We start from the raw sequence: 55,957 nt of genomic DNA on the forward strand, positions 1-55,957 counted from the left end.
CGACGGACTCGTTCATGGGCCGACGCACCGGCGGACTTCGTCGGGCAAGGACTCAGTAGTAACCCCTGCGTATTTCGCGCCCACGAGCGGCCGACGGGCGCACCCTGCGTGCCTTCGGTACTCCATGGCCTAGTAACCACACCAGCGACCAGCAGCGACGGCAGAGCCACTCGAACCCGTTCGAGAGCGAGGCAGGCCCACGAGTGGGTCGGGAGAGGCGACAGACGAGCCGCTGAACGCGCAAGCGTCGAGCGAATCGAGTGCGGACGGTTACGAGGACACACTGGGGGGAGACGAGCAACAGCCCCTTGGATATACTCGGTGTCCCGAGTGTAACGCCCGGCAGTTCGTGGCGAGACAGCTCGTCTACGAGACACGCACGTTCGACGAGCACGGAACAATCGAGTCGATTGAGTCCGACCTGCGCGGCGAACTTGAATTCGTTTGTGCGGACTGTGGGACCTGCCTGCGGGAGATGCCCGCCGCTCGGCGGACGTTCTACGAGGAGGTTGGCGTCCTCCAGCAGGACCTCGCACACGCCGTTCGTCGGCACCTTCGGCTGTGGGGACGGCGGCTTCGGGGCTGGCTCCCGCTGGTGTGAGTCCGACTCGCAGCGGTCCACGCTGGGTTCGGTGAGGAGCCAGGAGGAAGGTCGTCGCCCTCAACCCCCCGCCGAACGGCAACGGAGACAGATTGATACGGCTCCTCCGTCGACTAGCGCTCATGGCTACTGACCGTCGCAGTCCCGTCGACGACACCGAAGCGTTCGCGACGACGGTCGGCCTCTACGTCCTCGGCGAGATCTCACTCGGGAAGGCCGCCGAACGCGTTGGCGTCACCCGCTGGGAGATGGAGGAGTTGTTACAGGAAGCCGGAGTGGAAATCCGGCTTGGCCCGCAGTCGCGGGAGGACCTCGACGACGAAGTCGACGCAGCGCTCGATATCGAATGAGCGAACGGGTCGCACGGCCGGTCGTCCTCGACGCGACCGTTCTCAGCAATTATGCGAGCACTGACTCGGTATCGTGGCTCACGACTACACTCGACGAGCTGTGGACCGTTCCTGCGGTTCAGGGAGAACTGGAACGCGGAGTGGCGCGTGACTACCGCTATCTGAGTCACGCACTCGACGCCCTCGCGTCGGGGGCTATCACCGTCGACGAGACCGCTGAAAAACGACTCGAGCAGGACCATCCATCGGTTCGAGCGAAACTCGACCGTGGCGAGGCTGAAGCCTTCGTCGCCGCACAGGCGGCTGGCGGAACCCTCGCCACTGACGATGCCGCCGCCCGGAGACTCGCTGGCGAGTTCGAGGTTCCAGTGACCGGGTCGATCGGGCTGCTCATCCGCGGAATCGCCCACGGTGAACTCTCGGTTGAGACGGCCGACGCGTGGTTGCAGACGTGGATTACCGAGCGAAACTACTACTCGCCAGTCGACAGCATCGGTGCTGCACTTCCTGACGACCTCGAAGAGTAAGCGAACGGATCTGTGAGGTGATCCCTTCGATGGCAACCGGTCGGTGTCCAACGCGGGTGACGAGTTTCGCCACCAGCATCGGGGTGCGTCGGCATCCGCTATCGCTCACTAGGGCGTCAGCGTGCCGGTCGGCTGCTCGACTGCATGGAATCTGCCAGGGAGCTACTGTCCAGTGGCACGGGTCGCGGCGTTCGCTGGCCGTCGACTATCCGTCGCGTGCAGTCGTGCGCTCCTGAGGACCCCCAGAGGCCTGTTGGCAGCGACACTCGTTGTGGCTGTGTTTCTGTTACCCCACGCGTTGAAACGATTGGTCCGTGTGGGGTAACGTCTCGGTGACTCGTCAGCTGCATTCGCGCGTGGTGTTGGTCGGCCCCTGATAGGGTGCAGGGCGCACGACAGAACAATCGAGTAGGTGTGCCCGTGATTCCAATGACGACTCGACAACACTCGACAGCCGACAGCACCGCCCGTGTTTCGTTCACCGACACTGAGGACCGCGCCGACCAGATGAGTGGCGCTATCGACGACTGGCTCGACCAGTTGCGCGAGGGCGTTGCGGACGCAGAGACGAACGAACAGTTCCAGCAGTGGCTGGACGTGGTGAGCCGGTTTCACGAGTACTCTACACAGAACCAGCTGCTCATCGCGCTCCAGCAGCCCGATGCGACCCGCGTGGCCGGATTCAACACGTGGCGTGAGGAGTTCGGTCGTACGGTCCAAAAGGGCGAGCAGGCCATCTGGATCTGGGCTCCGATCATGGCCAAACAGTGTCCCGCGTGTGGGAACAGCCCCTCGTACTGCGAACGCTCGGTGTGCGAGGGAACCGAGATTCCGACTGACGAGTGGGAGCGCGGTGTGGTCGCGTTCAAACCCGTCCCTGTGTTCGACGTCTCTCAAACGGAGGGCGAGCCCCTTCCCGAGGTCGACATGGCCGCGTCTGGGGACGCGTCGGCGCTCTATCCCGCGTTAGAAGCTGTCGCGCAGGAGAGAGGGTACGACTACTCGCTCGTTCCCGAGGCCGAGTGGTCCCACGGGTCGGCCAGGGGTGTCTGTGCCCCGCGCGCTGACCCACCAGTCATCGAGGTTCTAAAACGCGAGAACACCGCCGACCTGGCTCGGACGGCCATCCACGAGTTCGCGCATGCCGAACTGCACGCTGAGCGCTCGGACGACGAGCCCTCGACGACGGAAGTCGAAGCCGAGGCGGTCGCATACGTCGTCGCCCAGCACTTCGGCCTCGACGCCAGCACGTCGGCGTTGTACGTCACCGCGTGGAGTGGTGAGGCCGTCGAGACCATCGACGAGCGACTCGGGCGGATTCAGCGGACCGCTCGTGAGCTCATCGACGCGGTCCGATCGCACGTGAATATCGACGAGGGGAAGGAGGAATCGGCCAGTCGTCGGTAGTCGGTGGTGCTGGTGTGTCGTTCTGGCCCACCCCGCTCGGCGCGTGCCGCCCTCCGCTGCGGTCCCTCGCTATGCTCGGGCCCGCGATTCGCTCGCGACCGACCAGTCCGGGCGTGCGGGCGCTCTCCGCACTGCGAGCGCCCGGTCCGGGCGTGTGCCCTCGACGCCAGCGGGTATCCGCCGGAGGTTCACTGTGTTCACCCCGCGACGCATACTCCGCTGGCCGCTCGCTCCGGGCGGATCGCCGGGTCGCTCACTCCGTTCGCGCCCCGTGCCTCACCTCGCTGCGCTCGGTGAGACGCCGCGCGGGGCTCTGTGGTGCGGGTCACCTCGGAGCGCGCTCGCTCGCGCCCGGGGGCGCTCGCGAAGGCGCGAGCGAGCGCGCAGTCGTGACTGGTCGGGTCGTTGTGTGGAAAGCTGCGGTGTTGGAGCACCGCAGTGTCGGACGCTCAGTGAGCGCCTTCGGACTCTGCAATGGCAACTAGGAACGTATTCGGTAATGAGGTTTCGGTCGATGAACAGCGCGTCGAACAGGCGGACGAGCAGGTCGGTGATGGCGTTGAGGCTGTCGATGAAACGCCAGAGCTGCGGCCCTCCGTCGAACAGGAGATCCAGGCGAAGGTGGACGCGAACCACCCGGACGGGATGGTCGACACGGGCGAGGAGCGGATCTACGGCGTGACCCTCGAACAGGAAGAGTGCATTCGCGCACGAGAAGAAGAGTTAGCGCACATCAGTGCGCAGGCGACGTTCGGCAGCCAGGAAGGACGGGCGGAGCGGACACGGGCGGTGGCCGAGGAGACGTGCGGCCGAGTGAAAGAGGACCGTGTGCATCCCCAGGAAGCCCTGACGAGCGCGGAGCTCGGCAAGGTGAACCGGCAGGCGAGTCGGGTGCACCAGCGGGTGCGCGGCGGTGAGAGTCGAGCGGTCGTGGCACGGCGGATCGCAGAGCGAGTCGTGAGCGGCGAGGATGTGGAGAGTGCGGTGCTGAAGACGGTCGAGGATGAGAAGCGCATCTCGGGGGTCGTTGTGCCCATCGCGGAGGTGCCCGAGGTCCCAGTGGGCGAGGTGACGGTGGAAGGCGAAATCGTCGAACTATGGGAGCCCTCGACGCCGAACATCCAGCAGGTCGGGCTGATCGCCGATGAGAGTGCGGTGACGAAGTTCACGGTGTGGGAGCGCTCGAATCAGCCCGTCGTGGCGGAGGGCGAGGTGGTGCGATTCTGTAACGTCAAAAAGAGCTGGCACCGTGGTCGGTGTTCGCTCGTCGCGACGGGGTGGAGTCGAGTTGTTTTCCCCGAGCGCGGGCGCTGGTGGACGTAGGCCGGTCGCGGGCTTTTTTCGCGAGCCACCGCCCCACCCACCTCCACGGTCCGGGCGGCCACGGCCGCCGGGCTTTCGCACTGGCCAGTACCGGCGTGCATAGCTTGCCGGTTTTGTTAGACAGAGAGCGTGCGTGTATCAGCCGACACCCACCGTTTGACGGTTTACAGGATAGTGGTTTGAAGCAGATAATTGAGTTGTAACACACCCAGCAGCGTTCCGAACAGGAAGAACCAGATGCCACGTCGTCTCCAGTGCTTCTTCTGGGAACTCAGGTCGTCGTATTTCTGCGTATCCAGAATGAATAGTTTCGGGCGTTTGCGCATAGCCCACGCGCTTAGGTAGAACAGAACGACTGCTGGCCACAGTCCGATTCGGGGCGACGGCTCAGACTGTATCAAGAGGCTGTTTGCCGTTACCAGCCACGTACTACCTATCATTCCTCGTAATCGGAGTTCGGGTAGTAGATGTTCGTCAGTATCAAGAAGGCAAAAATAAGCGCCCCCACTCCGACGACCCATGAGAATGCTATCGGCAAATCATACCGTCCTGCTTCTTCCCAGAGAGTAATCCGCCCGTCGGGGTTTGACAACTCGATAGCAACAAGTGTACCGGTAAATGCGACACCGATTCCGGTCATGATGAGTCCGTCCTTGTGCCGTTGATTCATTGTATCTCATGACTACAACTCATCGGATAGTCTTTACTCCGGGAAAGATGTGACCTCCTGATACACACGCGGCACAAGTCTAACAGTTGAATCAGTCGAGTTACGGTGAAAGAAAGGTGGCACTCAGGTGATGCAGCGTCCACCCCCGTCCAGTCGACGCACTAGCCCCGCCCGTAATTGGCGCCCCGACCGCCACCGCGAGTCCCCGCGTACCACCGGCTCCCAACACGGTTTCTGGCGTGACCAGCTCGTCGATGACGGGTCGGTCGCGAACTCCAAGGAGGACGCACTCTCAGATCGGCAGTTCCAGTTACTCCTGGAGGGAGCCCGCCGACTCGACGCGCCGTACGCGAATCAGGCGCGGTTCATCATCTTCGCGACCGGCCGGCTGGGCATGCGGGCCGGTGAGGTCGCCCACATGAGCGAGCAGTGGATCGACTGGCGCGAACGAACGATCCACATTCCACCGTTCGACCCGTGTACGAAGGGCCGGGGTGATGGCCAGCCGTGTGGCTACTGCACGAAACGCGCCGAGTCCATCGCCGACCACAACCAGAACGTCACCGTCGAGCAGGCACTGTCGACGCGCTGGGCACCGAAGACAGCCGCTGGTGCACGCGCCATCCCATTCGATTTCGAGACGCGCGTCGAGATGGCCGTCGAGCGGTTCTTTCAGACCCACGCTGAGTATCCCCACTCGCGGGTGAGCATCAATCGGCGCGTCAACCGCGCGGCCGAGGCCGCCGAGGGGCTCGACAGCACGCGTGTCTATCCACACGGTCTCCGCGCGACCGCGAGCACCTTCCACGCCGCTCGCGGGTTGACTGGCCTGCCCCTCCAGGCGTTCATAGGCTGGGAGAAGCTCGCGACTGCCGAGACCTACCTCAATGGGACGACCGAGGCGACCCGTCGAGCACTGCGGTCGGTCCACTCCTCGCGATAGCACGCCGACTTTCTTTCACGCCGATTCGGTGTGACGCAGCTGTTAGACACGTGCCGCGAGTGTTTCATTTCCCACAGAAGACATTTATTATTCGTTGACTGATACTCGGTATGCACCGTCGTGCCCTCCTCGCCCTTTCAGGGACCGCTCTCACCGCTCTCGCAGGCTGCTCCCGCACCCGAGAGTATAAGGCGGGAGGAACTACCCCTGAAGCAGCCAGCGACCAGCCCTCCCCACAGGGTGCTTCCGACCAGACAGACGAGGCAACTTCAAAACCGGTAGTCACGGGCCCTGATGGTGGTGCCTGTCCATCCAATCAACGTACGCCAAGCCAATATCCAGATGTTCCCCCGACTCTCTCGGAGGAACGGGTCGTTGAGTTCGTGAAACAATTCGAGCGGGTGAAGGTTATCGACCAATACGCGCGAGACCGTTCGAACCTCACCATTCGAGTCACGGTGGAATCAGTGACCCAGACAGACGATGGCTGGCTGATTCAGCTCGGTGGTGGGTTTTCCCAGCGAGGATGTAGTGACGGTAACACCTACGTCAGTGACGGGGTAATCTCCGCTGCCTACTTTGTAAACGAAACTGGTGTCTACCGGGAGGATGCGTTCCTAAAAACCGCTGTCGCACCGCGGGAGAACGGAACGAGAGTGGCATAGTACCCATACGTTGTGGGTTCTGAGCTCCATGAACTGATACACGCACGCTCTGTGTCTAACAAAACCGGCAAACAGTGCAACGGGTTCACCCTTGTCGATTCAGAGCGACTTACCCATAGGAAGCGTGCCATGGCAGTCTCCCGAACTGTTATTGAGGTGAATATAGTATCTCACGTCATGTCCTCGCAGTTCCTTCCCCGAATTCATCGCCCACAGTCCGCCTCCAAGGGATTCCAGCTCACCGTCATCGGGGGTGTCCTCCATGCCCTCCTCGCGGTTGGCGTTCGTATCGTAGCTGGTGCCCCGACTGCACTCTGGGACCCCTATATGCTGTGGGCGCTCCTCGGGGGGTTCGTCGTCGGAGCGTGTTTCACCGGGTTGTACGTGCGAGCGGGGCTACTACTTCCCGGCGTGGTGACGCTCAGTCTACTGGCGATAGGCGGCGTCCTCACGTCCAACGCATACGCATCACTCAACGGGGCGTCCCCATCGTTCGCATGGACCCCGATGACAGTCTACGTGACGTTCTGGCCATTCATCCTTGCCGTCGCCCTGCTCGTTGGGGGCGGCGAGTGGCTTGGCCGACGGTTGTTGCATCGAGCAGTCTGACCGGTACTGGACGGTTAGAGGCACACTCTGTGTTCCCTCGATGCGTGTGGAACATCCCCTGCGGTGGCCAACGATGGTAGCGTGGAACCGGGTGGCTGACCCGCTACTCGGTCGGTGCTGCAAGCCCGCGGCTGTTTCCGGTCGAACCGTTCGCACACTGCCGAAACATATCTCCCTCCTGCCACGGAGTACCACTGTATGTTCACCGTCGACGCCATCCTCACCACCGACGCGTCGGGCGTGGAACTCACCGCTGAGGAGTTCCAAGCGGCGTCCGCAGAGCACCCACCGCTGTTCGACCTCTGGGTTCGGAACGTGGGCGAGGACACCATCTACTTCTATGGAGGGTACACTTCACCACTGAGCCAGTTCGTCGCGGAGGACCCTGAACAGTCCCGTCAGCTCATCGTCTTCCCGACCGGGCTGAACAGCCAACTCCCCGTGATTCCCCCAACCCCGACGGATGAGGTGTGGGTCGCAGACCATCGGCTGTTCTACTACGAGACGAGACTCCAGACTAGACTCCGTCCCGGTGAGTCGTTCAGTCGCGAGTATGCGATACTCGTCGAGGAACCCACGGATGGTGGGTACCCACCGGGCCGATACACCGTCACAGATGACGGTATCGAGGTCGACGATGCCCCGGCAACTGTTACGGTCACGATTACCGTCTCCTGACCACTCGCCCCCGATTCAGGCAATTATCGAACTCATCCACGAGTGTATCAACGAGCGAGTTGACCAATGAGAACGATATTGGTGGGACGCCTTCAATAACGGAATATGAATCGCCGCCAGTTTCTCGGGGTCACTGTAGGACTCCTCGTACCAGTCACGGGGTGTCTCATTGGCGAGTCGAGTCCGCCGTCAAATGGGACGACCCCGGGCCGCACGAGCGGCGATACACACATGACCGACTCTGAGCTAGCACCTGCCATCGCTGCCCACCAATTCCGGGTCTTGGACTCTGCCGACGGGTACTCCGGGCCGACGTTCTCGTCGGTCGATACGGCCAACCATGCGGCGAAGGTACGCTTTCAACCGGCGTCGAATCGAATCGTGGTCGAAGGGTGGATGCACAGCGGGTCACGGTCGTGTCGAACGACAATACTGGACACCGTGGAGTACGATGCCGAGTCACGCTCTCTTCAATTGACCATCCTTGACACGTTCGAGGAAGGCTCTGGTGGCTGTACGACCGAGATTGACCCCGTTATCTACGAAGCAATCATCACCTTCGAATCTGACTATCCGAAGACCGTCCATATCACGCATCGCGACGAGTTGCAAGACGACGAGACCTACAACGGAACGTTCCATAACGAAGCGGCCACCGCGACAGCCAATACGGACTGAAAGCCCCACGCTCGCGTTATTCAACCCGTCACCTCACTCGCCCTCAGCAGCCTCGACGAGCAGCGAGAACGTCCAGTCTGGAGCACCCGATAGGAGTCGGTCACCCGTGAACACGTACTCGCCATCGGGGAGGCATGGGTCGTTGTCGGGAGCCGCAAGCACCGTGTAGTGTTCGCTCACCGTCTCACCGGGCGCGAGTTCTCGGATGTGTTCGGGGAGGTGCCACCCCGGGTCATGTGACGCTCGCCAGCAGCCGTCGGTAGGCTCGGCTGGCACGAGCGGCGGGGCCTTCCCCGATTCCATGATATTGTGGCGGTCGTCCGGTATCGCGTACAGCCACGCGTCGCTCGCGGTATGAAGACCTAGTGGCTTGCTGAACGGTGGCGACCCGCCGAAGTGGAACTGCCGCGTGGACTCAGCCCGGTTCGTACAGCGAATGTGGAGGCGGGCGGGACTCGTCTGTGTGAACTGCTGGTCGACGTCGACCGTGAACGCAACGGCTGGTGGAAGCGCCGACGTGTCGACGACCGCACGAACCGCGGGGAATCCATCGCTCATCTCCTGTCTCGCGCTACGCGGCCAGCACGTAAGTCCATCATCCCCGTGACCAGACCGGCCTGCCCCAACTGGTATCGCCCGTCAACCCATACCCCGACCATCATGTTCGACGTCGCCGCGACACTCGCCCCCGAGCCCTCCACGGTCGAACTCGTGGTGAGGGACCAGACGCCTGCGACCGCGGCTCACCCACCGCTGGTCACGCTCTGCGTGCGCAATACGAGCGACGCGTCGATGACGCTCAGCGGCGGTCAGATGCTCCCGCTCTCGCAGTACTCCGCACACGATGCCTCCCAGCCACGGCGCATCATCGTCTTCCCCACGGTGCTGAACGCCAAGCAGCAGGTCATCCCTGATGAGCCAACTGACGCGACATGGGCGATGGCGAACGCGTTCCACGAATCGGAGGCCGGACTGGACGTCCGACTTGACCCCGACGAGGAGCACTGTCGAGAGTACGCGATTCTCACCTATCGCCCGTATGTCGATGGGTATCCCCCGGGGCAGTACGTGGCGACGGACGAGCTGACCATCGACGGTGCGGCGTCGACCGTCGAGGTAACGGTCACGGTTCCCGAACGGCAGGACCGTGCGGTGGAGGCGTAGCGGTCGGTCGCCTCACTCCTGCGCGAGCTTCCGATACGCCGCAAGCAGGGCCAGTAGACCGAGCGAGATGAATCCAGAGAAGCCGAGCAGCGGCCCGACAAAGAACTCGACGAACGAACTATCGGTGCTTCGGTAGATGACCTGATAGTACGCACCGTCGTGTTCGACGAAGTCCAGTTCCGTGTACGTCGACGACGGAGCGGGACTCTCCCACGACTGGGGCTCACCCATCGCATCCAGCAACCGGTCGTGCGTGTCCGCAGACAGGGAGGCAAGCGGCGTGATGGCCGTGTTGGCGGGGGCTGCCGAGAGGTTCGGCTGGGCGGTTCCGGCGAGGCGGAGGTCGTTGGTTGTCTGACTGGTGTGGTAGACCTGTCCCGCGAGGGGCAGACTGAGAACGAAGGCGAGTATCGCGACGACCAGCAGAGGAGTGCGCACGGAGCTGAGTGTCGGGCGGTTCATGTGCTGTGCTTGGCATACTGAGTTACGTATTTAGTCTCTCGGGGGAGCCAAACACCCGAATTCACCGTTTCGAGTAGTGGAGGCAGACTCGAATTGGCGGAGCGTTTAATCTACTGAGTATCCTCGATGCAGCTACCGAATGGTTCCCCGCTCCACCGCTCACGTCCCCGGGACGGTCGTTCTCCGCGTTGGTGACCCGAGCAGCGCACACACGAGCCCAACTCCGACGACTCGCTCGCAAGGTCGCCGAGTAACATGAGTCGCTACGAACGCCACACCGTCACTCTCGACGTGTATCCTGTGGAGCGCCTGCGCGACCACGGAGTCGGACCACCGTTGCTCGATACCGACCACCCGTTCGAGGGGGCCGTGTATGCGACGACCGGACTCGCGTACAGCACGCTCGGCCCCCATCACGCTGGCCAACCAGTCCCCCTGACCGGTGGAGAGTGGGCTGCACTGCTCGATAGTGACGTCGAGCCGACGACTGCAGAGACGGTCGAGGTCGTCACGGGGGCAGGCGGCGTATTCCTCCCGCGGGAGTCGCGGGTGGTCGACACGATGGCGTGGTACTGGGACGTCGAACAGGACCTGCTGTACGAACCGGCGCGCGTCTTACTGCGACCGCCATCGGACGACCGGGACAGTGCGTACGCGTTCTCGGTCCATGGGCAGCCCGAGCGCCCGGCCACCGTGCTATCGAAGAGCGAAGCGACCGAGCGACTCGCGGATGGTCGGCTGGTCGAATTGTGTCGAGTTGGTTGACCAGCCGTGGTCGCCGACCAGACCGTCAGTTGAGAAACGACTGGAAGTAGTCGCCGCCCGGCCCAGTGATATCGACCGAGAGAGGACGGCCAACGGGTTGGTTGATGGTGGTTAGTCGATGCGTCGACGGGCAGCGAGACGCAACTTGATGGGCAAAGAACGTCTCTGGAGAGGCGAACGTTGTGGCGCACGAGCAGGTGAAGGACATCCCCGACACGACACGACCTTCGTACCCGTGTTCGTCGCCGACGTGCTGGTGGGTAGTCCACCGTGTTCGCCATACCGGATACGGGACGATATCGCCACACGAACACTGGACGGGCCGAGCCTCATGCATCGCGTGATTCTCACGTCGTTGACGCTGGATTTCTAGCATCTCTTCGGGGTGGTCCGCAGCATACTCCAACGCAGCCCGGACGTGTTCGACGGTCCAATCAGATTTGCTTTGTAACAGATTTAGCGGATTGCTGCCAAGGTGGGCGGCTCGGTGATGGACAAAGTAAACTGCAATGCCCGTCTCTCCAACGCTCGGACCGTTCAGCCCGCCCGCCCAGATATTGATTCCGCGGTACGTACCCCGACAGTCAGACATAGGCGCATAGCACGGTGTATCGAATAAGAACGTTCTCCGAATCGGTCTGAACGCACGTCGGGGTGAGGCGACACAGGCTAAAGAGCTGTGTCGACGTGTCAGTTTTCTCGACGTGAGAGTGCGCGGAGATAGTCTTTCCTGTGTCAGCGTTCGTGTTGCTGTCCATTCAGTGACTTCTGACGCCGTCTTCACAGTAGCAATCCAAGCAATTATTCGCTACATCGCCATCTTCAGTCATACGAAGTCAGCCCTGACTTCGGAGGGTAGATTTCTGCAAATGGATGGTTGCGGACTATTCGATTCAGTTTGTGGGGATAAGCGGCTTCCATATCCCCGTAGACGGCATGCTACCCTACTCACAGCAAACACTATGTGGAGTATCTATCACGTTCCGATCGGTCAATCTATCTGCAGTCTCTCGAGTTTGACCGACACCGGCTGCCGGTCTGCTCGGGGGGTTGTGTTAACTTAAGCGCTAATCGTATCGCAGCCCGTCGGTTTTCGATTCCAACTAATCGCAGACCGAAGGTACGACTGATCAGCTGAATCGCCGGCTCTGGCTGGATTCCGTGGATGTGTTTCAATAGCAATAGACAATGGGTGAATACGGTGCTTCGCCCTTGGCGCTCAATCCTGCCGCTATCCACCGATTTCTACTTAACTTAACACCACCAGACAAGCAATGCATAAGTCTTTGAGTAGTGGTGTTGATTACTTGAAAGACCCATTTGACACTTCCCATAGAATATTACTATACGGATGTTAGGCCTGAGTATGAAACGTAGGGGACTGTTGTGTTGGATTGGAATTACAGCTGCGACAAGTATGTCAGGGTGCGTCAGCCTGTCAGGAAACGCTGAGCAGAATCGCTCACAGGAAGAAACGAGCAACAACTCAACAGAGATTGTGTCGTGTGGTGACTATGCTTATCAGCCGAAAGACACGAGTGATGATGACAGGTTACCTTGGCATGTCGCGATTAAAAATGTCGACCTCGAAAGCATTCCCGTTTCGATATCAATCATTGAGATTTCAGATGAGACCGAAAAAGAAGTTATTTCTTGTTTGGCTAAATCTAAAAGCCATTCTAAACTCATCTTCGACTTGTCACCAAATGTGGGGTATCGAGTGGACGTCACTCTTGAACGCCCTACCAGCTCAGAGAAAGCATCTACTACTGTAACTGGTTGGAATCGAGTAACTGGTGGAAATGAAGCTCTGGAAGCCACTGTCGAGGACGGTCAATTCGAAATAATGCATGTGCATTACGACGCTGGATTGACTGCTGATAACAAGTCGTAATTGACTGAAACGTCGTCACTCTCTCGTAGCCAATAGCGACGGTCCGATCATTAGGATAGCTGGGATTGGCAAAAAATCCGATAATCAGTAGTTCGACTCCAGTAGACTGCGCCGTCGGTTGCAGGTATTGTCTCTCTCATTCTGAAGTCTAATCGAATAATTGTTTCGGGGAAACATTTAATGCATAGAATTCATTTATGCTAATTGGTTGGGGCAGGAATCAACCATACACCATGTCACATCTAAGAGTAGGCGTATGGATATCGCAGGAGCTGTACAATGACTCAGGTTACACGGTTCGCGACAAAGCCGTAAGTTTCATTCAAAATAGTGACCGCAACGTAAGCTATGATTACAATGCGATTGCAAAACCAGAGACTATATCAGCCCCCACTGAAGTTCCAAATCCAGACGATCCATTTGACGCAAGGTATCCTTGTGACCAGACGTTCACCATCAGCTACGAGAATCTGTATGAATGGTGGAAGGACTACACCAGCTGTGAACTAAATAACCTAGAGCCTGATTGTAACCTTCTTATCACCAGAAACTCAGGCATCTGTGGAGGAGGTAGAGGAGGTGGAACACACGCTGTCGCTAATGGATACGCCATAGAGAACCTGACGGAAGGTCAAACCTATAATGAAGGTTGTGGTGCATTCAGCCTTGGGATTGTTCTTCAGGAGGTGGGCCACTGCACAATCAACGTGAGTGACTCTGATGGAGATGGTCACGGGGATCATGATACGTGCGACAACGTTTCGCACAATTCGAAGCAGTACATTACCCCGATGGGCGTTAGTTATGACGACGAGTTGAATTCGCAAAATGAATGCGGTGAGTACTTCCTGAAGCCAGAAACCTCGAAACATGTCCACTTCGAGTTTGACGGCTGCGCGGAGTGATTTGATATGAAGGACAAACGAACACGACGGAAGATCCTGAGTACGGTAGCAGTTGGTGGCGCAAGTACAGTGTTCCTTTCCGCAAGAGGACTAGCGTCGGCATCAGAGCCATCTGATGAGCGCGGTAAGTCTAGCAGAAGACTCTTTAGAGTTCTCAACAACAGCACCGAAGACGGTGAAACTACTGTCCGAATCAGGCGGAAAGACAGTGGCAAACACGTCCAAGAATTTAGTTTGAAGACCGCTGGTGGAAACCATCCAGATCTTAGGTCGAAGCCCAGCAAAGCCAAAATCCCTGAAATTGCCGCCGAAATGAGTTCTTTCGGTGGTTTGGCTCGTGGAAAATGGGTGATGGAAATCCTGCACGGGAGCAATTCTGAAGAGGTTGAGTTTGAGATGGGCCCATTCGGTTTGGTGGACGGGAATGTTGTTCAGGCCCGCATCCTACCGGGTGGGGAACTCCGTGTATCTCAAAACCACGAAGACTCCGGAATAGAGGCATAGTTGGCCAGTTTAAAACGCGTTGTATATTATAAATTTTGCATTTCTAGTTGAGGATAGGGATTGCAGACAGATGTTGACGCATAACATCCGTTTGAATAGTAAGGAACTTGTTAATTGGTTGTTCAGGCAAGCTGGCCCTGAGGGTCTATTGCTCAATTTGACCCGATCTGTTCCCACATTATCACCCTCTGCAAGTGATTGTGTATATTGCCGAACTGATACTATTACCCTTTCAACCCCTTCGATGGCAATAGTTGGCGAATCACGAGTGTCCACATACTGGTAATGCGACGACCGATGCCAACGACCCCTGAGTGTGGAACGTCGCTGCCGTCGTAGAGCGTCGCGTCGTTCGGCCCCTGCTCGGGAACGCTGATGACATCGTCATGGTCGACGAGACGGTCGAAGACATCGAGAGTGGGGGCGCTTCGAGATGCCGGTGTCGTCGTCAACCACCCGGGCAGCCACCTGGCCCGGTGTGCTGCGGACGGCCTCAACGGTGCGGCGTTCCTTCTCGGTCCAGACCCCCTCGACACCGGCACCTGGACGTCCGCGAAGCCGACGGGTATCTCGTTGATTCGGACGAAGACGGTCGCCGTCGATAAGGGACCGTCAGGGTTGCGAACCCATCGACCCGTTGCTTGAGCCGAATGATTCTCTTGGACGAGGATGAGGATGGCAGCGGCGATGTCGGCATCGTCACCGATGAGCCTCCGGACATGGGCGCGTTTGCGACCCCTACCGTCGCAGCGGGGACAGCTATCGCCCTCGCAGTGGTCGCACTCCGTTTTAGAGCGCTCGGGAGTAGCTTCGAGGTCGAATTCGGGGAGCAGGTCAACGACGAAGTCGCCGCCGGGGTCCGTGCAGCCGTTGACGAACCTGACCACCTCGTCACCGAAGTCGTTCCTCGATTTCTCATCACCGTAGTGCATCGTACGGGGCTCGTTGACGCCGACCTCCACCATGATGTCCATCTAGGTCGGACTCGACGCTGGAGGCCGTGGTGGCCGTCGAGAGCGCCTCGCCGTACTCGTGGTGGAGTTATCCGACGAGCGCGGGGGTCGCGTCTCACGAGCAGTACCCGCAATTGGCAATTGGTTGCTAGTCTCCAATCTCTCCCTGTAGTAAGCGGTTGCCACCCTCGCTGGATATCCCACCTACGTACAATATTTCGTATGTCTCTTGAGCAAAAGTCAAAGGAATCATATCTCCATCAAGAGTAGCCTGCATTAATCGACCGTCCTACATCCTAAGGTGTAGAAACCACTGCCGGTCTGCCGAGTTTCGGCCATCATTCTACCAATGTAGGGATTCAAATCCTGGTTCGGCCGATTTATGCCATTTCGGACGCTGTACCGTTCTGATTCACCAGGATGGGTGTGGTCGAAGACGCCAGTTCAACTTCTAGGGGTGTTGGTGACTGGTGAGAACTACTTGGCTTCGCGATGCATCACTCGCCGACCACTGTCGACTGCTCGAAACAGCTTCGGACCACATCGAACTGGTCCGTCGACTGCCGCTGGCTGAGCTGGTTGGTTACGACGACCGCCACCGGTTTGCCGCTCGCACGTACTGTCCGCTTCCAATGGTTCGGGCACATCTCTGTCGTGACCTGCTTGGACTGTCGGGGAAGGGGTTCTACGAGTATCTCTCGTTAGACAACCGAGCAGAGCGCCTCGGCTTCGACGCGACGAGATTTGGGAAGTACAACACCGCGCCAACGCGCCAGACGCTCACGACCGTCTGGGACGAAGTACTCACCGACACCACCAAGCGAACTATCCTCTCGCTCAGTCAGCGGCTCGTGGAGCACGCACACGAGAACGACCACGCACTCGACTGTCGACCACCACGGCGCGTCGACGACGACCACAGCAAGTCAGACCTGCGGGAGCGAGAGACCGGCGAGTTCTCCACCGACCAGATTCGTCAGACCGTTCGACTCGCTCGGGACACCGTCTTCGGTGCGTTCGACTCTGGACGAGCTGACAACGCCGTCTACCCGGATAGCCGATTCGCCGAACTGCAGGCGTTCATGTCGCTCAAAAACTGCGGCACGCCGCAAGGATCGCGACGGATGGCGCAGTTCCGCGGCGACGATGTCACCCCGCACGGCGATACCCACCTCCGAACGGTCGCGAAGTTCGACAAAGAGCGCATCCTCGACGGATTCACTCAGTCGGTGGTGAACCTCTTGGAGCGGGTCAACCACATCCAGATTCTGCAGTCGCCGGTCACCGTCGCCATCGACATCACGACGTGGCAGTTCCACGCTGATAGTGACTTCCCACCGGAGGTGAGCGGGACCGAGCACAGCAGTTCGTCAATGTCGACCTCGTGCTGGCGGACCGAGGATTCGAGTCTCACAAGGTCTACCAGACGCTCGACAACCTCGGTGTCTACTACCTCCTGCCAAAGATTTCGCGGTCGCCGGAGTTCGAGGTCACCGAAGAGATGGCCGACGCGGGCGTCGATACGCGAGTGAACTGCGGCCAACTGGAGACGACACTGGGGTGCCACGAGTGCCGTGTGCTGTACGTCCCAGAGCGAGACGGCAGCACACACGCATTCATTACCAATCGGTCGATCGGCCCGGAGCACGCCGCGGCGTGGGTCGAACGCTACGCGAACCGCTGGTGTATCGAGAACGAGTATCGCGCCATCAAACAGGAGTTCCTCGCGACGACCTCCTCGACGAGTCACGCCCTCCGGACGTTCTACTTCGTGTTCGGCATTCTCATGTACAACGTCTGGCGGCTCACCGACGTCCTATTGAAGGCCTCGGTGACTCGCGAGCTGACGACGTACACGCCCGTGTTGACGGCGGGTGAGTTGGCTGACTGGGTTGCGCTCCATCTGCACGCCGAACCGGACTGAAGGAGAGTAACGCGCCGAACATCCCGAGTGGAATAGCGACTGCTCTCTCCTTCTTGCGGCAGATCGGTACTCAGGGAGTGTTCTCTTGGTACTAGCCGGAGGAATCACATTTCGGGCGGCACTGATTGACCGATTCGACGCCAGCTGGTCGAGCATCAGGGGCAGAAGTCCGGTCGTTAGCGTTTACACTCCGAAGTCAGGGTCACCTGAGCTCGGAGGGTGGATTTCTGTAAACAGGTCGTTTCGGGTCAATAATTTCTCTGTGTGCAGCTGAGAGCCCACTGAATACCCGTAGATGGTATGCTATCCAGCTCACAGAATTGGTGTACAATACAGCCCGTGTACGACAGGGAACCTTCACAGGAGGATTGGGGTCCCCGCTGGTCATCAGGGTCTGGGCCGAGGCACGCCGCGTCGAGTCGACGACGTCCTCGGCGTTGGCGAAGGAGGTGATGTCGTCCTCGTGGACGCCGAGGTGGATGTCGTCGACAGTGATGTAGAAGATGCGCTCGATGCCGGCGATGGTCGCTTTGGTCGTGGTGTCGACGAGATCGGCCAGTCGAACCTCTCCAGAGGGGGTGGTGATTGGAATCATGAACTGTGAGTATCATACTTCGATTGTAATGTCCCTGCAGGCCATGCGACGAGTATCGCAATTTACTCGAATACCTACGCCTCACAGGTATACTACAACGCTCTTCTGAATCCCAGCAACCCGCTTTCGGGCATCAACAACGTTGTTGAGAATTGTGTTGAACGAACTGAGATGTTCGTCATGGGTGTCATTGAGTACATCTACGACTACGACAACAAGAGTAACTGGTAGACTAGAAATCTAGCAGCGAACTACCTCTATCCTTAGATTCGCTCTACTACAAACGATAGCTCGTCCGCTATCGAACCGGACTCCTTGTACGCTCTAAGCAGATATCTGGCCCGTTCTGAAGGAGCTTCCACATCGAACTCAAAGGTTTCTTTTCCCTCATTCGGGGGGAAATCTGACTCCAAGAAGACCTTGAGTTCGTTTTCGCTACTACCGGTTGTCTTCCGCTCAGTCGGGAAACGGCGAGCAACGAACGAGGAGATACGAACTATCCTGACGCGGTTCGCCAAACACATTGATCAGAGTATCGACGACTGGTTTACGATTCACCAGTTGGGAGGAGCGTGGGTCGGACGAGGTCTCGAAAATTATGCTCGGACTCTCACATCTCTGCCCGACCGTTGGCAGGGTGCAGACTTCAGCATCTATAAAACAGAATTCGGATTGTACGTCGCAGAGTTATCTGACAGCGAACTCGTATTCGTGCGGACAGAAGCCGACGACCGTGATGAAGGCGTCTCTGAACTTGAAATTGGCTTTGTAACAGACGGGCATCCGGTGCAGTCTCGGCGCTACACACAAATCGCCGCTCAGTTCGGGTTCGACGAACTGACTCCAGGCACTGACCGTGCGCTCCCTTCGCTGCGAGCAGGCTTCTCTGAGTCAATCCCATTGAACGTCACCGAGCGGGTTATGAAATCGGATCAGCTCGGCTCAGGCGATGAACCGTGGGTTGCTGGCGCGTTTGTCGAGAACCCGTTCCGTGACGATGCAGTGAAGCAAGAACTCTTGGACGGCACTCCCGAGGCAGTGCTTGATGACATCGGTGACCACCACCTGTTTGATTTTGAGATGTTGGAATCATACGACGAGTTGTACTGCGAGTTCAAATCGCACCATCCCGCAAGCGAAGACCACGACTATGAGATGCAGGCGGCATCGATTTCTGCACTCGAACGAGTGTTCGGCTGGCAGAGCTCTGCTAACGTCAGTATCAGTGCCCGGTATCTCTGAGGGCCTCAACTCGGTGAAAGAGGGATACGCCAATACAGAGCAACGTGTGTGCTGGAATTCGCTGAAGAGGTCCTTCAGGTGGTTGTGTAGCGGCTCAGATTTGGTATAACAATCGCGCCTATGGTGAACCCCAAGAGAGGTTTACGTCTTCGATGGAAATCGTTGACAGCCCATACTCTGCAGGACTCACCTGTGCGAAATCGGAATCATCGGTGAGAATGTGTGGTTTTTCGAATCGGTTGTTGTATGCCTGCAGGAAGATCGGGACGTCCTTCGGCTGGATCCCAAGCAGCTTTCCGAGTAGTACTGTCGAAGGCTCCGTCCGAGTCTCGTGGAGCGACAGTTCACGGACATCGCTAGGCGAAAACTCTGCTCGAATCGATTTGCAGTGAGCCATCACCGCATAGAGTTCTTCAAGCACGCCATCGACATCACGATTGTCTACTCGTTTTGACCGGTGGAGTCCCTGCGTGATTTCTTCGACAACATATGGGGTGACCTCAGTCTGGTAATCACCAGTGAGAATCCCCTCATTGAATATAAGCCGTTCACCGAGCGCCTCAGAATAGATCTCGACAGGGTACTCGGATGCTGTTGCTATGTATATCCAGACGTTGCTATCTAGGACAAGAAACATCCGCCGTCAGTCGTCGGCAAGAAGGGGAGATTCTGTAGAGGTGTCGTCCTCTCGAAGCGCCGCCCGGTCCCAGTCGAGGTCCGAATTGCGTTCTTCGAGACGAGCCTGAGCAGCGACTGCGTCTTCGTCGCTGAGGGCACGTTCCCAGAGGGTGGCTGCTTTGTCGCTCATAGTCGGTCTCTGTTAGTACAGTGGAGGGTAGTTGTCCGTATAAGAGTACTGGTCAGGAGGACAGCTCCGTACTCGCCCCGAGCTGTTGGGGGACTGGCTAACGGAGTATTGCCCACCGGTTGTGGGGCGGTCAACACCCCACGTTTCCGCTGTAGGTGTGCCGTATCTGGGCTCTATTTCCACCTCTGGGGTACTCTCGCCGCGACAACCACTTTCCCGACTTGCACTTCCAGAGCAGGAAGTGAACTTTAGCTCGCCCAGGGGGTTTAGCGTCAGAACCAAGCGCAGTTTTTCAAATGCATACTACCTACTCGCTCCCCGTACTCGCTCGTTGAGGTGGGAGGCTTTGCGCCTATATTCAGCTAATATCGAGAAGCACCGTATGAACGCGTCACAAGGTATTTACCCCGATGTACGCTCGCTGACGTATGCCTTCCGTCTTGAATACGGTTGTCGCACTTGCAGGTGTCCTCGTCGTGGTTGGCGCTCTCACCGCAGGGTTCGGACTGTACGAGCAGGCAACCAACACGTGCACGCCTGGAAGTAGCCTCCACATCACCCATCTCCAGCCGAACGAAACAGTCGAAGACACGCATCAGCAGGACTTTGAGAACCTCTCAGCGGACCAGCAAACCGCCCTTCGTGACGAACTTCCGGTCAACGACTCTGTCCGCGTTGAAGAGACTGGGTCGTACGATGGCATCATCAATACCGTAGTGACGTACCAAGATGAGCGATACTACATTGGCCGCATCGAGCACTCGGACTGCTCACCAGACAACCGATCGTATCTCGTCATTGGAGGTGGGGCGATGCTGGTCGGTAGTTTTGGAGCGGCTTTCGTTATTGCCATACGAGCAAGTCGGTGGTGAAATACTGTCACGACCGAGACAAGTGTGCCGATGAGGAGGTATTTCCAACACTCTGCGAGCAGTGTGTATGACCGTTTCATCAATTCAGTAATAACAGCTGATATGCTCTCCTCCTGTGTTGGGAGGGTCACTCAATGAGAGCGCTCACGAACGAAAAGGCATCTGGCCTGCCTGCAGGTAGAATTCTCAAGTACTACCTGTACAAGGCCACGAAGGGGGTCGAGTTCTATCGGCCGATTATGTATCTCTTCTTTCTCGCGCAGGGACTCTCGTTTACGGAAATCGCAATTCTCGAAGTCATCTACAATCTCACGACCTTACTCGGTGAGATACCGACTGGGTACATCGGAGACCGAATCGGTCGTCGACAAAGCTTGCTCGTCGGAACGACGCTGATCACTGTCACGCTCGTCGGTATCGGATTTGCCGATTCGTTTCTCCCGCTAGCAGGGCTGTACGTGTTGTGGTCGATGGGCTATAACTTCCGCTCGGGAAGTGAGGACGCATGGCTGTACGATACGCTCTCTGATGAGGATTCGACCGACAACTTCGCCCATATCCGTGGTCGTGGCGAAGCCGTGTCGATGGCGGTCGGGGTCGGTGCAGCAGTTCTAGGTGGGTATCTAGGGAGTATCGACCTCTCGTATCCGTGGTTCGTCGCCGCTGGTGTTACTGGGATGGGTATCATCGTTCTACTGACGCTCGACGAACCAGAGTCGTTCGAACAGGAGGAATCCGATGAACTGAGTCTTCGTCAGACGGTCGGTATCGTCAGTGACGTCCTCGGGCACCCTACGCTCCGGGCGTTTCTCCTGTACTACTACGTCCTCTATGCGGCCGTTTCGTACCTCGTGTTCATCTTCTTCCAGCCGGTGTTTCAGACGGTCGTCCTCGATTTCGGCGTCAGTCAGTCGCTGGTTGAGTCGCTGCTCGGGTGGTTCTACGCTGCCTACAGTCTCGTCGGTGCGCTCCTCAGTTACTACACCGGAGCGATCAAGCGGGTGGTCGGCCTGCAGACGTGGTTCGTGGTCTTACCCTTCGCTGTCGGTACGACGCTCGTCGCGATGTATTTCGTCCCGATTCTGGCGTTACCGACGTTCTTGTTGATTCGAGGACTCTCTGATGTCACTCGATCACTCGCTGGACAGTACATCAACGACCGAATCGACTCGCTCGGCAGAGCAACCGTTCTGAGTGCGATGGCGATGGTCAGCGGTCTCGCGGTCATCCCATTCCAACTCGGGAGTGGCCTCATCTCAGATACTGTCTCGCCACTGTTCGCGCTGGGTGTCGGTGGAATCGTTCTCCTGATCGGGTCGACCGTCATCCTCCTCTGGGAAACCCCCGTCACCGATGAACAGCCAGATACTCGTTCCGGGGGACGACATCAAGAAGAGCAAGTGTGAGCCCTGAAACCTGGATTTGAGAGATGCCGTACATCGAGTGTCGGCTGCTTCCTCAAGTGGAGTCACAAGGCATCACGCGTTTTCGAACCTGATTCATCGAGTGAGTCTATGTGTCTGATTGCGCTCGATCAGGCCATCATCGTCCGACAGCTCTCGGCGCATTCTCGAAGGACTTCCGCGCAGGTCTGGCAGTGGTCGGCGTCGTGCTGCTCGCACTCTTCAGCACAGGCCTCACACGCGCCTGCACAAGCCTCGGCGATGCCATGATTGTAGTCGGACTGCCGGAGACAGGTCCGGGCACAAAGTGCGGCGATGTCAGCGACGTCCCGACAGAGCCGGACGCACTCGGCCATCTCCTCGCCTTCGCCCGCACACTCGTCAGCGCACCACTCACAGGCCTGGACGGCCTCGAAACAGTCGTCGATGCAGTTCTGGGTGTTCTCGTCGAGGTGACTGAGGTCTTGCAGTACCATTGCCTTTCGATAAACGAGTGACTGCTTCAAGCGGTTTTTCGCTAACAGAATGAACCACCGTGTGCCAGCACTACGTTGATACGGTATGAGCAGACCTCCCACTCAGCGGTCGTGAGCCGTCCGTCGGACGAATCATCCTCCCGCAACTGGTTTAGGAATCGAAAGTGAGCGACGTCTGGACTCGCCCTTCGAAAAACAGTGTCCGCGTGGTCGGCGCTCATCGGAGAACCATCAATCGTGGGTGGGCACCAAACCGTCCCACGGGCAGGATCGGAGGTATCGCAGTATCGAACGTTGGCTTTGGAAGCTAAGGGGTAAATGCGTTAAAAAAGGCGTTCGAACACTGTGACGAGCAATGGTTGAAGATGTCGAGGTGACAGCGGCCCCACTGGCACAGTCGCCCGAAGGGATTGGCGGTCTCGTAAAACAAATCGAGCACACGCTGAAGCCGGCCCGGGAGGTCCTCGTGCCCATTCTCTCGGACCCGGTCATCGTCGGTACGTGGGCGCTCGTCGTCCTCGCGTGTGTCGGCGTGTTGTGGTGGGACCTCCGGTCGAACAACGAGCCGCTCGGGTCGATGATGAAGGGCGTCTGGACACTCGTCGTGCTGTATTCCGGGCCGTTCGGACTCGCCGTCTACTGGTACACCGGTCGAACGCAGATCGCACATGACTCGTTGTGGCGACGGGGGTTTCGCTCGACCGCGCACTGTTACTCGGGGTGTGGCGCGGGCGAGGTCGTCGGTATCACGCTCGCACAGGGGATCCTCGCACTTACTGTCGGGTGGGTCGCCGCCGTCACGTTCGGCTTCGCGTATCTCTTTGGCTACGCGCTGACCATCGGCCCGCTGATGCAGGATGGCGTCGGGTTCAAAGAGGCGACCTGGGACGCACTGTTGAGTGAGACGCCGTCCATCACCGTCATGGAGATCTTCGCCATCGGGACCGACCTCCTGTTGGCCGCCGACGCGCACATGGGTGAGATTCTGTTCTGGTCGGCACTCGCGTTCTCGCTGTCGATCGGCTTCCTCGTCGCGTGGCCGGTCAACGTCCTGCTCGTGGAGTTCGGGGTCAAAGAAGGAATGAGCAACCCTGCTGAGATGCGCGAGAGCGCATCGTCGGCTGATTAGATTCTCATGGCACAGTTCGATGACATCGACCGGCGAATCCTCGCGTTCTTGATGGAAGACGCACGGCGGTCGTTCCGTGAGATTGCCGACGAGGTCGACCGCTCCGCACCGACCGTCTCGAACCGGGTCGAACGGCTGGAAGAACTGGGTGTTATCCGACGGTTCACCGTCGATATCGACCGTTCGGCGCTCTCTGGGACCAACCGATCGTTGCTTACCGTCTCGACAGCACCGCGCACAGCATCCGCTCTCGGAAGCGAACTTGCTGACCACGATGCTGTCGAACACGTCTTCCGGGGAGTCGGTGGGAAGGTCGTGGCGACAGTCCTGATGAGCTCTTCAGACCTTGAGTACCTCCTCAGCGACCTTTCGGAAGAGTTCGACACTGCTGACTGGTCGGTCGAACCGCTCGCCGAATCCAAGTGGCATCCGCAACTCGGTGGAGAAGATGCGTTCGGCCTGGTCTGCACTATCTGTGGGAACACGATTTCCGAAGGAGGGGAGACCGTCGAGGTCGACAGCGGTGACCGCCATGCTGTCTGCTGTTCGTCGTGTGCGACGGCAATCTCCGAGCAGTACGAACGACTGGCTGCCGAAGAAGAGACACCGTAGGTGTAGACGCCACACCGCAAAACGACAGGAATTCATAACAGACAATCATGGTCCCCAACTCACCACAGAATCCGCGCACCATTGGTGGGATCGAGACGGCCCATCGTGAACTGCCACTCGTGTTGGCACAGTCTGCCCGTACCGGCGGATATGCGTTCGTGATGGGAGCGGTTCTGATGGGGCTCGCCTTCATCACGAACCCGGTGCCGGACCCTTCGTTTCCATGGGCGACCCTCCCCGACTCCATGCGCATCGGATTTGCTCAGCCACGAATCGAACACTGGCCAGTATCGTACACGGTCGGGCTCTGGCTCATCGTCTTTTCACTCCCGTTGGCCATCATCGATGCATATCGGCGTACTGGGCGACAGCGCTTCCCAACTCCGCGGTTATGGTTCACTGCGGTTCCCGTCGCGTTGATGTTCACACTGACGACGTACTGTCGGTTTTTCTGGCCCAAACTCCATCCAGCGACGTGGAACGCCCCCTCGTATACGCTCGTCTGCTGGGGGTACTGTTCGACGTACATCCCGCTCTGGAGTAACCTTGCGTACGCAGTTGCATTGCTTGGCGTCGGAGCGACGCTCCTCATATATCGGAACGCGAAATTCGCTACACACTCGCTTGCAATCTTCGGCGTCCTCGCGTTCCCACTCGGTATACCAGCTCTGTACGAAGCATACCAGCAGCATACCTCACTCTAGATGAAACGGAGTCGTGTTGTCAACGTGTCGTCCTTCTACAACCAGATTCGATTAGGACGAATCTGCAGTCGTGAGTTGACCGAACGTTCTGGCTTCGAGTTTCCGAAGGTGTTCTGAGGCAGTACTGGGTGCACAGCCAACACGGTTCGCAACGTCCTCAGCGGTCGCCGTACGGGGCGTTGCATAGTACCCCGTCGCCACTGCTGCGTCTAGCACCTCACGCTGTCGTTCTGTCAGGACCGACCGGATACCCAATCGAGCCGGGGTGTACTCACCGATGTGTTCGATACTAGTTCGGCGCTTCATCTCGGGCGAGAACGTGTCATATGCGGATTTGAGCGCGTCAAACGTCCCCAATACGTCGACAGTGGCCTCTGTCGTACTGTCGAACCGAATCGGGAGGGCGATCATGAGTCGGTGTTTTTCGAGTAGATTGATTAGTGCCCGTACTTCAGCATGGGGACGCCCATATTGGAAGATGTAATGGCGAGCACCGCTTGTACCGAGATGGTCAAATGCCTCCGTCTCTTGAGCGTCTTCCAACTGACTCAGAATCGCTTCGAGGTCGCCCTCCACCGCGGAGAGTTCCATGACGGTCCCATCCGGGAGGTACTGAACGTTCAGTACTACTCCCTGTGACGCTGCAGTGCTCGGCGAGAGGAGTGCCGAATCGAGCACGAGGCGGAGGAGTCGCATCGTATCCCCAATATCAACGGGTTCTGTGAGGAACCTATCGAAGCAAGATTGTCAACCCCACCTGGTCAGCACGAAGGGTCGATTCCTCACAGTATCAATCTATGTCCGAAGCCCCATTAGAAGCCAACGGGCGACAAGCGGCAGGTCGAGTGGATGGTCACCGAGAGGTTTGAACGAGACTCCGAAGAATTGTCTCGAAGTGGCGATAGACGAGCAGGTGTCCCTCGTCGGGATAAGCTCGAAGCTCACTCTGTGGGATATGTCGGGCAAGTCGCTCCGCCATCGAGAACGGTGCGTTTCGGTCTTTCCCACCGTGCCACAATCGGACAGGAACGTCGATATCGCCGACATCGAACCCCCAGTCCTGACTAAGTGCGACTAGATCGTCAACGTGGCCCCGGACCCCTTGCTGATACGCTGCCGTGAGTTCGCTCGTCATGCAACGGCGAATCGTCGCATCGTCCAAGAGGCTCTGGTCAGGTTCTGCGTACCGAGAACGGGCGGCGTCGATGACTAACGTGGGATCCGATTGGGATCTTCGAGCCATCGGACGTAGCACAAACGGTAGCAGTGCTGGAAGATACCGAGCTACCAGGAACCCAAATCGGTTAAATGTGGACATCCCTCTCGTCGTTCCCCATCTCACTGGCGCCATCCCACTGATGACCCCGACACTTTGGACCCGAGACGACAGTGAAGCACCGCAGGCGAGAGCATGTGGCCCACCGCCAGAGAGCCCGACGACAGCGAACTCATCGATCCCCAGCGTATCAGTTAGCTCCGATATATCCGCAGCCCAGTCAGAGAGCGCTCGATCGCGATGTTCTGTTGACTGTCCATATCCGGGCCGGTCAACTGTGATGAGGTGAACGTCTGTGTTCGAAGTGGTGTCGATAGTTGGGATACAGACGCGCGATCCAGGTGTTCCATGGAAGAACAAGACTGTTGTATCATCGCGGGACCCGTGCTCACGGTACTGAAGAGATCGACCATCTTCGAGTTCGAGAGCTGAATCGTCACGCAGCTGTCTCTCCGAGCGGGCCAAAGGAGAATCTGTGGGTGGCGTCATAGCTTCGAGATGGCTGAGCTACTCGAAAGGTCGCCTGCGCCGTATCTCTGGTCGTTTTTATACCGACCACTCAGGAATTGGTACTCAGGTATCGCTGGCAGTCAATGCCCATTCGGTCACCGCCCCCTACTCTTGGTTAGCACCCCGATATAAGACGAGCGTAGTGATGGAAGGTACCGACTCAGTCTACGGTCTGTGGATGCTCACTCTGGCCGGCCTCTGTGACCGACTCCGAGCGGTGGAACCAGCACAGTACTGCGAAGAGTACTGTCGGGAGCGCGATGAGTGTCTGTATTGCGTACTCGGATCGGTCCATACACATCGGTTCGAATGCCTCTCTCACTGAAATTGTTCTTAGCGGTGGTTGTGGTGACCTAAAGGTGGTCTACGAATGCGAACTCACCTCCGTATCGTGAACCACTGTCCAAAGTCGAACTATGTTCGCTCAATCGCTCACTGGTCTATGTCGACGTCGAAGGGCGCTGTGATGAGGTGACTGTCCGGTTTCGTCTGTAAGAACACTCGATAGTCGCCGGGCGTCGGAAACGTCACGTCGAACTCGACGACCCCTTCGCGCTGTGTCTCAGCGCGAGGGTGGACGTGGAGGTATGCGAGGTCACCACGCCGCAGTGCGACGAGATGGCCACGGGCCCCGAGATACGGATCCAAGTCGGGAATGGTACCATCGGCTCGACGGACGGTGAAGGAGAGTAAAGCCGACTCATCCGCGTCAATTCGGTCGACTTGCCGTTCGATTTCGTAGCCATCGGTCTTGACGCGAGTTGTCGAGTCCCACGTCTCGTCAACGGCGAACTCGCCTGCAGCGAACAGATCGAGACCGAGCGTCGTCGCTCGGCCATCGATAACGACGTCGACGAACGCACGATAGACGCCAGGGGATGGGAGCACCAGGCGCTCAGCGTACCACGTTCCGTCGTCGCCCAGCCTGGGGTGGAGATGCTGAAATTCGATGAGGTCCCGACGGACGATGATGAGATGACTCAGTTGACCGTGGGAGTCGTCGAACGTATCGATAGGTGTGCCGTCCGCATCGAGGATTCGGAACGCCCAGTCGACAAGCGTCCCTGGTTCGAACGTCGTGTCGTCGGTGACGAGTTGCAGACCATCCGCGGCGAGTGACAGGCCAGTGGCCGACGAGTGCGGTGGCGACGTAGGCCGAGCATCTGGTCCATCTGCTGCGTGGTCGTGAGGTGACGAGTGATGATTTCGCATACCATAGAGATAGGCCCGGAGCTATATCTCCAATCTGCGAGGTCGCCGAGACCACCTTGGCGGTCGATACGTTCGGGCCACTCAAACGGTGTCGTCGGGGGCGTGCTTCGATTGCATCCGTTTGACCTCCTCGGCGAAGCGTTGCTGAGTCTCAGCTGTATCGACCGACGAGAGGTCATCCTCAGAGACATCTTTCGCCGCAGTCACCGTCGACGTATCGACAGCGTGGACTGAGAGCTCCTTTCGGTACACGCGCTCTCCCGCAGGAGTGGCGTACTTCAAGATGATGAGGTCCCGGTTGTTGTACCCGCGTTCGACCAGCCAGACCCGAACGGTGTCCGATTCTTCTGCCATAGAGTGGTCCACGGTCAGAGGGCAGTTAGGAACTAGCCCCAACTCTCTCACAATCGATTACTCGACGTACTCTATCACACGAGCCATCCCTGCATCGAGGTGGTACAGGTTGTGGCAGTGGAACAGCCATCGACCAGGGTTGTCCGCACGGAAGTCCAGCGTCACCTCCCCCATGTGGCCAGGGACCATCACGGTATCCTTGATAGCGTCCCCGACCCGGAAGAAGTGACCGTGGAGGTGCATCGGATGGACCACCGGGCTTTGGTTCTCCATGTGAATCCGTACGTGCTCGTCGGGATGGATTCGGAGCGGGTCAGCGTCCGGGTAAGCCTGACCGTCGATGGTCCACGTGTACGATTGGCCCCTCCCACGCGAGAGCGTCAGATCGAACGTCCGGTCGGGAGTTCCATCGACGCCATCGAGTGGGGTAACCGCTCGAAGGTCTTCGTAGCGCAACCGAGTACCCGAAGAAGACGGCGTCTCTGGGTTGCGAACGCCATCCAACTGGTCATAGGTCAGGACGGCTCTGGCAGGTGGTTCGTCCCCGTCAAGCGCGTCCGCTTGCACGAACCATGAACCCGGATTCGTCGCTTCCACCACGGCGTCGTACCGTTCGCCAGCACCGAAGGCAAACGAGTCCACGGCGACCGGATCGACCGGCCGACCATCGGCGTGCGTGACGTTCAGCTCGTGACCGGTGATACGGACGCCGAAGACCGTCGCACTGGACGCGTTCACGAACCGGAATCGAACGCGGTCACCTTCGGTGACATCGAAGGTCGGTGGGTCTTCCGGAAGTTGACCGTTGACGAGCAACCCCTCGTAGGGAGGGCGAACGTCGCCCATCATCCCCCCACCCATTCCACCTCCTCCCATCCCTCCGCCGCCCGCACCCTCATCCGACGGTAGCGTCGGTTCTCCGGGAAGGTAGTCGTCAAAGACGACGACGTAGTCGTAGTCGTACTCGACGTGGGGATCGCGTTCTTCGACGACGAGCGGACCGAGCAACCCACGATCGAGTTGGAGGCCGACGTGACTGTGATAGAAGTACGTTCCTGCGGGTTCTGCGCGGAACGTGTAGGTGAACGAGTCGCTGGAAGCAACCGGCTCCTGCGTTACCTCAGGAACACCGTCGACGGAGTTCGGCACGGGAACGCCGTGCCAGTGAATCGTCGTCTCCGCGTCGAGGTCGTTGTTCAGTTCGACGCTCAGTACGTCGCCTTCCTGAACCCGTAGCTCGGGGCCGGGGAACTGGCCCTCGTACAGCCACGTCGTCGTGGACTGGTCGGTAGCTGGCCGAATGGCCCCATCACTCGCAGTGAGGCTGACAGTAGTGTCTGCATCACCCGTGACAGTCGGGCGTGGTGTGACCGCACTCCCATCGGCATCATCGCCGAATCCCGGTAGTTGGCTGGCACAGCCAGCCAGCCCACCGAGGGTGCTCGCTCCCACCCACTGGAGGAGTCTGCGACGAGAGAGCGACCGCGGTTCGTCAGGCTGCACAGTTGTTCGGTCCGAGTTCGAGCTCTGTCGCCTCACCTTCGTCGTCGACCGTCTCGTTACCGGTGTTGATGGCGATGACTGTCTCGTAGTTCGGCGGCTTTTCGGGCGTGTCACTGGAGAGTCGCTCAACGAACGACTCACGGTCGAGTCCGAGGAGGTCCAACTCGTCGCGCAAGTCTCCGAGCCGTGCCAGCAGTGGCTCGCCGGGAGCGCCATTCTCGTAGCGCCCGTCGTTGGTAACGGTGAGGTGTCCGGGGAGTATCTTTGTGTCTTCTGGGAGGTCGAGAATGGTGTCGTGCAAGGAGTCGTAGAGGAGTCCGGCCCCTCGCGACGCATCGTCCTCACCGAACTGGAGTTCCGTCCGCCCGACCGAGTCGACGAACAGCGTGTCGCCGGTCAACAGGAGTTCGCCGTCGACGAGGTAGTTCACCATCTCCGACGTGTGGCCGGGGGTGTGGAGTGTTTCGATCTCGATGTCACCGAGTTCGATAACGTCGCCGTCGGACAGCGCTTCGTACTCGTATTCGACGCCACGCTCAGTGGCCTTTTGTCCGAGGTGATACGGAACACCGACCTCGTTGGCGAGCGCCGCACCGCCGGAGATGTGGTCGGCGTGGACATGTGTATCCAGAACCTGCTCGATCGAGAGGCCGGCATCCTGAGCGGCAACTTTGAACTGGTCGGTCTGTCTGGTCGCGTCGACGACGACGGCCTCGCCCGTCCGTTTTGACCCGACGACGTACCCGAGACAGCCCTTTGCGCGGCGCTGGACCTGCCGGACGACGAGGTCGTCGTTCGTCGTTTCGATAGGGGCCACCTCGTAGAGTTTGCTCCAGTCTTCCATGCCACCTGTGACGACAGCTACGTCCTCGTAGCCACGTTCGTCGAGATCGAACGCGAACGGTGTCGAGGTTAGCGCCTTCCCGCACATCGCGACGATGGGTCGGCTCTCGACCATCGCATCCACCTCCTCGAGTTGGTCCTCGCTCAGGCCCTCGCGGGGATCGTACGGGACATTATTTGCGTCGGGCACGTGCCACGCCTCGAAGCTCTCCTCGGGGCGGGTGTCGATGAGCGTGAACGGTTCGTCGGTGTCAATCTTCTCTGCGAGTTGGCGGGCGGTGATTTTGTTGACCATCGTTGTTCTTTCGTTTTCGTCGTTCGTCGTCCGATTCCTCGGCGGCTCTCATCGCTGGCTACCGTTTCCGGTTTCGGCCCTCCTCTGGGAAGACATTCCCTCGGGGAATCATCGCCGTCTCGCAGTACGCGTCGCCAGACCGGTAGTCGACGCCCGGTTGGATGAACGGGTACGGTCCGTCTGCTGGCGTGTTCTGGACGTGACCACCGTCATCGGCGGACTCGACAAGCCCCGTTACCTCGTAATCGACGGGTGAGTGCGCATCGAGATACTCGGCGACGATGTCGACCGGTATCGTTCCCTCGTCAATCTCAACGTCTTGGAACGGGAATCCACAGTTACCGAGGTCTCGCTCGGGGTCGCCAGGTCGACGGTACGTCGCCACCGAGTATGTCTCCTCGGGGTCAACGGGGTCGCCGTTGACGCGCATCTCGACGAGTCGACGACCGCGCTTTGCTGTTGGGTCGACGGTCACTTCGACGTTCGAGGAGAAGTTCCTAACGCGACCGTCCTCCTGATTGTATGGATATGGCGTGAAGTTGTCTTCGAGAAACTCTTCCATGTGACTCGTTAATTGCTGGCCGTACGCGACGCCACGGGCGACGGGGGTCGTCATCGGGAAGAACGTGTACAACTGCTCCAGCGTGATGTCACCGGCCGGAATCGCCGTCCCGTACCGAAACCCGTGACAGACTGCCAGGTCGGTGTTGAAGTGTGCCTGGAGTGCATCGTTGAACAGCGTGTTCCACGCGCTCTCGAGGAACGACTGCCGGTAGAGCGGTGTCTTCGTCTGCCCGACGACCGTATCGAGCGGCTGGTCGAGCGTTCCTGCTCCTTGTTCGAACTCAGGATCGTCCTCGAAAAACGGTGCTCGGACTGACTCGACCGTCTCCGTCGCCGCCGGGTCGGGGTCGGGGGTGTACTCACCGTCTTCGGTCAGACAGTAGAGGTGATGACGGAACTGCACGCTCCCGTCACGGACACGGACGTCGACGCGACCGAGTGCCTCACCCATCCCAGACTCGACGACGACCGTCTCGGTCTCTTCTATGAGGATGGGGACGTACGTGTACTCGTGCGTATGAGCACTGAACATCACGTCGATACTACTGCAGTCCTTGGCGGCCTGGACCATCCAGGGAAGCCCTATCTCCGTGACCGCGACGACGACGTCCGCTCCGTCCTCGCGCGCTGCCTGTGCGGACTCCTCCAGGAGTGCAGGATGCTTCCCGAATCGGTATTTCCCCTCGTAGAACGCGGGCGCCATCCGATCGACGTAGATATTCGTCATCCCGACGACGCCGACGGAGAGACCACCGATGTCGAGGAGCCGATACGCATCGTACAATCGGCTGTCGGTCTCGTAGTCGTAGAGATTGTTCGCGAGCACAGGCGCGTCGAGGCCGTCCATCAGCTCTAGAAGCTTGCCGTCTTCGGCGGCGTCGTTCGAGTAATCCCAGTTGCCGGGGACGTAGACGTCGGGTTCGACGTGGTCGTTAATCGGATCGAGCATCGCCCGACCATCGGTGTACGTCGTGGCGGCCGCACCGTGGAACGTATCGCCGCTCATCACCGTGCACACCTCGTGGTCGGCACGAAGCTGATCGAGTTTGGCAGCCAGCAACGGGATGCCCCCACCGCGTTTTATCACACGGTCGTCGTCACCGAACTCGAAGTCCGGCGTGGAGGTCGGATTGTCGTAGTAAACCTGGTAGCGGGGCGTCAACTGGCCGTGAAGGTCGCTGACGTGTGCAAAGACGATATCGGGCTCGTCCCCGTTGTTGTCGACGGATTCGCCACCCAAAGTCCTCCACTCGTCAATAGCTCTCTCACTCCCGCTCATGCTCTAGCTACGGGTAGTACGACGCCACCCCATTCATGTGTTGTGGTTGCAATTCCAAACTCACTGTAAAATGACCATTGGCGCCTAAAACGGATTTATAACGTCTGTGCATTGCCGGACTCAACAATCACGGCTTGATTTAGTTGGGTAAGAATGCGCGATAGATGCAATTCCAAAGAGTAGGGATGATGTTGAGACACCTCTGTTAAGCACAAATCGCGTGAATCAGGGAGTCGAACTTCACAGCGTATCGATGTGTGTACTACTCGGGGGACGAGGACCGCACCGATGACGAGCAACTGGGTGACGACGGGACTGTCTACGTTGGTCATTCTCGTGGCCTCTCTCGTTCACGGTATCGCCGGGTTCGGCTTTGCGCAGGTGTCGATGGGACTGATGCCGCTGTTCCGGTCGCCATCGAGTGCGTCGATCATCTTCACGGCGACCGCGGTGGTGAGCAACGCGCGTGTCTGGTGGAGCGTGCGTGGGGCGTTCGACTGGCGAAAGTGGGCCGTCCCCGTCGGTGGCCTCGTCGTCGGGATGCCGTTGGGTATCTACGTCTTCAGCCAGTTCGATGGGGATCAGATGCGCGTCGCTATCGGTGCCGTCCTCGTTTTGGCGGTCATCGTCGTCGGTGCGACCCAGCAGTCCGAGTTCGTCACGGACTGGATCGAGGCTAAAGACTACCGCCCGGGGAACGCCATCGGCGCAACGGCCGGTCTTCTCGCCGGCGTCTTCGGCGGGGCCGTCGCCGTCCCAGGCCCACCGATGATCGTCTACGGCGCGTTCATGTCAGCCAGCGGGTTCTGGAGCGACGAGGAGATGAAGGCGACGTTCACGGCCTTCTTCGGGACCCTCATGCTGTATCGGTTGGGCAGTCTTTCCTACACTGGGGCCGTGACGACCCCGCTGCTGGTCGAAGCAACGGTCGCAATTCCGATGGTATTCGTCGGTGCCTGGGCAGGCGTCTACATCTTCGACAACATTCCCGAGCGCGTGTTTCAGTGGCTCGTCCTCGCACTGCTGACTGTGAACGCGTTCGTCCTACTCTTCACCGCAGTGCCGGAGCTGTGAGCTCAGCCAGGTCGTCTTCCGCTCGTTATCCGATGATGAGCATCGCTCTGGCCAAGTCACGGACGCTCACTGGAATCCCGTCCGCTCCGACGAAGAAGGTAGAGCGCCGCCACGCTTGTCCTAAGTCGACGGTCGCTCGGCCATCTATTGGACGAGGATTCCTGCGACGGCGAGTCAAAGTATGAAAGTCGAACTCGAGAATCCGAAGAGCGGTCAGCTCCTCGTCTGTATCGCCTTCGATGTGCTCGCATTACCTCGTCACTCGTCTGGAGTCGCTTCTGCCCTCAGTATCTCTGCGATTGGAGTTCCAGTCGCAGGGCGAAAATGCGGTGACACTCCTCGAGTCAAACCTAACGAGTCGGGAGGGTTGGGACGAGTGTCGACCGACTCCTGAGCCAGATTTCGCACCGCTGTAGGTAAAGCGAGAGTACGACTCGTCGTCAGCGCATGGCGCTGACAAGATATCCACACGGACGGTGTGGGCTGACTTTCCCTCGCGCGACCAAGCCCACGAGTTGTTCGTGATAGCTGAAGAACTGTGGAGGAGAGTCGGTGGACGTTGGTAGTAGAAAGCCGACTATCGGCGGAACCACCCGAGGAGCTTGTAGTCGTGGTCGGGGGTGTACGTCCGGAACAGTAGGCTGTTCGAGAGCACCGAAACGCTGGAGAACGCCATCGCACCCGCCGCGAGCACCGGCTGGAGCAGGCCGAGCGAGGCGAGCGGAATCATCGCCGTATTGTAGCCGAGTGCCCAGACGAGGTTCTGTTTGACCTTCGAGAGTGTCGCATCGGAGATACGAATCGCCTTCACGACGTCCACCGGGTCGTTCCGCATCAACGTGACGTCCGCCGCCTCGATTGCGACGTCCGTCCCCGACCCGATGGCGGTTCCGACGTACGCAACAGCGAGAGCCGGAGCGTCGTTGACACCGTCACCGACCATCATCGCCCGACGCCCGTCGTCCTGAATCGACTCGACGGCGTCGGACTTGTCTTCGGGAAGCACCTCTGCCCGGACGTTCTCACGGGGGATGCCGACCTGCTCGGCAACGGCGTGAGCTGTCCGCTTGTTGTCGCCGGTGATCATCATCACGTCGACACCCCGTTCGTGGAGTTGGGTGATGGCGTCTTTCGCGCTCTCTTTGACCGTGTCCGCGTTGGCGACCACACCGACGAGTTCCTGCTCGTAGGCGACGAGCATCGCCGTCTTCCCCTCGTTTTCGAGACGCTCCATCGTCTCTGACGCGGGAGTGGGATCGATATCGTTGTCACGCAGGAGCTTCCGGTTGCCAACGAGCACCTTGCTGTCGCCGACTGTCGCCTTGATTCCGTGGCCCGGAACGTTCTCGAAGTCATCCGGGTCGGTGATGTTGATACCGCGCTCTTCGGCCCCCTCGACGATGGCCTGTGCGAGCGGGTGTTCACTGCCACTCTCTGCAGTGGCGGCGAGTCGGAGGACGTCTTCTTCTGAAAGCCGGTCCTGAGCGGTGAGTTGGCCGCCATCCGTTGCCGCCTCGCCACCGTCTGTGACGGGGCCACCATCACCGTCGAACACGACCACGTCGGTCAGTTCCATCGCACCCTCGGTGAGCGTCCCCGTCTTGTCGAAGACGACGGTGTCGACGTCCTTGGCGCGTTCGAGGATGTCACCGCCTTTGAACAGCACACCGTTCTGCGCACCGATAGTGGTGCCGACCATCGTCGCGGCTGGGGTCGCCAGCCCCAACGCGCAGGGACAAGCGATGAGTACCGCACTCGCGAAGACGACGACTGCGAATTCGAAGACTGAAATCGATCCTCCTGCAACTTCGGGGCCACCGGCGACCAGTCCCCAGAGTGGAAGCGACTGGATGAATCCCGCCAATGCCTCTGGGAACAGATACCAGACGACGCCCCACAGCAGCGCGTTGAAAATGACCGCGGGAACGAAGTACGCCGAAATTCGGTCGGCGAGGTTCTGAATCTCTGGCTGACGCGACTGAGCGTCCTTGACCGTCTGGACGATCTGTTGGAGCGCCGTATCGGACCCGACCTTCGTCGCTTCGATGAGGAGCACGCCGTTCTCGTTGATGGTCGAGCCGACGACTTCGTCGCCCTCACCCTTCTCGACGGGGACGGATTCGCCGGTCACCATCGACTCGTCGACCGCCGATTGGCCGTCGACGACTCGGCCGTCGGTGGGGACCTTCTCACCGGGTCGGACCTTTATCCGGTCCCCGACCTCGACGTCTTCGAGTGGAATCTCCTGTTCGTTTCCGTCGTCGTCGACGACGGTGGCCGTCTCGGCTTCCATCTCCAGAAGTTTTCGGAGTGCCTCACCAGCCTGTCCCTTCGAACGAGCTTCGAGGTAGTTCCCGAGCGTGATGAACACGAGGATGAGCGCCGCCGTGTCGAAGTACATCCCGCCAGCGATGAGTCCTGCGAGGACGGCGACAGAGTAGACGTACGCCGTACTCGACCCGAGTGCGATGAGTACGTCCATGTTGGCGCGGCCGTTCTTCACGAGTGCCTTGTAGGAGTTCTTGTAGAACGGCCATCCCAGGATGAGTTGGACGGGCGTTGCGAGGGCGAACTCGACCCACCCAAACTCGACACCGAAGACCGTCTCGGGGACGATTCCGCCACCGAGTAGGAACTTCTCGACGAGGAAGAAGAGCATAGGCGCCGACAGGGCGGCACCGAACAGTGTCAATCGACGTTGCCGTCGAATCTCCTCTCGCCGAGCGGCATCGCGGGCGTCCTCGTCCGGACCTCCGTCAGCCGACTCCTCACGTACGGGTGAGTACCCAGCGGCCTCGATGGCGTCGTACAGCGCCTCGATAGACGTGTCTGCAGGATTGTAGACGACCTGTGCCTCATCCGTGGCGTAGTTGACGGTCGCCTCGACGACGCCCGGTGTCCCTTCGAGTGCAGTCTCGTTCGTCTCGGCACAGTTCGAACACGTCATATCGGTGATTCCGATGCTCACCGACTCTGAGACCACGCCATACCCGGCGTCGTCGATCGCGTCGTAGATTGCACCGAGCGATACCTGATCGGGGTCGTACTCGACCGACCCTTCGTCAGTGGCGAAGTTGACGTTCGCCGTGGAGACACCATCGAGAGATTCGACAGCGTCCTGGACAGAACCTGAACAATTCGCACAGGACATCCCCGTGATGGTGAGGTGAGCTGTTCGCTGACTCATTGATACCTAGTACGGGTTCCTCCTTTTCACGAATTGCTACTTCGAGACTGTCGTTCTGCGCGTCGTATTCTTACGAGAACTAAGCGAACAGGGCGAAACCCCTCACGCCTCGGCGTCGAACCGTTCGTAGCGCTCTTCGAACCGAGAGCGACACGACGGACAGCAGAAGTGATAGACGCTCTCGTCGAGCCGTATCGATTCACCCTCGCTATCGACGGTATTCCCACACTCAGCACACGACAGTGCGAACTCCGTCCCGTCGATCGACGGTGTCCACTCGACATCATCGACGAGCGTGACCGAGTAGTCAGTCGTCGAGATATCTTTGAGGAGTCCATTGACCCAATTTCTGACGTTCTGGGCTTCTGACCTGCCGTAGAACCACACCTCACCGTTGACCGTGACGAAGAGGTGTTCGACTCCCTCGGCGTCGGCGAGACGCTCGCGAAGCTGTTCGATTTCCTCACCCTGTGGCTTCACGCGAACGAACACAGGCACACCAGCACGCAGGATTCCGCGGTTGACGTCGATCGTGAATCGGTTGATGACCTCGGCTTCCTCTAAGCGCTTGACTCGATCGGAGACGGCAGGTCCAGAGAGGCCGACTGTTTCTCCAATATCACTGTACGGCCGTCGACCATCCTCAGCCAACAGCGAGAGTATCTCTAAGTCGGTGTCGTCTAACTCGCGCATGTTACTGCGAATTTGAGCCGCCCACCCATTACTGTTGTCCGTAGGTGGCTTACGAATACAAAGTTTCGATAGTTCACTACACTAGCCTCGAAGCAACAAACCACAAAGATGACCCTCCCGTACTTGAGTATGGAATGACTCAGACCATCACCGTCGAAGGAATGACGTGTGGACATTGCGAGCAGACTGTCGAAGATGCCCTCAACGAAGTCGCTGGCGTTACCGATGTCAGCGCCGATCGCGAAGCCGAACAGGTGAGCATTGAAGGCGACGCCGATACCGATGAACTCGTACGCGCCGCGGAAGATGCTGGGTACACAAGCCACGCCTAATCACGACACCTCTATTCGGGCGTGAACTGCTTTCTCTCCCATCTTTTGACCAGCTACCCTCTATCAGTGTTTAGTACCAAACCGGATGGTTGAGATTCGTCGCGGCTCCTGACAACCACAGAGGTCCCTGTACTGGTGAATGGGGCGGACGCTACTTCTGGCAAGAGTCCTGAGTATGTTTTATTTGGGTGGAATTATCCTCTCCCGTATGTATGAGGCGACATTCGAATTCCAAGCAGATGGACTAGTCGCTGCACTCTCTCGAGAGTACGACGCTGCTATCCAGTTGTGGTGCAATGAGCACTGTGACTTGCTGTATGTCCGGTCAGAACGGATGGATGATTTGCGCTCGGAGTTGGAGGAACAAGTTGGGTTACAGGAATCTATTCAGGAGGGTAATCAACTTGTCACAGTGACCGACCAGTGTCTGCGTCAAGAAGAACAGACACTCGTAGAGACTCATTTGGCGAATGAGGGCTGTCTCTCACTGCCTCCCTTAATCTACGAAAGCGGACGAAAGCAGAGCAAGGTTCTCGCGCTTGACCCGGCAGCGCTCACTGCTGTGTATAATGGCCTCAGACAAGAAACACGGGTCAATGTATTGGCCAAGCGAGAAATCAACGGTCTCCATCCAGAGGTTCCCATTCTCGGTCTGGACGATGTCCTTCCACGACTTTCGGCCCGACAACTCGAGACGTTCCGAATCGCACATACGAGGGGCTACTACGAACTTCCGCGTGAGACGACCACAGCAAAGTTAGGCGATGAATTGGGGGTGAACAGGCGAACTGTAGAAGAGCATCTCAGACGAGCAGAAAATAAAATCGCCGCCGCGCTTGCAAACCACCTCACACTGTTGCAGTGATTACATTATGGGGGTGAATATAAAGAATTGCGCGTTTGGAAGGGGTATCTTTATCTACAACCTATGGTAGATATGAGTCATACCCATGGAAGATAGTATCACCCGCAGGACATTACTGGGGGCAGTTGGGGCAGGGGGATTCGTGAGTATCGCAGGATGTGCGGGAGATTCGGGCGACGGGGGTGGCAACGATGACCCATACAGTAGTGAGACCAAAACTGGTGACGGGTCGTCGACAGACAACAACAGTAGTTCCGGCAACAACTCGACGGCTACCGGCGGATCAGCAAACGTCGCCTTGTCGATGGACCCGACTGAAGGGGTCTGGCAGGTGTACGGTGGGGTGAGTCCGTACTACACGAACATCCTCGAGCCACTCATCTGGGTGAGCGAGGAAATGAAGTTGGAACCGTGGCTCGCGACCGACTGGGAAGCGACCAGCGACACGACGTGGGAGTTCACGCTCCGAGACAGCGTGAAGTTCCACAATGGGGAGGATCTCGTCGCAGAACACGTGGTCTGGTCGTTCGAGCAGGTGCTCAACGAGTGGTCATACGCCCCCGGATGGCTCCACGTCGAATCAGGTAGCGTGACAGCAATCGATGAGACGACTGTCGAATTCGAGACGTCCGATCCGTTCCCGACGTTCCCCGGAACGATTGCTCACAATATGATCGCAATCCAGCACCCAGACCGGAGTCGGGAGAACACCGAACCAATCGGGACTGGCCCGTATCAAGTCGAACAGCGGACACAGGGACAACACGTTCGGACGTCGGGTTTCGACGACTACTGGAACGGGACGCCGTCGTTGGACGAGTTGACGTTTAGTGTCATCACGGACCCGAACACGCGCGCACTCTCCCTCCAGAACGGGGACGTGGATGTCGCGTTCGACCCCCCGAAGAGTCGGGTCGAGAAACTCGACAGCAATGGTGGGACGAACGTCACCACACAACTGTCGCCAGGTGCTGTGTACGTTGGCTGTAACATCTACAAAGCGCCGATGGACGACCCGAAGCTCCGTCAGGCACTCAACTACGCGACCTCTCAGTCGGACCTAGTCGAGACCATCCTCTCGAATATTGGCGTCCCCGCGAAGGGTCCGGTCGCCGAGAGCATCTTCTGGTCGGCCCACGAGAAGCTCCCAGCATACGAGCAGGATACGGAGAAGGCCAAGCAGTTGGTCGAGGAGTCCAGTTACGACGGAGAGGCTCTCCAATTCCATCTCTCGAACCAGCAAGTTGACGGGGAACTCCTCGCACAGGCACTCCAGCAGTGGTACGACGAAATCGGCGTCAACGTCGATATACAGGTGACAGAGGAGGCGAGTTTCGAGGATACGGTCCGCTCGGGAGAACCGCACCTCATCTTGGAGTCCTCGGGTACCAACAGCGGTGCAGCGGACTACCTGATCTACGAGACGTTCCACTCGGAAGGTGACGTGAACGAACGTCTCTACAACGAGGAGGGGACTGGCATCTACAATCTCGGTGAAGAGGTCGACCAACTCATCCAGGCCGGCTTCCAGACCGGCGACCAAGCCGAAAAGGAACAGAAGTACGAACAGGCGCTACAGCGCATCATGGAAGAGGCGGTCGTCGTTCCCATCAACTACTCGGAGTACATCGTCGCTGCGTCAGACGGGGTCTCTTCGATGGACCTCAGACCTATCCCAGAGATGACTCGCTGGACGGGGCTGCAAACCGGCCAGTAACACCGAACACTACAACACTTCCCAATGTACCAATTTGTCGCGCGTCGCACGGCGACGATGTTGCTCGTTCTGGTGGGGGTGTCGATTCTCACGTTTCTCCTGTTGTTCCTCACACCTGGAGACCCCGCAGAGACGATTCTCCGTCAGCAGATGGGAGGGCGAACGCCGTCGCTCGAAGCAATCGAGCAGTTCCGCCAGAGCGAGGGACTGAACCGGCCGATACCGATTCAATACGTGGACTGGGTGACCGATGTCCTCCAAGGTAACCTTCGGGAGTCTTACTACCAGGAGACGCCAGTGAGTACGCTCATCATCAATCGGATTCCTGCCACGCTCGAACTCGCTGTCGCTGGGATGGCGGTTGCACTGACGATTGCGATTCCGACCGGAATCATCAGTGCCGTCCACAAAGGAAAGGCCCCTGACTACCTCAGTCAGTTCGCTGCGCTAGTTGGCGTCTCGATGCCGAACTTCTGGCTCGGGTACATCCTAATCATCGTCTTCTCGCTCCAGTTGGGACTGTTCCCGGTGGCGGGAGTCGGCGGTCTGGAGTCCCTCGTCCTGCCAGCGATAACGCTCGGGTCGGGGATGGCTGCAATCGTCACTCGGTTAGTCCGCTCCTCGATGCTCGAAGTACTCGACGAGGAGTACATCGACACGGCCCGGTCGAAGGGCCTGAGAGAACGCATCGTCATCTACAAACACGCACTCAGAAACGCGCTTATCCCAGTCGTGACCATCGTCGGACTCCAGTTCGGCTACCTGTTGAACGGAGCTGTCATCGTCGAGATCGTGTTCCAGCGACCGGGGTTGGGGGCACTCCTCATCGATGCGATTTTCGCACGCGACTACCCAGTCGTTCAGGGCCTCGTCCTCGTCATCGCTGTCATCTTCGTGTTGACGAACTTCGCCGTGGACCTGACCTATCGGTACATCGACCCACGAATCTCGTTCGGAGGTGAGAGTGCGTGAGCAATCAAGACTCTACTTCGAACCAGTCGGTCATCACGACGACCCGTCGTCGCTACCGTTCGGTGAAGAACTCGCGGCGACTCGGCCGCTTCCTCAGCAACCGTCTCAACGTGGTCGGCTTGCTGTTTGTCAGTGTGGTCGTTCTCTCGGCAATCTTCGCGCCGGTAATCGCACCGGAAGGCCCCAACGAGCAGGACCTGTTCAACCGTCTCGATTCGCCGTCGGCTGAGCATCCGATGGGGACCGACCAACTCGGCCGAGACGTCCTCTCACGGTTGCTCTACGGCGCCCGTATCTCGCTGCAGATTTCGCTCGCTGTCGTGGCGATTACACTCGCCATCGGAACGGCGGTCGGACTCGTCGCCGGCTACGCTGGAGGGTGGGTCGACGAGGCCTTGATGCGGTTCGTCGATGTCTTGCTGGCGTTCCCTGGGATACTACTGGCACTCGTCATCGCAGGGATACTCGGCCCGAACTTAACGAACATCATGATCGCCCTCGCAGTAGTCGGGTGGACGCAGTACGCCCGTATCATTCGGGGAAGCGTGCTGAGTGTCAAGCAAGAAGAGTTCGTGAAGGCAGCACAGTTGATGGGGGTCCCTCGGAGGCGTATTGTCCTTCGCCACATCCTCCCGAACGTGGTGACGCCGGTCATCGTCCTCGCGACGATGGACATGGCGTACGTCATTCTGGGCACGGCGGGACTGTCGTTCTTGGGCCTCGGTGCGCAGCCACCGACACCAGAGTGGGGAACGATGCTCTCTCAAGGGCGAAACTTCGTCGACACCGCGTGGTGGGTCGTCAACTTCCCCGGACTCGCCATCATGATCACCGTCCTCGGGTTCAACCTGCTGGGCGATGGACTACGCGATGTCCTCGACCCGCGTGACATGGGTGACGTCGAAAACAAGGGTATGTGAAATGAGTGAGACACTACTGGAGGTCGAAGATCTCCACACACGGTTCGCAACGAGAGAAGGAACAGTCCACGCTGTCGAAGGCGTGTCGTTCAGTGTCGATAGGGGTGAAATCGTCGGGGTCGTCGGCGAGAGTGGTTCGGGGAAATCCGTAACGGCTCGTTCGCTCATCCGCCTCGAAGACCCCGGCTACATCGAGCGTGGGTCGGTTCGATTCGATGGCATCGAGATGACTGACGCCGATGACCGCACGATTCGTCGTGTTCGTGGCGATGGGATGGCGATGGTGTTCCAAGACCCGATGGAGACGCTGAATCCAGTGTTCTCCATCGGGGAGCAGATCGTCGAATCGATCAAGGTTCACGAATCGCCCGAGAAACAGGGGTTGCTCGACTACCTCAATGTCCCCCTGTTCAGTAGCAGGGGGAAACGGAGTCAGATGCGACAGCGAGCAATCGATCTGATGAGCGAGGTTGGAATCCCGCATCCCGAGACCCGTGTCTCTGCGTACCCCCACGAGTTCTCGGGAGGGATGCGCCAGCGAGCGATGCTGGCCATCGCACTCGCCAGAGAACCCGACCTCTTGGTCGCCGACGAGCCGACGACAGCGCTCGACGTGACGATTCAGGCGGAAATCCTCCAGCGCATCCGGGACCTCAACGAGGAGTTGGACATGGCCGTCCTGATGATTACACACGACCTCGGTGTGGTCGCTGAACTCTGCGACAAGGTTGTGGTCATGTACGGTGGTCAGGTCATGGAAGAGGGGCCCGTCGAAGACGTGCTGACGAACCCGAAACACCCGTATACAGAATCACTGCTCGGGTGTATGCCCCAGACGTGTGCCCGGGGGGAACCATTGAACGTCATCGAAGGTCGGGTCCCGTCGATGGTCGGTGAACCCACAGGGTGTCCCTTTGCCAGTCGGTGTTGGTGTTCGTCTGAGAGCTGTACCTCCGGGGAGTTACCGACGGAACAGGTAGGGGACGACCATACATCGCGCTGTCATCACGTCGAGGAACTTAGTGAATCGATGGAGGCCGAGCAGTGACAAAACCCATCGTCGAAATCGACGACGTCGTCAAACGGTTCCCCGTCGATGACTCATTCTTCGCCAAGCTCCTCGGAAACGAGACGTACGTCACTGCAGTCGACGGTGTGTCGCTCTCAATAGAACCCGGCGAGACACTCGCGCTGGTCGGTGAGTCCGGTTCTGGAAAGTCGACGCTCGCGAACATGGTCACTGGCCTTCACTCACCGACGAGTGGAACAGTGAAGTTCGACGGAGAGGTCGTCGGGGAAGCAACCAGCCGAAACAAAGAGACCCTCGCGGCCATCGGAATGGTATTCCAGAACCCACGCGGGAGTCTCGACTCTCGGTTGACGATCAAGCAGATTATCGCTGAACCACTCAAGGCCCGTGGGTGGTCCGCAGCAGAGCGTGAGCAGAAAGTCGAGTCCCTCATCGAACGGGTCAACCTCTCCCAGGCTTACCTCCCGAGACATCCACACGAACTTTCGGGGGGTGAAGCCCAGCGGGTTGCGATCGCTCGAGCTATCGCACTCAATCCGCGGTTGATCGTCCTCGACGAACCAGTGAGTGCGCTCGACGTGAGCGTCCAAGCGAAGATCGTTAACCTGCTGATGGAACTCCAAGACGAGTTGAACCTGACGTATCTGTTCATCGCCCACGACCTCAACGTCGTCGAGCACATCGCAGACCGCATCGCGGTTATGTACCTCGGACAACTCATGGAAATCGCCCCGACAGAGGTACTCTTCACAGAGACGAGTCATCCCTACACGGAGACACTCCTCTCTGCGATTCCGAGTGTCGACCCAACGAAACAGAAAGAGCGGGTGATTCTCGATGGAGATATCCCGAGTCCAATCAACACGCCTAGCGGCTGTGTGTTCCATACCCGTTGCCCACTCGCAGACGAGCACTGTGCGACCCAAACGCCCGCGGCCGAGCATATTGGGGAGTCCACCTCATGGTGTCACTATGCCGCCGAGTTCGCCGATGATGAGAAACGGATTGCAGGAGTGATGAGTGATGACTGACGATAGTTCAGAGGCCGCTGAAGGCGCGATAGAGCCTGCAGAAAACGCACTACCGCCAGAGAAACTCAACTACCCCGAATTCGTCTTCGAGGAAGGGAGCATCGATGCCGACGGTGGGTTCGACCTCACGGAGGGGATGAAGAGAGACGAGATCGTCTCGTGGCTTCGTGAGCTCGCAGACGGACTCGAGAGCCACGACATCGCAGTCGAATCTCCAGATGGCCACGTGACGTTCGGTGTCGGGACTGGCGACGTCCGAATGCAGTTCGATCCCGACGAGAACCATCAAGGAACGCTCTCTGTAGAGTTTGGATTGAAAGCCAAAGCGATGTTCGTCTCGGACGACCCGACTCGTCGGAAAACGGGTGCGCGTGGGAAGACGGGGTTCATCCCACTGTCGATGCTCACAGACGACAAACCACCCGAATCCTACCGGTGTTATAGTTGGATTCGGGACCCAACAGACCCGTAGCCGGGGACATTGAGGTGTCGAGGTCTTCGAGGGCTACAATCGCTCAATGCACGCTTCATCAGGCAGCAACAGGCGGATAGGGTGGCCCCCGACGACCCAAAAGAAGCCTTATCGATTAGACGAGTGACCTGCAGCGTCGTTGCTCACGTCGATGGAGTTTCGAGTAGCGTTTTCCCACCACGAAAGAGGATGAGGCTCCCAACGAGCAGTGCCGTCCCGAACAACAACGCGATGCTGAAGTCATGGAGCACACCGATATCGTACGCGTGGCTGATGGTTTTGCTCGCCATCGCTACACTATCGAGCAGCAGCATCAGGGCGAAGTAACCCATCAACGACGACTCGTCGAGAATCTCCGTCATCCGTGCGCCGATATAGGCCCCAGAGACGCTTCCACCGAGTAGTGGTAGGACGACCGAGAAATGAACGGCATCTTGCTGCAGGTAACGAGCGGACCCAAAGGCACTGGAGCCAGCAATTTGGAAAATATCGGTTCCAACAGCGACTGAGTTGGAGAGGCCAACGCCGTAAACGAGTGATGGAACCATCAGAAACCCACCACCAACCCCGAGAAAGCCAGAGAGAGTACCAATCGCGACGCCGATTCCGATGAGTAGCCAAAGCGAGACGATTCCACCTGATTTCAACCTCAGCCGAGGCGGTAATTGATTGAAAACAGACCGTTCAACCAGGGGTTGTACATGCCTGTCATCAACGGTTGGCATCTCATCAGCATGGATTTGTCGGAGGAGAAGAACACCAACTACTGCCAGCAATAGCACGTAACAGACACTAACGACGATATCACCCAAGCCACGCGCGACGAGCCAAAAGAGTACCCGTTTACCGGTCTCAATACCAACAGACATTCCAATGACAAGAACGGCACCAAGACGGTAATCGATGTGACCAGCAGACCGGTGAGTAATCGCGGCGGTAATGGCGGTTCCGAAAACAAACACCAGGCCAGAACCGACTGCTGCTTCAGCGGGATGTCCAAGCACGAGTAACGCAGGGGTGACGAAGAAGCTCCCACCCAGACCAAAAAAAGCCGAACAGGATCCCGATGAGAAATCCGAAACCCACAAAAAACGCAATCTCGGATTCTATGAATACCACCAGAATCATCTTGGCTCTGCTCCGATATCGTTTCCAGACACGTGCGTTGGGCTGCGACAAAGAGTGTGATGGCCCCGGTGAACATCGATGACCACCTTCGGGTCGTTCCTGTTCTCAGTGTGTCTCTGCCTTCGCTCACCAACCAGAGACTGACGAGGGGCCCAAGTTACCTCGTGGGCCCATCGACTAGTTGTGAGCTGGTATCCGTTCTCGTGTACGACGTCAAGAATCAGGTTTGCATCGGATAGACAGTGTACGTGATTGCCACCGTTGAGGGCCTGTGCATCTCGAATAGTCTTCGAGACAGCTACGGCAGCGACGCCTGTTGCTCGACACTGTTTGAGTCCATCGGCACCAATCATCATGGCAAGCCCGTCTCCACCGACAACCAACGTCGTCATGTTGAGAGGTCGATTCCTTTGAGCCGCCGAGCGTTGATGGCGACGATGATGGTCGAGAGCGACATGAACACCGCCCCGATGGCCGGTGAAAGGAGGATGCCGACGGGGGCGAGCAGACCCGCTGCGAGCGGGAGTGCGACGACGTTGTAGCCCGTCGCCCAGACGAGGTTCTCCTGCATCTTCCGGTAGCTCGCCGCCGAGAGGCGGACGAGCCGAACGACGTCTCTCGGGTCGTTGTCGACGAGGACGATGTCGCCGGACTCGATAGCGACATCGGTTCCGGACCCGATGGCGATGCCGACGTCCGCCCTCGCGAGCGCTGGCGCGTCGTTGACGCCGTCGCCGACCATCGCGACGAGTTTTCCCTCCGACTGGAGCTGGGCGACCGTCGTGTCCTTCTCGTCGGGGAGGACCTCGGCGAAGTACTGGTCGATGCCCAACTCCTCGGCGACCGCGCGGGCGACGTCCTCGGAGTCCCCCGTCAGCATCGCCACCTCGATACCCATCGCGTGGAGGGCGTCGATCGCCTGCCTGCTCTCTGCACGAATCACGTCCGCGAGTGCGAACGCCGCCACGACGCTCGACTCCTCGTGAACGAGGTAGATGACCGTCTGGGCGTTCTTCCCGGCCTCGTCGGCGAAGGCGACAATGGAGTGCGGCCGCTCGACACCGAGTCGGTCGAGGAGATTCGGTCCGCCCAGGTGGATCGTCTCGCCCTTGCTCGGGTTACTCGACGAATTGCTCGGCCGAGTCGAGGCAGGAACCATTTCAGGAGCTACTGTCGCCCGAACACCGAGTCCGCGGAGGTTCTCGAACGTCGAGACGGAGACCCGTTCGACCTCACGTTCGCTTGCAGCGGTGCGAATCGCGCGGGCGATCATGTGCTCGGAGTCGCCTTCGACACCGGCGGCGATGGCGAGTGCTCGCTGTTCGTCGTACCCCTCGACGGTCTCAATGCCGACGACACCTTGCTCGCCCTTGGTCAGCGTCCCGGTCTTGTCGAACATCACGGTATCGAGGTTTCGAGCCTCTTCCATGGCGATACGGTCGCGAATCAACATCCCGTTCTGGGCGGCCGTCGAGGTGTTGATGGCGACGACGAGGGGGACCGCGAGCCCCAGTGCGTGCGGGCAGGCGATGACTAGGACGGTAACGACCCGTTCGAGAACAGCAATCTCGAAGCCAGTTGCCAGTGTCCACGCGACGGCGGTGACGGCGGCGACGCCGAGCGCGACGTAGAACAGCCACCCGGCGGCGCGGTCGGCGAGCACCTGGGTCCGGGACTTCGACTGCTGGGCTTCGTCGACGAGCCGCATGATACCTGCGAGCGCCGTCTCGTTGCCGGTCTTCGTCACTTGGACGCGGAGACTGCCGTCCTGGTTGACGGTCCCGGCGACTACCTCGTCGCCCGGTTCCTTTCCGACTGATCTGGACTCACCCGTAATCATCGACTCGTCTACCGATGATTCTCCCTCAACCACATCACCATCTGCTGGCACCGACGCACCTGGCCGAACGAGGACGACGTCACCCTCCGAAAGGTCGGAGACGGCCACCTCCTCGACATCGCCGCTCTCGGTGACACGCTCGGCGGTGTCGGGCATGAGTTTGGCCAGTTCGTCGAGTGCGCCGGATGCTTGGCGGACCGAGCGCATCTCCATCCAGTGGCCCAGCAGCATGATGTCGATGAGCGTGACGAGCTCCCAGAAGAACGGCGTCGTCCCCGGCAAAAACAGACTCGCGATGGAGTAGACGAACGCGACGGTGATTGCGAGCGAGATGAGCATCATCATCCCCGGTTCGCGATTGGTGAGTTCTGTCCGGGCCATCGAGAGAAACGGCACGCCACCGTACGCGAAGACGACGACCGAGAGTACCGGTGTAATCCAGACACTCCCCGGGAACGTCGGCGCGGTGTAACCGACCACCTCCTGGATGAACTCACTGAAGTAGATAACCGGAATCGAGAGGACTAGTGACACCCAGAAGCGACGACGGAACATCCGTTCGTGGCCGCTGTGGTCCGTATGTGCGTGGTGGTCTTCGTCCCTCATCCCATGCTTATGGGAGTCGCCTCCACCCTCACTGGTTCCATCGTGGTTTTGGTGTGTCGTCATGATGTCGTTCGATTGTTGTCGTTCGGTATGCTGTCCTATCGATTGGCCCTCATGGAGGGGGACTGTTCCTCTCCTCCTCTATCTTCGATTGGTTCCCCGGCACCCTACATCGGAGGCACTCTGAGGACCATCCTCGGTAGTGGCGGCCCTATTCATTCCATTATTCGCGCATTGGTGGCTGTCTTTATCCTTGCCTGTCACTTACGTCTTGGCTGCTTATGCTGGTTCTTCTTTCGTGACTTCTGCCAAGGGTGCCCTCTACCGATGAAACCAAAGCGAGACCGGGACCGGGACAGGTGTTCTGAGTCTGTCTAACCGGAGATAAAGCATTCGTCAACTGATTAGCCCGAAGAGTTCCAAATTCCGGTGATCGATAGGTGATAATCGATCGAGACCTCCGTTTCGGCCCGTTGGTGTCCTGTGCATCTCTGTCTGAGTCTGTTAAGCAACACTGGCATAGCCCACGGTTGTCAATCTCTAGGTATGCAAGTGGCACTCCTCGACGGCGTCTTTGAATCGCTGCGAATTGGCGTGGGGTTCCTCTGGACGGCCGCGTGGGCCATCATCATGGGGCTCGTCATCACGAGCTTCGTCCAGGTCTACGTCTCAAAAGAACGGATGGCGAAGGTTCTCGGAACCGAAGACATCGGAAGCCTCGCGAAAGCGACCGTGTTCGGTGCAGCGAGTAGTGGGTGTAGCTTCGGGGCGGTCGCTATCGGCAAGGGGTTGTTCAAGAAAGGAGCACACGCGGTGAACGTGCTGGCGTTCATGTTCGCCTCGACGAACCTCATCGTCGAACTCGGATTGATGATTCTCATCTTGCTGGGGTGGGAGTTTCTGGTCGCCGAACTTCTGGGGGGACTCATTCTCATCGCGGTGATGGCGCTCATCGTCCACGTGACCCTCCCTGAGAATCGCTTCGAGGAAGTCCGCACAGCATTGAACCAGCGCGATGCCGAGGCGGGCGTCACCGAAGACCCGACCTGCGGGATGGAAGGCTCAAAAGAACACTCGGTCGTGACCGACGGTGGGGAGACCCTCGAGTTCTGTTCGGCCGGGTGTCTGGAGACCTACCAGCAGGAAATTGCCAGTGCCGGTGGCTGGCGTGACGAACTGCTCTCGTGGGGCGGGTGGTACAAACTCGGCAACCAGTACCGCAAGGAGTGGTCGATGATCTGGAGAGACGTCGTCGCGGGCTTTCTCATTTCGGGGTTCGTCATCGTTTTCGTCCCACAGTCGGTGTGGAACGCGCTGTTCCTGCGTGGGGATGGACTGCTCGTGAGCGCGGAGAACGCCGTGATGGGTGTCACGATCGCCGTTGTGAGCTTCGTCGGCAGTATCGGTAACGTCCCGTTTGCAGTCGCCTTGTGGGGTGGCGGCGTCAGTTTCGCAGGCGTCATCGCGTTCGTCTACGCCGACCTCATCACGATCCCTGTGCTGAACGTCTACCGGAAGTACTACGGCTGGCAGGTGATGGCATACATCTTCGTCGTGTTCTTTGTGACGATGGCGTTCACGGGCTTCCTGATGGAAGAGCTGTTCGACGCGTTGGGCATTGTCCCCAATCTCGCCGGCGGACAGACCGCCTCCGAGCAGATGTACTTCGAACTGAACTACACGTTCTACCTCAATCTGTTCGCCTTCGCCCTCTCAGGGTTCCTCTTCTACGTCTATCGTCGGGGGCTCGGGGCACCGGGCCAGCACCGTGATCCAGTCTGTGGGATGCGCACCGACGAGAGCGGCCCCAGTCTCACCCACTACGGTGAGACCTACTACTTCTGCTCGAATCGGTGTAAAGAGACGTTCCAGCAACACCCAACCAAGTACTCTCGTGAGCATCCCACTGCACACCCCGATAGGATGGATCATTCCACTCACTGAGTAGCACACCGACACCTGAAGTCGTGGGCTTTCTCCTAATGCTTCTACAACGTATAATTTCAATAACTCTTTTGAGATGGCGGTTGAACTGCGACAAGCGATGTCCACTGAACGTACTGATCTCGATCTTCGAGTGGGAGGCATTGCACGACCGGACGTCGTGAGCGTCTCGAAAACGACGCCGGTCGGTGAGATTGCTCAGCTAATGGCTGACGAGAGAGTGGGCGATGCCATCGTCACAGACGATGGCGATATCGTCGGAATCGTCACCGACCGAGATCTTACAATCCATCTCCTGACAGACGAATTCGATACGAACGTCCTCAGAGGGGATGTAGCAGCAGACCTCACTGCCACCGACGTGATGACTGCAGATCCGTTGACTATCGATGCCCAAGCACGCGTCCCCCGGCTACTCCATCATATGACTCAATCGGGCGTCCGGCGAGTGCCGGTTGTTGATGAGGGTGCCATGGCCGGAATCATCACGTTTGACGACCTCATCGTCCACTTAACTGGCGAGAGTGCACACGTTACGGCGCAACTCAAAAGCCTCGCTGAAGTCGTCCACGCAGCCTCGCCAACTCTTGAGTCGTGATTCGAGTAGTTTGAACGAGGGCGGGCACGTTCAGGTGAGTTTCCGGACTGACAAAACGGGAATGGAGGTCTCTCGAAGAACACGACTCGTCGTGCTGCCAATGAGTGCCCGGTTGATTCCCGAGCGACCATGTGTTCCCATCGCGACCATGTCGATATCGAATTCGTCGATGTATTCCAGGATTCTTCTATGGGGGATGCCATGTCGGAGAGCTTGCACGGTTTTGAGGTCCGCTGATTCCGCCTGAGAGGCAACACGAACGAGTTCGCTTCTCCCAGCTTGTTCGAGCGTCTCCTCTATGTCAGACCACGTTCTGCCAGGTTTCGTCGAGTATGCACGAGAATCGGCGACATACAGGAGATGGATAGTGGTATCAAACGCCCTCACAATCGCCATCGCATGGTCCAGCGCTGCGTGACTTAGCTTGCTCCCATCGACGGGGACGAGCACGTTCTCGAATGGCTCCCCTTTGGCGTGTTTCCGGGGTGTCTCCGGTGTGTTCAAGTTAAGGCAAAGAACAGGGACGTCGACGCTCCGGATGATGGTCGACGAAACGCTGCCTAAGAGATACCTTTGAAGACCTGTTGTACCGCGTGTCCCCATACTCACGAGGTCAATGTCGTGGTCGTCGATAAATGTACGAATCTCCCGAGCAGGGATGCCAAATCGGACTTCCGTCACCACATCGAGGTGCTGGTCAGAAACTCGGAGAGCGAGTTGCTCCGTTATCTGGTCTCCTCTTGAGACCCAATTATCTGGTGGCGACTGCTCCTCAACGTCTACCTCTGTGAGTGCAAGTTTCCGCTCTATCGGTGTACTATCAACGACGTGCAGTATGTGGATCGTTGCATCGTTCGCTCGAGCGATTTCAGTTGTGGGCTCTGCCACACACTCCGCGTGGTCACTCCCATTGGTCGGGATCAGTATCGCGTTGTACATCATCTGGATACTCTTACAACGATTTAGTCGTCGGAGCCATGGAAAACGGGCCGTAGCCTGTGTCAGGGGTCATCGAGCGAAGAGATTGTACAACCCGATGAGTGCATACGTGAGAACGAAGCTAATCACTGCGGCTTCGACCATCCCTCCAGCAGTCCCGAGTATCGTTGGTTCGAAGAACAGATGCCACTGTTCCATCATCCTCACTGCGCCTTCGTAAATCCCGATCGTGCCGAAGATTCCGAGGAGAAGCATCACCCCAGCCGAAACGACTGCCGCTGCTTCAGCGAACGCAAGGCTATTCAGTCGAATCTGTTCAGTTCTCGATGCAGCATCGTACGATTCACGTTCAGCTGTTGTCACGCCCATAGTTGACACTAGCCAATCATCGTTCAATGCTGTTTCCCCTACGAATCCAAAGCTAATGAGCGCTCAGTCTGTCTACTAACTCCAAACGTGTCCGTGAGAGATTCAGAACCGTCGCCTTCGACAGTCGTGATTCTAAGCCAACACGAATAAAAACGAACGAGTAGTATTGCACACTATGGGCTATACAAACTCGGTGCGACTCAGGGGCAACTTCGATGAGGTCGTATCGGCCACGATAGACGCACTTGACCAAGAGGGATTCGGTGTTCTCTGTGACATCGACGTTCAAGAGACGTTCGCGAGGAAACTCGACGCCGAGTTTCAACGCTATCGGATTCTGGGTGCATGCAACCCAGAACTCGCCCACGAAGGGATGACCGAAGAGCCCGAACTTGGCGCGTTGCTTCCATGTAATGTCGTCGTCTACGAGATGGACGAGGAAGTCGTCGTACGGGCGGTGGACCCCGAACAACTCGTCGGGGTTGCTGACACCCCGGCGCTCGATGTTATTGCATCGGAGGTCCACGACCGATTCGCGCGTGTTCTCAGGACGGTTGGGCAAAAGTTCGAATCGGTGGAGGCCTGATCATGGCGACTACGAACCGTTTTTGGTACGTCAACGCTTCTCGTACTGCTTCTCATCGTGCTAGTTGGCCTGCCACTGCTCTGGATGGGGGTGATGGGGATCGGAGGGATGATGGGATTCGGTGGGATGATGTACGGCAGTAGAGCGGGGTCGGGGTGGTGGATAGTTGGTGCAGTTCTACAGTTCCTCTTCCTGCTGCTCGTCTTGGGTGGAGGCTACCTCGCCGTCCGACGCCTATTGAATGCCACTGAGTCGAGCGATCCTGCTATAGAGGAGCTTCGACGCGCGTACGCACGTGGCGACATCTCTGATGAAGAGTTCGAGACCCGTAGAGAGCGACTTGAGTGAAGTAGTATACCTCTCTGGCCATTTACCTGAATTGAGGCGAAAGCCTCTTTCTCAACGAGTGAGCGGTGGGGTGGGTAGTTCACGAATCTCCCACCCACCTCTGTCTCGAGATTGAGGACTTCAACGAGAGTCGACTCTACGAGTACCTCATTGAGAACGTCACTATGTTCCAGCGTATCTTCGGCGAAGACGAACGGAGCGACTACGTCCCCGTCATTGAACGGTGTGTCTGAGGAAACTCCTCAGAGACTCACAGTTAGATTCCCCTTCCTCGTACAGTCTCGGATTCCGTAGACGCTCTCGTCTTCGTAGCCATTTGATTCGAAAGTTCAGGAGTACATTATATTGTATATGCTAACAATGGACATGGTGAAGCACAATCGCCTATTCCCAACTATGCCCACTCAAACCGACTATCGAGGCGGAGGTTCTAGGCCGCGGATTCTCGAACGGTTTTTGAGAAGTGGGCCGATAGCGTGTAAACGGTGGTGAGCAGACCCCTGTGGCCCCGACTTCTCACCACGTTGGGCAATTACCCCCTTCGTAGCGGCCGGGGCAGTGTACTGGTTTAGATTGTAAGCCAGAGGTGCAAAGAGCGATGCCCGACAATGGTGTGGTAGAGATGGGTCTCAGTCGTTCGGTCGTCGAGAGGTGGCGACGAGAATATCATCCGTTCTCAAGGCCCCGTCGTGATAAATCGACCCATGGTTGAGGCAGGCCAATCCGAGTTCTCAGTACAGGACGGTCTGCCGAACAACCGTCTGCTCAGGTGGGGAATGGTGAGTGGCAGTCGACTTGTCTTACTTGGACTGTCGTTGGCTGCAATCGCGGGGGTGACCGCGCTGCTAGTCGGTGTTGGCGTCCTAACGGGTGATTCGTCAAGCCCCATGTCATTCCTCCTGAGCGGGTTTCTCGGTGGGAATCTCACGTTGATTACGGTCGTTATTTCCATCAATCAACTCGTCCTCTCACGCGAGCTTGGAGCACCTGGCGAACTGCACCAGCGGCTCGATGAGGCGCTCACGTACCGAGAGACAGTGGATGAGGTCGTCGACGATGTTCCCCCAGTGACACCGGGGCGGTTCCTGGTGAAACTCCACGAGACACTTGCTCGCGACGCGGAAGCACTCGGTCAAGCAAGTGACGAGATAGTTCGACCTTCCGAACAGTCGACCGTTGAACGGTTGGCTGCATCACTGCAGACGGATGCGGAAACAGTAATGGATGCGCTCGAACCTGCTGAGCCCGGCGTCTACTCCGTAATCTTGGCAACACTCGGGACGAACCACGCGAAACAGCTACACGAGATCGATAGACTTCGAGCGGGTCTAGATGATTCGCTGTCTACTACCTCAGATGAGGTGTTGGGCCGCCTCCACGACACTCTCGTATACATCGACGTCGCGCGAAAGTACTTCAGGACAATCTACATTCAGAAGGAACTCGCATACGTCTCACGCCTCATCCTGTACGTAGGCATCCCGGGGCAACTCATCCTGGCAGCGGGCCTTCTCGGGTACCATGCTGTCTCGACAGGAACGCTCACACCAGATGTGATGGCGCTCGCGCTCCCGTTCGTTCTCGCAGCGGGATTCGCCCCACTGCTCGTCATCGGTGTCTATATGCCCAGGCTCGCTTGGGTCGCTCAGAAAAACGCGGCAGTTGCCCCTTTCGCGGCGTCCGATGGGGGAGAGTACGTATGAGAATATCACAGGAGATACAACAGCACAGCGTCCTCTCGAACCTCAAACTCTCCAATGCGTCGAGTATCGTTCGCTTCGAGTCACGGTCGGCCATCGCGTTCGGCTGCCCGATTACTGAGTGTCCCGCACTCTCGTGGGTACTCGGTGTCATCGGGGCGTCGCTCCTTCTGACCGTAGGTATCTGGTGGGTGTTCGAGATGTTCGTTCCCCTGATTCCACAGCGGACTGGCCTCTTCGGGGCGTCAGCGGTGTTCGCACAGGTATTTGATGGAGTATCGACGATCGTCGGCGTTGACCTTCTTTCGTTCACAGAGCAGGTCTTTGTCTCTCGTCAGATTCTCTCGGTTGCCAGTGAGCTCCCCACGGCGCCGTCCATCGGCGTCGGCTGGGCGCTGCTCGTCGTCAAGATCGGTGTCCTTACAGGTGCGTTGTATCTATTTTCGAACGAGTCCGAAGCCGATTCTCCCTACGGTCGCTGGTTGTTGGTGATCGTCGTAATCGTCGGCGTCATTCCAGGCTTGAACAACCTCGCTTTGATTTGGGAGACGGTTGCCGCGGGCTGACCGATGTATTGGGTGGTCTTGAGATGACAGCAGCCTCGTCTGAGCGCAAGAAGATGTGGTATTTACTCAGCACACTCATCTTAGTCGGCGGTTGGATGGTCAGCAGTCAGTGGTTCTCTGGTTGGCAGTTTACGGTGATCACCGTTGGCTTTCTCCTCGTTCAAGTTCTCATCGCAAAGTATTGGTTCTGGGGAGAATGAGAAGCACCACCAACGACACACGTAAGCCATCGGAGAGGGCCATAGCGTGAGCGTCACCGCCCAGCAGGTTCGATGTTTCGATCTGGACGCTCAGAAAGCACTACGATCCCCGGACCAAGCAGAGCTGGAAAGAGAACCAAC

60 protein-coding genes are annotated in these 55,957 nt (G+C 58.4%); 39 read left to right on the forward strand and 21 right to left on the reverse strand.

The window, feature by feature from the left end; translation table 11 throughout:
- The first annotated feature begins 349 nt into the window (after window positions 1-349).
- The 5 genes from GQS65_RS04275 to GQS65_RS04295 all read left to right on the forward strand — a co-directional run bounded on the left by GQS65_RS04275 (window position 350) and on the right by GQS65_RS04295 (window position 4,208).
- The gene (locus GQS65_RS04275) at window positions 350-601 is read left to right on the forward strand and encodes a hypothetical protein (protein ID WP_158203442.1); all 252 of its coding nucleotides are present in this window, start codon (window positions 350-352) and stop codon (window positions 599-601) included.
- Window positions 602-723: 122 nt separating this feature from the next.
- Window positions 724-951 carry a UPF0175 family protein gene (locus GQS65_RS04280; protein ID WP_158203443.1) on the forward strand — a complete coding sequence of 76 codons (228 nt, stop codon included), beginning with the start codon at window positions 724-726 and terminating at the stop codon, window positions 949-951.
- Window positions 948-1,478, forward strand: a complete 531-nt coding sequence (locus GQS65_RS04285) for a hypothetical protein (RefSeq protein WP_158203444.1) — start codon at window positions 948-950, stop codon at window positions 1,476-1,478. Before GQS65_RS04280 ends, GQS65_RS04285 begins: the two co-directional genes overlap by 4 nt.
- Before the next feature lie 429 nt (window positions 1,479-1,907).
- Complete coding sequence (locus GQS65_RS04290) at window positions 1,908-2,885, forward strand: ArdC-like ssDNA-binding domain-containing protein (protein WP_158203445.1); 978 nt, start codon at window positions 1,908-1,910, stop codon at window positions 2,883-2,885.
- Between the two features lie 474 nt (window positions 2,886-3,359).
- A complete protein-coding gene (locus GQS65_RS04295; RefSeq protein ID WP_158203446.1) occupies window positions 3,360-4,208 on the forward strand; it encodes a DNA-binding protein in 849 nt (282 codons plus the stop codon).
- Between the two features lie 436 nt (window positions 4,209-4,644).
- Here GQS65_RS04295 and GQS65_RS04300 read toward each other — a convergent pair whose 3' ends face one another.
- Window positions 4,645-4,848 carry a hypothetical protein gene (locus tag GQS65_RS04300; RefSeq protein WP_158203447.1) on the reverse strand — a complete coding sequence of 68 codons (204 nt, stop codon included), beginning with the start codon at window positions 4,846-4,848 and terminating at the stop codon, window positions 4,645-4,647.
- A 424-nt stretch (window positions 4,849-5,272) separates the two neighbouring features.
- Between GQS65_RS04300 and GQS65_RS04305 the strand changes: the two genes are divergently transcribed.
- The 5 genes from GQS65_RS04305 (at window position 5,273) to GQS65_RS04325 (ending at window position 8,451) form a co-directional block, all read left to right on the forward strand.
- Window positions 5,273-5,821, forward strand: coding sequence for a tyrosine-type recombinase/integrase (locus tag GQS65_RS04305; RefSeq protein ID WP_158203448.1), 549 nt, complete (start codon window positions 5,273-5,275; stop codon window positions 5,819-5,821).
- 110 nt (window positions 5,822-5,931) lie between these two features.
- Entirely contained in the window at window positions 5,932-6,486 is a 555-nt protein-coding gene (locus GQS65_RS04310; protein WP_158203449.1) for a hypothetical protein, read from the forward strand.
- Between the two features lie 177 nt (window positions 6,487-6,663).
- Window positions 6,664-7,095 (forward strand): hypothetical protein, encoded by a 432-nt coding sequence (locus tag GQS65_RS04315; protein WP_158203450.1) that lies wholly within the window; start codon window positions 6,664-6,666, stop codon window positions 7,093-7,095.
- Between the two features lie 198 nt (window positions 7,096-7,293).
- Window positions 7,294-7,773: a hypothetical protein gene (locus tag GQS65_RS04320; protein ID WP_158203451.1), complete on the forward strand. Its 480-nt coding sequence runs from the start codon at window positions 7,294-7,296 to the stop codon at window positions 7,771-7,773.
- Window positions 7,774-8,004: 231 nt separating this feature from the next.
- Window positions 8,005-8,451 (forward strand): hypothetical protein, encoded by a 447-nt coding sequence (locus GQS65_RS04325; protein WP_158203452.1) that lies wholly within the window; start codon window positions 8,005-8,007, stop codon window positions 8,449-8,451.
- Between the two features lie 33 nt (window positions 8,452-8,484).
- Here the strand turns inward: GQS65_RS04325 and GQS65_RS04330 are convergent, their stop codons facing one another.
- Window positions 8,485-9,009 carry a hypothetical protein gene (locus tag GQS65_RS04330; RefSeq protein ID WP_158203453.1) on the reverse strand — a complete coding sequence of 175 codons (525 nt, stop codon included), beginning with the start codon at window positions 9,007-9,009 and terminating at the stop codon, window positions 8,485-8,487.
- Window positions 9,010-9,111: 102 nt separating this feature from the next.
- Between GQS65_RS04330 and GQS65_RS04335 the strand changes: the two genes are divergently transcribed.
- Window positions 9,112-9,615, forward strand: a complete 504-nt coding sequence (locus tag GQS65_RS04335) for a hypothetical protein (RefSeq protein WP_158203454.1) — start codon at window positions 9,112-9,114, stop codon at window positions 9,613-9,615.
- Window positions 9,616-9,627: 12 nt separating this feature from the next.
- On the opposite strand, the gene GQS65_RS04340 is transcribed toward GQS65_RS04335, so the two are convergent.
- Window positions 9,628-10,053, reverse strand: a complete 426-nt coding sequence (locus tag GQS65_RS04340; protein ID WP_158203455.1) for a hypothetical protein — start codon at window positions 10,051-10,053, stop codon at window positions 9,628-9,630.
- Window positions 10,054-10,332: 279 nt separating this feature from the next.
- Between GQS65_RS04340 and GQS65_RS04345 the strand changes: the two genes are divergently transcribed.
- The 4 genes from GQS65_RS04345 (at window position 10,333) to GQS65_RS04360 (ending at window position 14,145) form a co-directional block, all read left to right on the forward strand.
- Entirely contained in the window at window positions 10,333-10,842 is a 510-nt protein-coding gene (locus tag GQS65_RS04345) for a hypothetical protein (protein WP_158203456.1), read from the forward strand.
- Window positions 10,843-12,259: 1,417 nt separating this feature from the next.
- Complete coding sequence (locus tag GQS65_RS04350; protein WP_158203457.1) at window positions 12,260-12,736, forward strand: hypothetical protein; 477 nt, start codon at window positions 12,260-12,262, stop codon at window positions 12,734-12,736.
- Between the two features lie 233 nt (window positions 12,737-12,969).
- Window positions 12,970-13,641 carry a hypothetical protein gene (locus tag GQS65_RS04355; protein WP_158203458.1) on the forward strand — a complete coding sequence of 224 codons (672 nt, stop codon included), beginning with the start codon at window positions 12,970-12,972 and terminating at the stop codon, window positions 13,639-13,641.
- Window positions 13,642-13,647: 6 nt separating this feature from the next.
- Window positions 13,648-14,145, forward strand: a complete 498-nt coding sequence (locus GQS65_RS04360) for a hypothetical protein (protein ID WP_158203459.1) — start codon at window positions 13,648-13,650, stop codon at window positions 14,143-14,145.
- Window positions 14,146-14,369: 224 nt separating this feature from the next.
- On the opposite strand, the gene GQS65_RS04365 is transcribed toward GQS65_RS04360, so the two are convergent.
- Together GQS65_RS04365 and GQS65_RS04370 are read right to left on the reverse strand one after the other, a co-directional pair.
- Window positions 14,370-15,119 (reverse strand): hypothetical protein, encoded by a 750-nt coding sequence (locus GQS65_RS04365; RefSeq protein WP_158203460.1) that lies wholly within the window; start codon window positions 15,117-15,119, stop codon window positions 14,370-14,372.
- 905 nt (window positions 15,120-16,024) lie between these two features.
- Window positions 16,025-16,417 carry a hypothetical protein gene (locus GQS65_RS04370; protein WP_158203461.1) on the reverse strand — a complete coding sequence of 131 codons (393 nt, stop codon included), beginning with the start codon at window positions 16,415-16,417 and terminating at the stop codon, window positions 16,025-16,027.
- 65 nt (window positions 16,418-16,482) lie between these two features.
- On the opposite strand from GQS65_RS04370, the gene GQS65_RS04375 reads away from it, so the two are divergent.
- The gene (locus tag GQS65_RS04375) at window positions 16,483-17,022 is read left to right on the forward strand and encodes a transposase (RefSeq protein WP_158203462.1); all 540 of its coding nucleotides are present in this window, start codon (window positions 16,483-16,485) and stop codon (window positions 17,020-17,022) included.
- A gap of 202 nt (window positions 17,023-17,224) precedes the next feature.
- On the opposite strand, the gene GQS65_RS04380 is transcribed toward GQS65_RS04375, so the two are convergent.
- Window positions 17,225-17,617, reverse strand: coding sequence for a hypothetical protein (locus GQS65_RS04380; protein ID WP_158203463.1), 393 nt, complete (start codon window positions 17,615-17,617; stop codon window positions 17,225-17,227).
- Between the two features lie 672 nt (window positions 17,618-18,289).
- Here GQS65_RS04380 and GQS65_RS04385 point away from each other — a divergent pair.
- Entirely contained in the window at window positions 18,290-18,859 is a 570-nt protein-coding gene (locus GQS65_RS04385) for a hypothetical protein (protein WP_158203464.1), read from the forward strand.
- Between the two features lie 118 nt (window positions 18,860-18,977).
- Here the strand turns inward: GQS65_RS04385 and GQS65_RS04390 are convergent, their stop codons facing one another.
- A complete protein-coding gene (locus tag GQS65_RS04390) occupies window positions 18,978-19,496 on the reverse strand; it encodes a hypothetical protein (RefSeq protein WP_158203465.1) in 519 nt (172 codons plus the stop codon).
- A gap of 6 nt (window positions 19,497-19,502) precedes the next feature.
- Window positions 19,503-19,667 carry a hypothetical protein gene (locus GQS65_RS04395; protein WP_158203466.1) on the reverse strand — a complete coding sequence of 55 codons (165 nt, stop codon included), beginning with the start codon at window positions 19,665-19,667 and terminating at the stop codon, window positions 19,503-19,505.
- Between the two features lie 428 nt (window positions 19,668-20,095).
- Between GQS65_RS04395 and GQS65_RS04400 the strand changes: the two genes are divergently transcribed.
- Both GQS65_RS04400 and GQS65_RS04405 read left to right on the forward strand, forming a co-directional pair.
- Window positions 20,096-20,539 carry a hypothetical protein gene (locus GQS65_RS04400; protein ID WP_158203467.1) on the forward strand — a complete coding sequence of 148 codons (444 nt, stop codon included), beginning with the start codon at window positions 20,096-20,098 and terminating at the stop codon, window positions 20,537-20,539.
- Window positions 20,540-20,673: 134 nt separating this feature from the next.
- Complete coding sequence (locus tag GQS65_RS04405) at window positions 20,674-21,945, forward strand: MFS transporter (protein ID WP_199268399.1); 1,272 nt, start codon at window positions 20,674-20,676, stop codon at window positions 21,943-21,945.
- 128 nt (window positions 21,946-22,073) lie between these two features.
- Here the strand turns inward: GQS65_RS04405 and GQS65_RS04410 are convergent, their stop codons facing one another.
- The gene (locus GQS65_RS04410; protein ID WP_158203468.1) at window positions 22,074-22,418 is read right to left on the reverse strand and encodes a four-helix bundle copper-binding protein; all 345 of its coding nucleotides are present in this window, start codon (window positions 22,416-22,418) and stop codon (window positions 22,074-22,076) included.
- Window positions 22,419-22,773: 355 nt separating this feature from the next.
- On the opposite strand from GQS65_RS04410, the gene GQS65_RS04415 reads away from it, so the two are divergent.
- The 3 genes from GQS65_RS04415 to GQS65_RS04425 all read left to right on the forward strand — a co-directional run bounded on the left by GQS65_RS04415 (window position 22,774) and on the right by GQS65_RS04425 (window position 24,863).
- Window positions 22,774-23,547 (forward strand): DUF4396 domain-containing protein, encoded by a 774-nt coding sequence (locus tag GQS65_RS04415; RefSeq protein WP_158203469.1) that lies wholly within the window; start codon window positions 22,774-22,776, stop codon window positions 23,545-23,547.
- A 6-nt stretch (window positions 23,548-23,553) separates the two neighbouring features.
- Window positions 23,554-24,159, forward strand: coding sequence for an Lrp/AsnC family transcriptional regulator (locus tag GQS65_RS04420; protein ID WP_158203470.1), 606 nt, complete (start codon window positions 23,554-23,556; stop codon window positions 24,157-24,159).
- 176 nt (window positions 24,160-24,335) lie between these two features.
- Entirely contained in the window at window positions 24,336-24,863 is a 528-nt protein-coding gene (locus tag GQS65_RS04425) for a hypothetical protein (RefSeq protein ID WP_158203471.1), read from the forward strand.
- Window positions 24,864-24,914: 51 nt separating this feature from the next.
- Here GQS65_RS04425 and GQS65_RS04430 read toward each other — a convergent pair whose 3' ends face one another.
- Window positions 24,915-25,559 (reverse strand): helix-turn-helix domain-containing protein, encoded by a 645-nt coding sequence (locus GQS65_RS04430; protein ID WP_158203472.1) that lies wholly within the window; start codon window positions 25,557-25,559, stop codon window positions 24,915-24,917.
- A gap of 157 nt (window positions 25,560-25,716) precedes the next feature.
- Complete coding sequence (locus GQS65_RS22075; protein ID WP_158203473.1) at window positions 25,717-26,628, reverse strand: alpha/beta fold hydrolase; 912 nt, start codon at window positions 26,626-26,628, stop codon at window positions 25,717-25,719.
- Window positions 26,629-27,372: 744 nt separating this feature from the next.
- Between GQS65_RS22075 and GQS65_RS04440 the strand changes: the two genes are divergently transcribed.
- Entirely contained in the window at window positions 27,373-27,768 is a 396-nt protein-coding gene (locus tag GQS65_RS04440; RefSeq protein WP_158203474.1) for a hypothetical protein, read from the forward strand.
- Between the two features lie 174 nt (window positions 27,769-27,942).
- Here GQS65_RS04440 and GQS65_RS04445 read toward each other — a convergent pair whose 3' ends face one another.
- From GQS65_RS04445 to GQS65_RS04460, 4 genes are all read right to left on the reverse strand, one after another.
- Window positions 27,943-28,215: a hypothetical protein gene (locus tag GQS65_RS04445; RefSeq protein WP_158203475.1), complete on the reverse strand. Its 273-nt coding sequence runs from the start codon at window positions 28,213-28,215 to the stop codon at window positions 27,943-27,945.
- A 57-nt stretch (window positions 28,216-28,272) separates the two neighbouring features.
- A complete protein-coding gene (locus GQS65_RS04450; RefSeq protein WP_158203520.1) occupies window positions 28,273-29,643 on the reverse strand; it encodes a multicopper oxidase family protein in 1,371 nt (456 codons plus the stop codon).
- Between the two features lie 64 nt (window positions 29,644-29,707).
- A complete protein-coding gene (locus GQS65_RS04455; RefSeq protein ID WP_158203476.1) occupies window positions 29,708-30,856 on the reverse strand; it encodes an MBL fold metallo-hydrolase in 1,149 nt (382 codons plus the stop codon).
- 58 nt (window positions 30,857-30,914) lie between these two features.
- The gene (locus tag GQS65_RS04460) at window positions 30,915-32,699 is read right to left on the reverse strand and encodes a 5'-nucleotidase C-terminal domain-containing protein (RefSeq protein WP_158203477.1); all 1,785 of its coding nucleotides are present in this window, start codon (window positions 32,697-32,699) and stop codon (window positions 30,915-30,917) included.
- A 336-nt stretch (window positions 32,700-33,035) separates the two neighbouring features.
- Here GQS65_RS04460 and GQS65_RS04465 point away from each other — a divergent pair, with 336 nt between their 5' ends.
- Entirely contained in the window at window positions 33,036-33,773 is a 738-nt protein-coding gene (locus tag GQS65_RS04465) for a TSUP family transporter (RefSeq protein ID WP_368279826.1), read from the forward strand.
- Window positions 33,774-34,350: 577 nt separating this feature from the next.
- Here the strand turns inward: GQS65_RS04465 and GQS65_RS04470 are convergent.
- Window positions 34,351-36,960, reverse strand: a complete 2,610-nt coding sequence (locus tag GQS65_RS04470; protein WP_158203479.1) for a heavy metal translocating P-type ATPase — start codon at window positions 36,958-36,960, stop codon at window positions 34,351-34,353.
- 102 nt (window positions 36,961-37,062) lie between these two features.
- A complete protein-coding gene (locus tag GQS65_RS04475; RefSeq protein ID WP_158203480.1) occupies window positions 37,063-37,653 on the reverse strand; it encodes an AsnC family transcriptional regulator in 591 nt (196 codons plus the stop codon).
- 134 nt (window positions 37,654-37,787) lie between these two features.
- On the opposite strand from GQS65_RS04475, the gene GQS65_RS04480 reads away from it, so the two are divergent.
- The 8 genes from GQS65_RS04480 to GQS65_RS04515 all read left to right on the forward strand — a co-directional run bounded on the left by GQS65_RS04480 (window position 37,788) and on the right by GQS65_RS04515 (window position 44,992).
- Entirely contained in the window at window positions 37,788-37,985 is a 198-nt protein-coding gene (locus GQS65_RS04480) for a heavy-metal-associated domain-containing protein (RefSeq protein WP_158203481.1), read from the forward strand.
- A 208-nt stretch (window positions 37,986-38,193) separates the two neighbouring features.
- A complete protein-coding gene (locus GQS65_RS04485) occupies window positions 38,194-38,850 on the forward strand; it encodes a helix-turn-helix domain-containing protein (protein ID WP_158203482.1) in 657 nt (218 codons plus the stop codon).
- Window positions 38,851-39,154: 304 nt separating this feature from the next.
- Window positions 39,155-40,567, forward strand: coding sequence for an ABC transporter substrate-binding protein (locus tag GQS65_RS04490; protein WP_233265027.1), 1,413 nt, complete (start codon window positions 39,155-39,157; stop codon window positions 40,565-40,567).
- A gap of 24 nt (window positions 40,568-40,591) precedes the next feature.
- The gene (gene nikB, locus GQS65_RS04495) at window positions 40,592-41,539 is read left to right on the forward strand and encodes a nickel ABC transporter permease (RefSeq protein WP_158203484.1); all 948 of its coding nucleotides are present in this window, start codon (window positions 40,592-40,594) and stop codon (window positions 41,537-41,539) included.
- On the forward strand, window positions 41,536-42,459 hold the full coding sequence (gene nikC, locus GQS65_RS22080; protein ID WP_368279827.1) for a nickel transporter permease: 924 nt from the start codon (window positions 41,536-41,538) through the stop codon (window positions 42,457-42,459). Before nikB ends, nikC begins: the two co-directional genes overlap by 4 nt.
- On the forward strand, window positions 42,398-43,507 hold the full coding sequence (locus GQS65_RS04505; protein ID WP_233265029.1) for an ABC transporter ATP-binding protein: 1,110 nt from the start codon (window positions 42,398-42,400) through the stop codon (window positions 43,505-43,507). The genes nikC and GQS65_RS04505 overlap by 62 nt, the downstream gene beginning before the upstream one ends.
- Complete coding sequence (locus tag GQS65_RS22085) at window positions 43,504-44,520, forward strand: oligopeptide/dipeptide ABC transporter ATP-binding protein (RefSeq protein WP_368279828.1); 1,017 nt, start codon at window positions 43,504-43,506, stop codon at window positions 44,518-44,520. Before GQS65_RS04505 ends, GQS65_RS22085 begins: the two co-directional genes overlap by 4 nt.
- The gene (locus GQS65_RS04515) at window positions 44,513-44,992 is read left to right on the forward strand and encodes an amphi-Trp domain-containing protein (RefSeq protein ID WP_158203485.1); all 480 of its coding nucleotides are present in this window, start codon (window positions 44,513-44,515) and stop codon (window positions 44,990-44,992) included. Before GQS65_RS22085 ends, GQS65_RS04515 begins: the two co-directional genes overlap by 8 nt.
- Before the next feature lie 143 nt (window positions 44,993-45,135).
- Here GQS65_RS04515 and GQS65_RS04520 read toward each other — a convergent pair whose 3' ends face one another.
- Window positions 45,136-46,080, reverse strand: a complete 945-nt coding sequence (locus GQS65_RS04520) for a sulfite exporter TauE/SafE family protein (RefSeq protein WP_233265030.1) — start codon at window positions 46,078-46,080, stop codon at window positions 45,136-45,138.
- Window positions 46,081-46,508: 428 nt separating this feature from the next.
- Entirely contained in the window at window positions 46,509-48,629 is a 2,121-nt protein-coding gene (locus GQS65_RS04525; RefSeq protein WP_199268400.1) for a heavy metal translocating P-type ATPase, read from the reverse strand.
- Between the two features lie 483 nt (window positions 48,630-49,112).
- Here GQS65_RS04525 and GQS65_RS04530 point away from each other — a divergent pair, with 483 nt between their 5' ends.
- Together GQS65_RS04530 and GQS65_RS04535 are read left to right on the forward strand one after the other, a co-directional pair.
- Entirely contained in the window at window positions 49,113-50,510 is a 1,398-nt protein-coding gene (locus GQS65_RS04530; RefSeq protein WP_158203487.1) for a permease, read from the forward strand.
- 100 nt (window positions 50,511-50,610) lie between these two features.
- Entirely contained in the window at window positions 50,611-51,108 is a 498-nt protein-coding gene (locus GQS65_RS04535) for a CBS domain-containing protein (RefSeq protein ID WP_158203488.1), read from the forward strand.
- A 30-nt stretch (window positions 51,109-51,138) separates the two neighbouring features.
- Here GQS65_RS04535 and GQS65_RS04540 read toward each other — a convergent pair whose 3' ends face one another.
- Window positions 51,139-52,050 carry a universal stress protein gene (locus tag GQS65_RS04540; RefSeq protein WP_158203489.1) on the reverse strand — a complete coding sequence of 304 codons (912 nt, stop codon included), beginning with the start codon at window positions 52,048-52,050 and terminating at the stop codon, window positions 51,139-51,141.
- 66 nt (window positions 52,051-52,116) lie between these two features.
- Window positions 52,117-52,416: a hypothetical protein gene (locus GQS65_RS21595; protein ID WP_233265032.1), complete on the reverse strand. Its 300-nt coding sequence runs from the start codon at window positions 52,414-52,416 to the stop codon at window positions 52,117-52,119.
- Window positions 52,417-52,591: 175 nt separating this feature from the next.
- Between GQS65_RS21595 and GQS65_RS04550 the strand changes: the two genes are divergently transcribed.
- The 5 genes from GQS65_RS04550 to GQS65_RS04570 all read left to right on the forward strand — a co-directional run bounded on the left by GQS65_RS04550 (window position 52,592) and on the right by GQS65_RS04570 (window position 55,616).
- A complete protein-coding gene (locus GQS65_RS04550; RefSeq protein WP_158203490.1) occupies window positions 52,592-53,002 on the forward strand; it encodes a DUF302 domain-containing protein in 411 nt (136 codons plus the stop codon).
- Between the two features lie 45 nt (window positions 53,003-53,047).
- Window positions 53,048-53,350, forward strand: coding sequence for an SHOCT domain-containing protein (locus tag GQS65_RS04555; RefSeq protein WP_233265038.1), 303 nt, complete (start codon window positions 53,048-53,050; stop codon window positions 53,348-53,350).
- 65 nt (window positions 53,351-53,415) lie between these two features.
- Window positions 53,416-53,583 carry a hypothetical protein gene (locus GQS65_RS04560; RefSeq protein ID WP_158203491.1) on the forward strand — a complete coding sequence of 56 codons (168 nt, stop codon included), beginning with the start codon at window positions 53,416-53,418 and terminating at the stop codon, window positions 53,581-53,583.
- A gap of 654 nt (window positions 53,584-54,237) precedes the next feature.
- A complete protein-coding gene (locus tag GQS65_RS04565) occupies window positions 54,238-55,053 on the forward strand; it encodes a hypothetical protein (RefSeq protein ID WP_158203492.1) in 816 nt (271 codons plus the stop codon).
- Window positions 55,050-55,616 (forward strand): DUF63 family protein, encoded by a 567-nt coding sequence (locus GQS65_RS04570; RefSeq protein WP_158203493.1) that lies wholly within the window; start codon window positions 55,050-55,052, stop codon window positions 55,614-55,616. The genes GQS65_RS04565 and GQS65_RS04570 overlap by 4 nt, the downstream gene beginning before the upstream one ends.
- Window positions 55,617-55,957: the final 341 nt, after the last annotated feature.

The sequence above is a fragment of the Halomarina oriensis genome, assembly GCF_009791395.1.
In the GTDB taxonomy this organism is placed as follows: Archaea; Halobacteriota; Halobacteria; order Halobacteriales; family Haloarculaceae; genus Halomarina; species Halomarina oriensis.

Coding starts and splice junctions, on each gene's coding strand:
- GQS65_RS04280 (WP_158203443.1), top strand. CDS start 724: ATGGCTACTGACCGTCGCAGTCCCGTCGACGACACCGAAGCGTTCGCG.
- GQS65_RS04285 (WP_158203444.1), top strand. CDS start 948: ATGAGCGAACGGGTCGCACGGCCGGTCGTCCTCGACGCGACCGTTCTC.
- GQS65_RS04290 (WP_158203445.1), top strand. CDS start 1,908: ATGACGACTCGACAACACTCGACAGCCGACAGCACCGCCCGTGTTTCG.
- GQS65_RS04295 (WP_158203446.1), top strand. CDS start 3,360: ATGGCAACTAGGAACGTATTCGGTAATGAGGTTTCGGTCGATGAACAG.
- GQS65_RS04300 (WP_158203447.1), bottom strand. CDS start 4,848: ATGACCGGAATCGGTGTCGCATTTACCGGTACACTTGTTGCTATCGAG.
- GQS65_RS04305 (WP_158203448.1), top strand. CDS start 5,273: ATGCGGGCCGGTGAGGTCGCCCACATGAGCGAGCAGTGGATCGACTGG.
- GQS65_RS04310 (WP_158203449.1), top strand. CDS start 5,932: ATGCACCGTCGTGCCCTCCTCGCCCTTTCAGGGACCGCTCTCACCGCT.
- GQS65_RS04315 (WP_158203450.1), top strand. CDS start 6,664: ATGTCCTCGCAGTTCCTTCCCCGAATTCATCGCCCACAGTCCGCCTCC.
- GQS65_RS04320 (WP_158203451.1), top strand. CDS start 7,294: ATGTTCACCGTCGACGCCATCCTCACCACCGACGCGTCGGGCGTGGAA.
- GQS65_RS04325 (WP_158203452.1), top strand. CDS start 8,005: ATGACCGACTCTGAGCTAGCACCTGCCATCGCTGCCCACCAATTCCGG.
- GQS65_RS04330 (WP_158203453.1), bottom strand. CDS start 9,009: ATGAGCGATGGATTCCCCGCGGTTCGTGCGGTCGTCGACACGTCGGCG.
- GQS65_RS04335 (WP_158203454.1), top strand. CDS start 9,112: ATGTTCGACGTCGCCGCGACACTCGCCCCCGAGCCCTCCACGGTCGAA.
- GQS65_RS04345 (WP_158203456.1), top strand. CDS start 10,333: ATGAGTCGCTACGAACGCCACACCGTCACTCTCGACGTGTATCCTGTG.
- GQS65_RS04350 (WP_158203457.1), top strand. CDS start 12,260: ATGTCAGGGTGCGTCAGCCTGTCAGGAAACGCTGAGCAGAATCGCTCA.
- GQS65_RS04355 (WP_158203458.1), top strand. CDS start 12,970: ATGTCACATCTAAGAGTAGGCGTATGGATATCGCAGGAGCTGTACAAT.
- GQS65_RS04360 (WP_158203459.1), top strand. CDS start 13,648: ATGAAGGACAAACGAACACGACGGAAGATCCTGAGTACGGTAGCAGTT.
- GQS65_RS04365 (WP_158203460.1), bottom strand. CDS start 15,119: ATGGACATCATGGTGGAGGTCGGCGTCAACGAGCCCCGTACGATGCAC.
- GQS65_RS04380 (WP_158203463.1), bottom strand. CDS start 17,617: ATGATTCCAATCACCACCCCCTCTGGAGAGGTTCGACTGGCCGATCTC.
- GQS65_RS04390 (WP_158203465.1), bottom strand. CDS start 19,496: ATGTTTCTTGTCCTAGATAGCAACGTCTGGATATACATAGCAACAGCA.
- GQS65_RS04395 (WP_158203466.1), bottom strand. CDS start 19,667: ATGAGCGACAAAGCAGCCACCCTCTGGGAACGTGCCCTCAGCGACGAA.
- GQS65_RS04400 (WP_158203467.1), top strand. CDS start 20,096: ATGCCTTCCGTCTTGAATACGGTTGTCGCACTTGCAGGTGTCCTCGTC.
- GQS65_RS04405 (WP_199268399.1), top strand. CDS start 20,674: ATGAGAGCGCTCACGAACGAAAAGGCATCTGGCCTGCCTGCAGGTAGA.
- GQS65_RS04410 (WP_158203468.1), bottom strand. CDS start 22,418: ATGGTACTGCAAGACCTCAGTCACCTCGACGAGAACACCCAGAACTGC.
- GQS65_RS04415 (WP_158203469.1), top strand. CDS start 22,774: ATGGTTGAAGATGTCGAGGTGACAGCGGCCCCACTGGCACAGTCGCCC.
- GQS65_RS04420 (WP_158203470.1), top strand. CDS start 23,554: ATGGCACAGTTCGATGACATCGACCGGCGAATCCTCGCGTTCTTGATG.
- GQS65_RS04425 (WP_158203471.1), top strand. CDS start 24,336: ATGGGGCTCGCCTTCATCACGAACCCGGTGCCGGACCCTTCGTTTCCA.
- GQS65_RS04430 (WP_158203472.1), bottom strand. CDS start 25,559: ATGCGACTCCTCCGCCTCGTGCTCGATTCGGCACTCCTCTCGCCGAGC.
- GQS65_RS22075 (WP_158203473.1), bottom strand. CDS start 26,628: ATGACGCCACCCACAGATTCTCCTTTGGCCCGCTCGGAGAGACAGCTG.
- GQS65_RS04445 (WP_158203475.1), bottom strand. CDS start 28,215: ATGGCAGAAGAATCGGACACCGTTCGGGTCTGGCTGGTCGAACGCGGG.
- GQS65_RS04455 (WP_158203476.1), bottom strand. CDS start 30,856: ATGGTCAACAAAATCACCGCCCGCCAACTCGCAGAGAAGATTGACACC.
- GQS65_RS04460 (WP_158203477.1), bottom strand. CDS start 32,699: ATGAGCGGGAGTGAGAGAGCTATTGACGAGTGGAGGACTTTGGGTGGC.
- GQS65_RS04470 (WP_158203479.1), bottom strand. CDS start 36,960: ATGAGTCAGCGAACAGCTCACCTCACCATCACGGGGATGTCCTGTGCG.
- GQS65_RS04475 (WP_158203480.1), bottom strand. CDS start 37,653: ATGCGCGAGTTAGACGACACCGACTTAGAGATACTCTCGCTGTTGGCT.
- GQS65_RS04480 (WP_158203481.1), top strand. CDS start 37,788: ATGACTCAGACCATCACCGTCGAAGGAATGACGTGTGGACATTGCGAG.
- GQS65_RS04485 (WP_158203482.1), top strand. CDS start 38,194: ATGTATGAGGCGACATTCGAATTCCAAGCAGATGGACTAGTCGCTGCA.
- GQS65_RS04490 (WP_233265027.1), top strand. CDS start 39,155: ATGGACCCGACTGAAGGGGTCTGGCAGGTGTACGGTGGGGTGAGTCCG.
- nikB (WP_158203484.1), top strand. CDS start 40,592: ATGTACCAATTTGTCGCGCGTCGCACGGCGACGATGTTGCTCGTTCTG.
- GQS65_RS04505 (WP_233265029.1), top strand. CDS start 42,398: ATGGACTACGCGATGTCCTCGACCCGCGTGACATGGGTGACGTCGAAA.
- GQS65_RS04515 (WP_158203485.1), top strand. CDS start 44,513: ATGACTGACGATAGTTCAGAGGCCGCTGAAGGCGCGATAGAGCCTGCA.
- GQS65_RS04525 (WP_199268400.1), bottom strand. CDS start 48,629: ATGACGACACACCAAAACCACGATGGAACCAGTGAGGGTGGAGGCGAC.
- GQS65_RS04530 (WP_158203487.1), top strand. CDS start 49,113: ATGCAAGTGGCACTCCTCGACGGCGTCTTTGAATCGCTGCGAATTGGC.
- GQS65_RS04535 (WP_158203488.1), top strand. CDS start 50,611: ATGTCCACTGAACGTACTGATCTCGATCTTCGAGTGGGAGGCATTGCA.
- GQS65_RS04540 (WP_158203489.1), bottom strand. CDS start 52,050: ATGATGTACAACGCGATACTGATCCCGACCAATGGGAGTGACCACGCG.
- GQS65_RS21595 (WP_233265032.1), bottom strand. CDS start 52,416: ATGGGCGTGACAACAGCTGAACGTGAATCGTACGATGCTGCATCGAGA.
- GQS65_RS04550 (WP_158203490.1), top strand. CDS start 52,592: ATGGGCTATACAAACTCGGTGCGACTCAGGGGCAACTTCGATGAGGTC.
- GQS65_RS04565 (WP_158203492.1), top strand. CDS start 54,238: ATGTCATTCCTCCTGAGCGGGTTTCTCGGTGGGAATCTCACGTTGATT.
- GQS65_RS04570 (WP_158203493.1), top strand. CDS start 55,050: ATGAGAATATCACAGGAGATACAACAGCACAGCGTCCTCTCGAACCTC.